This is a genomic window from Kribbella lupini, assembly GCF_039529595.1.
GTDB classification, from domain to species: domain Bacteria; phylum Actinomycetota; class Actinomycetes; order Propionibacteriales; family Kribbellaceae; genus Kribbella; species Kribbella lupini.
The window spans coordinates 1,993,322-2,047,736 of record NZ_BAAANC010000002.1; the positions used below are offsets into that span (position 1 = coordinate 1,993,322).

Sequence of the window (54,415 nt, forward strand, 5' to 3'; positions counted from 1 at the left end):
GGTCTGCGCGCGGTGCGAAGTTTGCGGGCGGTGCTAGCTGGAGGTCGGCAATGGTCTCGGCGGTCAGGCGGTGCCATCGGTTCAGGTTTCGGGCGGGCGACTCACAGAGCAGGATCGTGCCGTGATGGGTTGCGAGGTCGGTCAAGCGCGCCCAGAACGCCGCATCGGCGGGAGGGCCTGGTTCTTCGGCGGAGTTGTCCCACGGTGACTGCTTGATGCGGACCGGGAACAGGCCGAGGCTGGTGGCAGAGGCTACGGCGCGTTCGCAGGCGAGGTGGGTGCCGACGTACATGTACTGGTCGTAGCCGATGTGGACCTCGAAGCGGCCCTCGGCTTCGAGTCGGCACCAGGCGCCGTTGTCTCGCAGCATTGCGCGGACGAGTTCGACTGCGGTGCTGATCGGTACGACCGCGCCGTCGTGGTAGTCGCTGAGGTCGGGTGCGAACAGGCCGGCCAAGCCGTGTCCTTCGATGGGAACCTCGAGGCCGAAGTTCACGAACCCGGCGACTTCGGGTTCGCGGATGCTGAGTTCGGTGATCCCGCTGTCCTCGGCGAAGGCTGCGACTGCCGCGAGATAGGCGGCCTCCTTCGGGCCGTGGTCACTCCGCTCGTCCTCGGGACCGACGTACCGGCCTTGCTCGTTCCAGTCGATGGGGTCGTACTTCGTCACTTTGTAGACGTAGGGCAGCGGCACGAGCTGATGATGTCAGGGTGCGGCGCCGATGGAGAGTTGGTTTTACGAGCCGGCCGCTTGGCTGTTGATGGGCGCGGCGAGGGTGAAATGGCGGACCTGGCCTGGCGGTTTGGCGGCGCAGGTCATCTGGCCGTCGACGGTGACCATCTCGGCTCGGACCTCGACGGTGATGGTTCGGCTGTGGATCGGGGCGTGAGGTGGGGCGGAGTCACCTCGGGCGGGATCACCTGAGGCTGAATCACCTGCTGGGGTGGTGGAGTCGTTCGGGGCTGAGTCACGGGTCGAGAGCGTTACTGACCAGTGGTTTGGCGTTGGTTGGGTGATTACTAGGGGGTGCAGGGCGTTGATGGCCAGGGAATGGCCGGTCGTTCGGGCGAAGTGTTGGGCGGCTTGGACCGGGGGTGGGTGAGCGCCGGAGCCTCGGTAGTACGTGGGGGTGATGGTGCCTTGGTTGTAGGACTCGGCGAGGGGGACGGCTTGGTCGGCGGGGACGTGGCCGTAGAAGAGGCTGTGGGGTAGAAAGACCAGGTTGGCGGCGAAGCGGTCGCCACCGATGTGGCTGCATTCCCAGGTTCGATCGGGGTAGGCGGCGGTGAGAGCTGCGGCGGCCGGGCGGCCGCGGACGGCGCAGCAGGCGTCGTGGCGGCCGTGGGTGCAGACGAGGTAGATCGGGTCGGTCGTCAGGGTGCCGGGGTCTTTGCCGGAGAGGACGGCTAGGAGGTGTTCGTCGGTGGGGAGTTCGCCGGTGCGGATGGACTCGTGGCCTGGACGTGAGTCGACTAGGAACCAACGGCGGGGTGTGTCGGCGGGTGACCGCCCGTGGCGGCGGATGAGTACCGGTCGACAGCGGAGTTGGGCGCAGAGTTGGGCGATCTCTGTGGGGAGAGTGTCGGCGGCGGTGGAGGGTGCGGCTTGCGCGGCGGGGCGGGAGGGGTCGGCTTGCGGGGTGTGGGTGGCTGAGGTGGAGGAGCCGAGGTCGGCTGGCGGCGTGGGGGCCGCGGGGGTGGGGTGGTTGAGGGCGGCTTGCGGCGTACTGGGGTTGGGAGTGGAGCGGTGAAGGGCGGTTAGGGCGATGCGGGGCCAGGGGGTGTTGGCTTCTATGAGGAGCCAGCGTTCGGCGGGTGGGGCTGAGGCGAAGAGGGGGTCGCCGCGGTTGTCGGCGGAGGCGGCGCAGCCGGTTTCGGGGCGGTAGCGGGGTGGGGGGACGAAGTTCGAGTCCGACCGCGGAGGGGCGGTCGGACTCGGAGGTGGTGCGGAGGCGACTGGGTCGCCTGGGGGTTGGGTCATGCAGGGCTCGCGACGAGCACGGCTTCTGTCATGAGGCGGCGGGTGAGGACCAGTTGGTCCTCCGGGGGAAGGTCGGGGAGGTCGCCGACCGCGAACGGCGTACCGGTGAGGGCTGCTGCCAGGGCGGTGGCTGTCTCGGGTGGGAAGGTGATGGTGCGGTCGGGGAGGTGCAGGCGGACCGGGGTGCCAGTGGAGGCTGGGGTGGGTTCGGCGGGGGCGGCGCCTGGGACCAGGTGGTAGTTCAGGCCTGGGCGGCGGCGGAGCGTCGTACCGATGGCCAGGTCGGCTATTGCCTGAGCGTGGGCCAGGGGCGGGAGGGGGGCCGGGCGGTTGCCGGACCAGGTGCGGCGGCGGAGGCGGTCGGCCAGGTCGTCGGGGGTGACGGTGTGGAGGTGGTCGGCGAAGAGGGCTACGACCTTCTCCAGTTCGGGGGCTAGCTGGGCGGGATCGCCTGGGTTGAAGCCCAGCGGCAAGGCTGTGCGGAGGTCTACCTCGTTGGCGGCCAGTGCGGCTAACTCCTGGATGAGGAGGTAGCGGGTCATGGTGTGGAGGCCAATGGTGAGGTGAGCGCTCACGCCGCCCAGGGCCTTGGCTGAGTGGAGGAAACCTCGGGGGACGTAGAGGGCGTCGCCTGGGTGCAGTACGGCGTCTACTACCGGCTGCTGCTCGCGGGCTGCTTCGGCTACGGCCTTGGAGTGGTCGGTCCAGGGCTGGTTGCGGAGCGGGTCGAGGTGGACCGGCTCGTGGACGGTCCAGTGCTTCTCGCCGGCTACGTGTAGGACGAAGACGTCGTGCACGTCGTAGTGGGCCGAGAAGCCTTGGGACTCGGCCGGAGTGATGTACGCGTTGATCTGCACCGGATGGCCTGCTTCGGAGGCCAGCTGCGTGGAGAAGTCGACCAGCGCGGGCCAGGTGCGGTGCAGGGCTTGCAGTACGACGGTGTGGCCGCTGGCGAACAGCGCGGCGACCTTGTCATCGCGGATCTGGTCGCCGATCTCGGCACCTACCCCGCCGGAGCCGGTGAACTGGCTGTCGCCGACCACCGAGCCGTTCTTGGCGATGCGCAGGAACGGCGTACGGAGTCCTCGGCGGGACAGCAGTTCGTCGACGGCAGCGAGGCTGAACAGGTCAGCGAAACCTGCCGGGGCTGGCTGCTCGCCTGCCGAGCCGGCCTGGTCGGGCGCTACGCCTGACGCCCGCTCCCCAGCTACGAGGTCCGCGTCGGGCTCGCCAGCCGCGAGGTCCGCGTCGGGCTCACCCGCGGGTCGGCCCGATGCCGCGCCCGGCCTAGCCGACTGCGCGCTCGATGCGAGGTCCGCTGCTGGGGAGAGCAGGGCTCGGCGGCCCCAGTAGTTGGTGGCGAACTCCTCAGGATCTCCGGCGACGCAGCGCCGGAGAGCCGGGCGGCCGTCCGGCAGCGGCCCGGTCTCCGGCACCACGCTCACCTACTTCCGGAGTCGCCGGCACCGCCGTCCGCGCCGCCGTCGGTCGCGTTCGGATCGGCTCCGCCGTCCATCGGACCCTCGCCGCTGCCGGCACCACTGTCGGCTCCTCCGTCGGCGCCGCCGTCGCTGACACCTGGCGAGGCACCACCGTCCGCAGGCCCTTCCGTACCGGCACCGCCGTCGGCGCCGCCGTCACTCGTTCCCGGTGACGCGCCGCCGTCCGCGGGGCCCTCCGCGCCGCCGTCGGCACCACCATCGGTCGCACCTGGCGTTGCCCCGCCGTCAGCCGGTCCTTCGGCGTCGCCGTAACCTCCGCCGCCACCTGCACCACCGTCGGCGCCGCCGTCGGTCGCGCCGGGCGTTGCTCCGCCGTCGGCCGGGCCTTCAGCCCCGCCGTAGCCGCCACCGCCGCCTGCGCCGCTGTCGGCACCGCCGTCCGCACCGCCGTCGTGCGCACCAGGGGTCGCGCCCCCGTCAGCCAGACCTTCACCGTCGCCGGACGAGGTGGTCATGTCGTCGTCGTTCAGACCCATGATGCTGCTCCTTTCGAGGGACTTGCGGTGCCCACCCTGTGCGCAAAGTAGATCGGGACTAAACCCCAGGGCGGATCACAAGCTCCCGTCAGTTGTACGGCGATCGGCCGGACCGGCGGAAGGGCTCAGCCGAGCAGGTCCCACCAGACCTTGAGGAACGCGTCGGTGATCGGCTCCGGGCGTACGGCGATGCGGAGCCAGTCGGGGCCGAGGCCGGGGAAGGTGTCGCCGCGGCGGACGGCGAAACCGCGCTCGCGGAGGTCCTGGCGGAGCTGGTCAGCGCCGTCGACGTGGACGAGGACGAAGGGGGCGCGGGGGACGCCGTACGCGCGGACTTGGGGGTGGGTGGGGAGCAGGTGGGTCGGCTCGGTGGGTGGGTTGGCACCGGCGGGCGAGATGGGAGCTGGGGTGTCGACGTGCGGAGCGGGGCCGCCGGGGTTCAGTGGGACGGTGGTTGAGGTGGCATCCGACGGGGTGGTTGCCCGGCCGGCGGAGTCCGGCAGTGTGGTGGCGGGGCCGGCGGCGGGGGCCGGCGAGGCGAGAGCGGGACCGTCGGCGTTCGGCGGGGTGGTGGACGGGCTTGCGGCGTACGGCGAGGTGAGCGCGGGGCCGGCGTACGGCCTGGTGGTGAGGCCGGTGAGCAGGTGGGTGCGTTGGGCGTCGAACGCCCGGGCCGCTTCGAGGGCCTCGGCGGTGGCTTGGGGGGTGCTGCAGGCGATGGCGGCGGCTAGGGCCGGAGTGGAGAGGGGCCAATGCGGCTGGACCGCGGCGAGTTGCTCGATGAGCTGGGGGGCCGCGACGACATAGCCGACGCGGAGGCCCGCGAGGCCCCAGGTCTTGGTGAGGCTGCGGATGACGATCAGGCCGGGGAGCTGGGCGCCGGCCAGGGAGTCCGGTTCGCCGGGGACGGCGTCCATGAAGGCTTCGTCGACGACGAGGATGCGTTCGGGGCGGGCGAGTTCGCGGAGGGTTTCGGCGGGGTGGAGGACCGACGTCGGGTTGGTCGGGTTGCCGATGACGACGAGGTCCGCGTCCGCGGGGACGGCCTGCGGGTCGAGCGTGAAGCCGTCCTCGGGGCGGAGGACAACGCGGTCGACGAGGTGGCCGGCGGAGCGGAGGGCCGACTCGGGCTCGGTGAACTGGGGGTGTACGACGACCGGGTGGCGCGGGCGGAAGGCGCGGGCGATCAGTACGAACGCCTCGGCGGCGCCCGCGGTGAGGAGGATCTGGCCGGGATCGCAGTGGTGGCGCGCGGCAACGGCGGCGGTCGCGGCGTCGGCTCGGGGGTAGGCGGCGAGGTCGGTCAGGCTGGCTGTGATCTCGTCGAGCAGCCAGGGCGGTGGCGTGCCGGCGCGGACGTTGACGGCGAGATCGACGAGCCCGTCGCCGACTTCGAGGTCTCCGTGATGGTCCAGGTCGAATCCGTCCACAGCCACGTGGAGGAGGCTAACCCGGCGCTTCGTCGTCCTTCCCGTCTGCCCACGGAGCGGTTTCGGTACGACGTTCGGTCGCCCGCGGGGTGGGGGGCTGATGCGGCACCATGGAGGTATGAGGATCGCCGTGGTGCAGGGGGCCAGTTCTGACGACAAGGCTGCCAATCGGGAGGCTGTGGTTCGGTGGGTGGCGGAGGCTGCGGCCGCGGGGCCGGAGTTGGTGGTGCTGCCGGAGGCGATGATGGCCGACTTCGCGGTCGAGGGCGGGTCGGTCGGGCCGTTGGCCGAGGCGTTGGACGGGGAGTTCGTCAGCACGCTGCGCAAGTGCGCGCTCGAGCACGGGACGGCGATCGTGGCCGGGATGTTCGAGCGGAGCTGCGACGAGCGGCGGCCGTACAACACGTTGCTCGCCGTCGGCGCGGACGGGGAACTGCTCGGGGCTTACCGGAAGATCCACCTGTACGACGCCTTCGGGTACAAGGAGTCGGACCAGTTGACGCCGGGCGACGTGGCGCCGGTGGTGGTGAAGGTCGGGGACCGGAAGTTCGGGTTGATGACGTGTTACGACCTGCGGTTCCCGGAGTTGTCGCGGGCGTTGGTGGATGCGGGAGCTGACGTGCTCGTCGTACCGGCTGCGTGGGTGCGCGGGCCGTTGAAGGAGCACCACTGGACGACGCTGCTGACTGCGCGGGCGATCGAGAACACGGTGTACGTGGCGTCGGCGGCGCAGAACGGGCGGAAGTACTCGGGGTTGAGCCAGGTGATCGACCCGCAGGGAGTGGCGATTGCGGCGGTTGGTGAGGCGGACGGGTTTGCCGTGGCGGAGATCGCGGGTGAGCGGTTGGCGGAGGTGCGGAAGCGGAATCCTTCGCTGGCGAATCGGCGGTTCACGGTGTCGCCGCGCTGATGGGTGCGTCTGGTACGGCGTACGACGTGGTGGTGCTGGCGGGTGGGGCGTCGCGGCGGTTCGGTGGCGTGGACAAGGCGACGCTTGTGCTGGAAGGGGTTTCGCTGCTCGATCGGGTGCTGGCGGCAACTGAATCGGCGGAGTCGACGGTGGTGGTCGGGCCGGAGCGGGCGACTGCTCGGGTGGTGAGGTGGACGCAGGAGGAGCCGCCGGCGGGTGGGCCGGTGGCGGGGGTTGCGGCGGGGTTGGGGTTTGGTACGGCGCCGGTGGTGGTGCTTTTGTCGTGTGATCTGCCGTGGTTGACGGCTGGTGATGTCGCGGGGCTGGTCGATGGGTTGGGTGGGTACGACGGGCACGGGTTGCGGGATCTTGGGGGCCGAGAGCAACCACTTGCGGCGGCGTACCGGCGGGATGCGCTGACGGCGGCGGTGGAGGCTGTTGGTGATCCGCGGGATCAGTCGGTGCGGAGGACGTTTGCTCCGCTGAAGATGCTGTGGAGTAAGCCGAGTCGGGCAGGTCGGGATGTTGACACGTGGGCCGATCTGGATGATCCGGAGACTGCTGCGCCGACGGAGTAGATGTGCTTGAGGAGGGCGGGGATGTGGCCGGGAAGGTCGCACGGGGTTGAGGTCGCGGCGGCCAGAGAAAAGCTATAGCCCTCGAAGCCGGAGAGGGCGGACGCGGCCTGGGGTAGCGGGGCCGGTTAATCGGTCGCTGAGTTGCTTGGCCGCGTCCTACGGTGGCGCGATGGATCATGACGTCGCGGGGATGATCGGCACGGCCTTGCCTGGGTGGGAGATCGCGACGGTCCTGCCGCGGTCGGGTGGGCAGTTGTCGAGTGTGTTCGAGGTTCGGAGCACCGGTGGCGCGGCGGTGGTCGTCAAGGTTTACGAGCCGGAGTGGGCTTGGAAGCAGGCGAAAGAGGTTTACGTGTACGGGCTGCTGGCGCCCCGGGTCGGGGAGTTGGTGCCTTCCGTCGTTCATGTGGAGCCGGCGGGTGAGCGGTTCGCGTTCACGGTGTTGTCGAAGGTGGATGGGGTGCCGTTGTCGGAGCTCAGCGGCGCGGACTACGGGACCGTCTACGAGCAGGCAGGCGAGTTGCTCGAGCGGATTCACCGGATCGCTCAGCCGGCGTACGGGTATCTGACTGATCGGGTGCTGGAGCCGTTGCCGACCAATGAGCAGTACATGGCGCGGCAGTTCGCGAAGAAGCTGCAGGAGTTCGGGGAGCTTGGGGGTGATGTCGAGCTGCACCAGCGGATGACGGCGTACGTCGAAGAGCACCCGGTGGCGGCTACAGAGCCAGTTCTGTGTCACAACGACTTTCACGAGGGGAACCTGCTCGTCGACCCCGAGACCTGGCGGTTGAACGGGATCGTCGACGTGGAGAACGCGATCGCCGCGGATCCGCTGCTCGATCTCGCGAAGGCGCAGTACTACTCGATCAAGGACGACCAGGCGAAGCTCGACGGACTGCTCAAGGGGTACGGCGAACTGCCGGCCGACTGGGAGGAGCGGACCACGACGTACCGGCTCTTCCATGCACTCGAGCTATGGGACTGGTTCACGGTGATAGGCCTGACCCATCCGCTCGACTCGATCGCGCACGACATCGCCGAGATCCTCGGCACACGCGGCGTCGCGGGCTGAGTGGACGCAGTACGGTGGCGAGTATGCGAGCTGTCGTGTGTGAAGGAGCCGGTGGTGTCGAGGTCCTGACGATCGGTCAGATCGAGGACCCCACGCCGAACGTCGACGAGGTCGTGATCGAGGTCGTCGCGGCCGGGGTGAACCGGGCCGACCTGCTGCAGCGGCAAGGGCACTACCCGCCACCGCCCGGTGCGCCCGGGACGATCGGGCTCGAGGTGTCCGGCCGGATCAGTGCCGTCGGTGAGCAGGTCGAGGGCTGGTCGGTCGGTGACGAGTGCTGCGCGCTGCTGGCCGGGGGTGGGTACGCCGAGAAGGTCGTCGTCCCGGCGCCGCAGGTGATGCCGGTGCCGGACGGCCTCGACCTGGTCAGCGCCGCCGCGTTGCCCGAGGTCGTCGCAACCGTTTGGTCGAACGTCTTCATGACGGCGCACCTCAAGGACGGCGAGACGCTGCTCGTGCACGGTGGCGCGTCCGGGATCGGCACGATGGCGATCCAGCTCGGCGTCGCGCACGGCGCGCGGGTGCTGTGCACGGTCGGCAGCGCGGACAAGATGGAGTTCTGCACCCGGCTCGGCGCGGACGTCGCGATCAACTACAAGGAAGCCGAGTGGGCCTCGGTGGTCCGGGAGGCGACCGGCAAAGCCGGCGCCGACGTGATCCTCGACATCATCGGCGCGAAGTACCTGACCGACAACGTGAAGTCGCTCGCCTTCGACGGCCGGATCGTCGTGATCGGCATGCAGGGCGGCGTGAAGGGCGAGCTGGACCTGGGCCGGCTGATGGCCAAGCGCGGTTCGATCACCGCCACGGGGCTGCGCAGCCGGTCGGTCGAGGACAAGGGCCGGATCCTGGCCGAGGTGGTCGGGCACGTCTGGCCGCTGGTCGAGGCGAAGAAGGTCCGTCCGATCGTGCACGCGACGTACCCGCTGGAGCAGGTCGCCGCGGCGCACGAGGAGCTCGAGCAGTCGACGCAGAGCGGCAAGATCCTTCTCACGCTCTGACCTTCGTCGGTACGCCGGGGCTCACGTCGGCGTGTTGGCGGCGAGCCACTCCGGGTCGGGGGCGACCAGCTGGATGACGTCCAGCCAGGTGCCCTCGGGGTCGCGGACGTAGAAGTGCCGCTGGCCCCACGGTTCGGTGACGAGCTCGGTGGCCAGTTCGACGCCGCCCTCGACCAGGCGGGCGGCGAACTTGTCGACGTCGTCGACGACGAAGCCGAACACGTTCGAGCTCTCGGTGGTGGCCGAGACGGCGGCCGGGACCGATGCGTGGCCGCGCTCGGAGATGGCCAGCTCCCACGACGCGTCGCCGCGGCGCAGGCAGATGAACCAGCCCAGATCGATGGTGACCTCCAGATCGAAGTACTCCGCGTAGAAGGCGGCGACCTTCGCGGGGTGGGCGGTGACGACGGTGGCGCCGAAGGCGGCGGGTTGCATACGCGCTCCTAGTACTACAGCTGTTGTGGTTGAGTACGACAGTTGTAGTGGACACCTGCTAATCTTGTCAACGTGCCCCGCAATCCGGAACGCCGTGCCCAGCTCGCCGACGCGGGCCTCGCCGTCCTGGCCGACGCCGGCGCCCGCGGCCTCACCCACCGCGCGGTCGACGCCGCAGCAGGCCTGCCGGCCGGTACGGCGTCCAACTACTTCCGTACGCGGGACGCCCTGCTCGGAGCGCTCGGCGAGCGGATCTTCGAGCGCCTCGCGCCCACCGACGACCGGCTGCGACCGTTGGCTGCGCGCGAGCCGTCGGTCGACCTGGTCGTCGACTACGTGCGGTACATCGTCGAGCGACTCCTCGAGCGACCCGAACTGCCGCTCGCGCTGTTCGAGCTCCGGCTCGAAGCCGCGCGACGGCCGGAGCTGCACGAGATCCTGACCCGGACGCTGCGGCAGGGATTCGACGCGGACGTCTCGTTCCACGTGAACGCCGGACTGCCGGGCGGGGCGGAGGAGGTTCGCCTGCTGCACTTCGCGATCGACGGGCTGGTGCTCGACCGGCTGACGCCGGGAGTCGGCCATCCGTACGACGTCGACGCGACCGTGGAGCAACTGGTGCGCAGATTGACCCGTGAGACCTAGCCAGATCCATTCGTAACACGGATCGAGCCCCGATTGTCGTTGCCAAGGGCTACCGTCGGAGATGTGACTGGGGAACAGCGGCGCGGAGCGCACGTGCTGGACGCGGTGCTCGACGTGATCGCCGAGCGTGGCCTCGAGGCCGCGACGATGCGGACCGTCGCGGCGGCGGCCGGGATCTCGCTCGCACAGGTGCAGTACTACTTCCGCAGCAAGGACGAGCTGGTCGCGTCGGCTTTCCGGCACGTCAGCGAGCGGCTCGACGAGAAGCTGGCGACGATCGATCTGGCCGGTCCACCCCGCAAGGTGTTGCGCCAGGCGCTCGAGCTCCGGCTGCCGCTGGACGAAGAGCGCGCGCGGGACGCGCGGGTCTGGCTGGCCTTCAGCGCGGCGTCGGTGACCTCACCGATGCTCGCGGGGATCGCCGCGACCACCGACGCCGAGCTGCGGGTCGCGTTCGCGCGCCTGCTCGACACGGCCATCGCGGACGGCGACCTGCCCGAGATGACGGACACCGAGACCGAGGCGGGCCTGCTGCTCGCCGTACTGGACGGTCTGGTGATCCAGGGCCTCACGCTGCCGGCCGAGGAGCGCTACACCTACCTGAACCAGTCGCTGAATGCCCACCTGGGCAGGCTTTTCGGCTAGTCAGTTGCCGTTGACATCGATCGTCTTGACGTCCCACCGGCCGCACAGGCAGCGGCGGTAGACGACGAATCCTTCGCTGACGCGATGCGACGATCGCACCTGCCAGCGGTGCTGATGTGTGGTGGTCATGGATCCATCGTGCTGTAATGGCATTGTGCATCTCAACCCTTACGGCGCCGACGCCGTCCTGCTGGCCGTCAACCTGGTCACCAACCCGGCCTCGACACCGGCCGAACTGGCGGCGCGTTGCGAGGAGAGCGGGGTCGACCGCAGCCATCTGCGCGACGGGCAGGTCACCGAGGACGACGTCGTCGCCGTCCGGATCGTGCTGGACGAGTGGCTCGCGGTCGTCGACGCGTCCGACGAGCAGAAGCGCGTCGACCTGGTCAACGAGATGCTCGCGAAGTACACCGAGCACCCGCGGCTGACCAACCACGCGGGCACCGGGTGGCACATGCACTACCGGCCGTTCGAGGTACCGGTCGGGCGGCTGGTCGCGACGCTGATCAGCACCGGTACGGCGCTGCACCTGGCCGGCCGCGGGATCTCCCGGCTGGGCCGGTGCGCGATGGACGGCTGCGAGAACGTGTACGCCGATCTGTCGCGCGGCGGGAAGCAGCGGTACTGCAGTCCGGCCTGCTCCAACCGCGACGCCGTACGCCGGCACCGCGCGCGCACCGCCTGAGGCGGGAAGAAACGGCGCTCGCGCGCAGGGGCGCACGCGGAGGAGCGGAGGACGCCGCGCGGCCCACGGGCACACCGTGGGTGCTCACCCACAGACCCCACGCCGGGGTGCTCTTAGGATGGGGAGATGAGCGAGGAGAGCAACGAGGGCCAGGAAGTCCCGATGGCGGGGGCGCGGACCGAGGACGGCAAGGTCCTGATCGTCGGGCCGGACGGGATGGCCGTCGAGGGACCGCCGCGTGACGAGGACGACGACGCGACCGACGGACCACGCTCGGTGACCGAGCTGGTCGAGCAGCCGGCCAAGGTGATGCGGGTCGGGAACATGATCCGCCAGCTGCTCGAAGAGGTGAAGGCGGCTCCGCTCGACGAGGCGTCGCGGCAGCGGCTGAAGGCGATCCACGAGGCCTCGATCAAGGAGCTGGAAAGCGGTCTGGCGCCGGAGCTGGTCGAGGAGCTCGAGCGGTTGAGCCTCGACTTCACCGACGACAGCACCCCGACCGAGGCCGAGCTGCGGATCGCGCAGGCCCAGCTGGTCGGCTGGCTGGAGGGCCTGTTCCACGGCATCCAGACGGCGCTGTTCGCCCAGCAGATGGCGGCCCGCCAGCAGCTCGAGCAGATGCGCCGCGCCCTCCCGGGCGGCCAGCAGCTCCCCGAGGGCGGCCCGTTCCCCGGCGGCCCCCAGGCCAACGGCAACACCGACGGCCCCGGCAGCGGCGGGATGTACCTGTAGTTCCTAGAGGTTGAACAACTCGGCGAGGACGGTGGCGACACCGTCCTCGTCGTTCGTCGGGCAGACGTGGTCGACGACGGCGAGCACCTCGGGGTGCGCGTTGCCCACGCCGTACGACGTACCGGCCCAGCTGAGCATCGGCAGATCGTTCACAGAGTCCCCGAAGGCGATCGTCTCGGCGGCCGAGATCCCTTGCTCCCCGGCGAAATCGGCCAGCATCGCGGCCTTCGAGACGCCGCTCGCGGCGATCTCCACCAGGCCGGTGCCGCCACTGTGACTGGCCGCCACTCGTTCGCCGACGATCGGCGCGACGCGGGCCAGCAGTTCGTCCGAGTGCAGGCTGCGATGCCGGACCAGCAGCTTGGCGGCCGGTTCGGCGAGCAGCTCGTCGAGCGCGGCGATCAACGTGTCGTCCGGCTTCGGCCAGCGGTTCAGGTAGTGCGGTTCCTGTCCGTAGCGGTCCGGTCGCTCGATGGCGAACTCGACCTCCGGTACGGCGGTCCGGATCGCCTGCGCGATCTCCAGCGCGACCGCCGGGTCGATCAGCCGGGTGCGAATCGCCTTCCGCTGTGCGACGTCGTACAGAATGGCGCCGTTGGCAACAATCGCTACACCGTGCGCGCCGACCAGGTCGGACAGGTCGTGCAGCCAGCGCGGCGGCCGGGCGGTGACCATCACGAAGACGGCACCGGCCTCCTGGATCGCGAGCACGGTCGCTCGGGTGAACGGGGAGATGGTGGAGTCACTGTGGACCAGCGTGCCGTCCAGATCGGTGGCCACCAGGCGGGGTGTTCTGCGCATCGACACCTCCCTACCGTAACGGTCTGTGGGCAGACCTTTCGGCCCTTTCGGGAAAGTCCCCTTACTCCCTCGAACAGTCATCGCGCAACCATCTGGAGACCGTTTTCCGTGCAATCTGATTGATGGTTGAACAACGTCACCAGACCGTTACGGCAGGATGCTGCAAAGGCAGCAAGTTCCCCTGCGCTGCACGGTTTGCGCATGATTTCATGCGGTGGCTGGCGGGGAACCAGGGGCGGTTCGCACGCGTCGTACGCCTTGTTCCGGATCATCACATCCGGTCCGACCCACGCCGGAAGAACGTCGAGGAACTGGTGCGGAATTGGGTGCAACCAAATCCGGATCGGTGGCGTCAACAGTTATGGATCGGTGCGCCTAGCGCCGGACCAACAGGGGTGGGTCGGCAACGAGCGTCGGTCCATCAGCTAGTGGGCTCGGGTGTTCGAACAGACTTCATCGTTCGTTCACCGGGTCCTGGAACTTGGGGAGCCACGATGACTGTCAACACCGCCAACCCACCGGGGGCCAGGTCCGCCCGCGCGGCTGTCGACACATCTTCCATCATGGAAGGGGCCATGACCGGCTGTATCGCACGATCTGACATTTTCCAGCACCGCCTGATGGAGGAGCCGCCGCCCGCGTCGGCGACCCGTCGGACCAGGGAGCGGTACGAGCAACTGGTCCGGGAGGCCAAGAAGGTCTGCGCTTCCTGCCCGCTGTTCACCGACTGCCTGTTCAGCGCGGTGGCCGAGCACGACGTCAGCGGCTTCGTCGCCGGAACCACTGCAGTACAACGTCGTTCAATGCGCAACCTGTTGGACGTCGAGGTCCAGGCCGACGACTTCGACCAGCTCGCCGGGGCCCGCGGGACCCGCCGGCCGGTCAGCCACGAAGAGGTCCTCCGGCTGCGCACCCAGTACCCCAACGACAGCCTCGAGTCGCTCGCGATGCGGCTCGGATGCTCGCTGTCGACCGTGAAACGCCACCTGCGCAGGGCTCGCCGTGGTCAGAGCCCCGCCGCCAAGGCACCGCGGGCCCGTCCGGAGGTGAGCGCCGTCCTGGACGCGTTCGACGCCGTGGTGGACCAGCCCTGCCCCGCACCGCGCACCGGCACCACCCGCGTCGCCTGATCCGATACTCGGCCCGCCAGCGGTCTATCGGTCACAGCAAAGGCCCGGAACCCTGCACCAGCAGGGATTCCGGGCCTTTTGTTGCCTTGATGAACTATTGAGTCCAACCGCAAAGGCTCGACTCAGAACCAGCGGTTGAGTACGGCGGCCACCCCGTCGTCCTGGACCGACTTGGTCACCTCGTCGGCCGCGGCCTTCACCTCGTCCGGCGCCGCCCCCATCGCGATGCCGAGTCCGGCGAAGGTCAGCATCTCGATGTCGTTGCGCCCGTCACCGATCGCGACCAGCCCGGACGGGTCGAGACCGAGCTGCGCCAGCGCGACCTTCAGCCCGGTGCTCTTGTCGACGCCCTCGGGCGCGATGTCCAGCCACGCGGTCCAGCCGACGAAGTAGCTGACCCCGTGCAGGCCGAGCCGTTCGGCCAGCTCGACGAAGTCCGCCTCGGAGGCCTCCGGGTCGCGGATGATCAACCGGGTGACCGGCTCCGGCGCCAGCTCGGCGTCGGAGACCACCCGGATCGCGTCACCGCCGAGATCGCCGTCCGGAAACGGCGCGGTCACCCGGTACCCGCCGTCGTGCTCCTCGACCGCCATCCGCGCGTTCGGCGCGTGCTCGCGGACCGACGCGATCACCGTCGCCGGGTCGAACGTGCGCTCGTCGACGAGCTCGCCGGCCGGGTAGCTGAGCGTGCGGGCACCGTTGCTCACGACAACGAATCCGGACTGCAGGCCGAGCAGCTCGGCGACCGGGACGGTCGACTGCCAGGACCGGCCGGTGGCCAGGATGATCGGCACCTGCGCGGCGGCCCGGCGGACCGCGTCGACCACGGCGGTGGAGATCCGCTCGTCGTGGTCGACCAGGGTGCCGTCGATGTCGAGAGCGACGGCCTGGGGCCGCCGGCCGTCCGCCGTCGTCATCCGCGGACCGGTTCGAGGACCTCGCGGCCGCCGACGTACGGGCGTAGCGCCACCGGGACCCGGACCGAGCCGTCGGGCAGCTGGTGCGTCTCCAGGATCGCGACGATCCACCGGGTGGTGGCCAGCGTGCCGTTCAGCGTCGCGACGTGACGCGTCTTGCCGTCGGCGTCGCGGTGCCGGATGTTCAGCCGGCGGGCCTGGTAGTCGGTCGTGTTCGAGGTGGAGGTGAGCTCGCGGTAGGCCCCCTGGGTCGGCACCCACGCCTCGCAGTCGAACTTCCGGTACGCCGAAGCGCCCAGGTCGCCCGTCGCGGTGTCGATCACCCGGTAGGCCAGCTCCATCTTGTCGAGCATCTCCTTCTCCCAGCCCAGCAGCCGCTGGTGCTCCGCCTCGGCCTCCTCGAGGCTGCAGTAGGAGAACATCTCGACCTTGTCGAACTGGTGGACGCGGATGATCCCGCGGGTGTCCTTCCCGTACGAGCCGGCTTCGCGGCGGTAGCAGGACGACCACCCGGCGTACCGCACCGGGCCGTTGGACAGGTCCACGATCTCGTCCATGTGGTACCCGGCCAGCGCCACCTCCGACGTCCCGACCAGATAGAGCTCGGGCTCCTCCAGGCGGTACACGTCGTCGTGGGCGTTCAGGTACCCGGTGCCGTCCATCACCTCGGGCTTGACCAGCGTCGGGGTGATCATCGGGGTGAAGCCGTACTCCACCGCCTGGTTGATGGCGAGCTGGAGCATGCCGAGCTGGAGCTGGGCGGCGACGCCCTTGAGGAAGTAGAACCGGGCGCCGGACACCTTCGCGCCGCGCTCCATGTCGATCGCGCCGAGCAGCTCGCCGAGCTCCAGGTGGTCGCGCGGCTCGAAGCCCTCGGCGGCGAAGTCGCGCGGCTTGCCGATCTCCTCGAGCACCACGAAGTCGTCCTCACCACCGACCGGGGCCTGGTCGGAGACCAGGTTCGGCAGGGCGCGGGACAGCAGGTCGAAGCGCTTCTCGGCCTCGTTCGCGGTCGCCTCGTGGGCCTTCACCTCGGCGGCCAGCGCCTTGGTGCGCTCCAGCAGCGCGGTCCGCTCGTCGCCCTTGGCCTGCGCGACCTGCTTGCCGAGGCCCTTCTGCTCCGCCCGCAGCGACTCGAAGGCCGCGATCGACGATCGGCGCTCGGAGTCGGCCACCAGGATCTCGTCGACCTTGGCCGGATTCTCACCGCGCTTGGTCAGCGCCGCACGGACGACATCGGGGTTCTCACGGAGCACTTTGGCATCGATCACACGCTCAGGTTATCGGGGCGTGTCAGATGCGCGGAATTTTATTCGGGATGATGAGCTTGCATCAGCCGGACGGTCAGGTTTCTCGAGGGGGTGGCGGGCGGGCGATGAACCACCATCCACCCAGTCATCTCGGCCGTGCCGTCACGGTCGTGCTGGGTGCGCTGCCGTTCACCGTGGTGACGCTGCTGGTCTTCGGCGACTGGCCGCCGCTGCGCCGGTGGGACGAGTCCGTGGCCGCGCGCGTCGCGTCGTACGGCGCCTCCCGGCCGGGCTGGGTGGACCTGTGGCAGGTGATGGGCGCGGTGGTCCTGCCCTGGACCATGCGCGGCGTCCTGCTCGGAGTCGCGATCTACCTGTGGCACCGCCGGGCCCGCCTGCTGACGGTCTGGCTGATCGTCAGCGCCGGCGCCGAACTGGGCCTGGTCCAGGCCGTGAAGCACATCTTCGACCGTGAGCGGCCGGCCGCGATGCTGGTCGAGAACGACGGCTGGTCGTACGTCTCGACGCACGCGACGGCCGCCTTCGTGATGGCCGGCGCGCTCGGCGTCGTCCTGCCCTCGGTCCGCGGCTGGCGGCGCCGGTTCCGGACGCTGGTGCTGCTGCCGACCATCGGCGTCGTGCTACTCACGTCGGCGGACCGGATCTTCCTGAACGTGCACTACCTGTCCGACGTGCTGGGCGGCTGGGCGCTCGGCCTGGCCGTGCTGACCGCGACGTCGATCGGGTTCGGCCTGCGGCCGGGGCTGCGCCGCCGGCGCCGTCGTACGCCGGCCGACTTGGCCAGAGCGACGCCGCCGCGGGCCGCCGTGATCGTGAACCCGATCAAGGTCGGGGACGGCGTGGCGTTCCGCCGGAAGGTGTCCCGGGCGCTGGCCGTCCGCGGGTTCGACGACCCGCTGTGGCTGGAGACCCGCGAGGACGACGCCGGCAACGCGATGGCCAAGCGCGCGATCGAGAACGAGTCCGACCTGGTCCTGGTGGCCGGCGGCGACGGGACGGTCCGTGTGGTCACCGCCGCGCTGGCCGGTACGGCGATCCCAGTGGGCGTGATCCCGGCCGGTACTGGGAACCTGCTGGCCCGCAACCTGCACATCCCGCTCGACCTGGACGACGCTCTGGAGCGGATCCTGGACGGCCGGGAGCGGCGGATCGACCTGGTCAAGGTGCGCGGCGACGGGCTGGACACCGATCACTTCGCGGTGATGGCCGGCCTCGGGCTGGACGCCGCGATCATCACCGGGGCACCCCCGATCCTCAAGGCGCAGATCGGCTGGACGGCGTACCTGGTGTCGGCGGCCAAGAACATCAACCACCCGTCGGTGAAGGTCCGGATCGCGCTCGACGACGACGAGCCGGTCGAGCGCCGGGTCCGGACCGTGGTGATCGGCAACGTCGGGATGCTGCAGGCCAACATCCCGCTGCTGCCGGACGCGCGGCCCGACGACGGGCTGATCGACGTCGTGGTGATCGCGCCGCGGCGGGTGACGCAGTGGCCGCTGGTGTTCTGGCGGGTGATGACCCGGACCAAGCGGACCGAGATGTACCTCGAGCGGTTCACCGCGCGGAAGGTGGAGATCACGGCCGCGGTGGAGGTTCAGCGGCAGCTCGACGGGGACGGGATCGGCGCGGGGCGGTTCCTGTGCGCCGAGGTGGAACCGGGGGCGCTCGTGGTGCGGGTGCCGAAGCGGCGCTGAGGCGTACGGGCGGCGCGGTGGTCGGTACGGCGTACGGGCTAGTCGTGCTCCGGCGCGGCCGGTGCGGCGGCCTGCTTGCGGAGGGTCTCGAGGGCTTCCTCTTCCTCCGGGGACAGCTTGGCCTCGCTCTGGAACGCCTTGATCTCCTTGGCGTACGAACGGGCGTCGTTGCGGCTGTTGATCGAGGTCAGAACCACGCCGTCGCCGTTGTCGTCGAGCAGGGCCACCGACCAGGACATCCGGCCGCCCATGTCGCCGAAGGCGTCGTACCGGACGATCGCCAGGTGCTGCAGCGAGAGCTTCAGACCGGCCTGGGTCTGGTCGAGCTGCCGGCCGAGGGCGTGCAGCTGGGCGCCGACCGTGCCCGGCTTGGGCTCCGGCCGCGGGGGCAGCTCGGTCTTCGGCGGCGCCACGGGCGGCACTTCCTTGGCCGCGGCGGTTTGACCCCGCAACGCCTGGACGGCGAACACCAGGGCGAGCACCGCCACGAAGAGTGCGGCGATCCCGAAACCACCGGCTAACGTCGAAGACACGGTCCGCAGCCTAACGGTTGTGTGGTTTGTCAGGTGCTCTGCGTGGCGGACCTGGACTCGAATCGGCGGATCAGGCGGCGGCGACGTAGATTCGCGGGGTGACCCATCTGCCTGACTCTGGACCTTTGCCCGGCGTGCACGACCTCGGGTACGCCCGCCTCGACACCGACCGCCTGGAGCGCACCGGCGACGCCGAGGTGGTCTACGGCGCCGGAAAGACGCCTGTTCAGATCGTCGAGCTGCTCCGCACGCTGCACTCGACCCACGGCGGCCGTGCCGCCCTCGCGACCCGGCTGTCGCCGGAGGCGCAGGAGCTGGTCGCCGTCGAACTGCCGGAGGCGGTCGTCGACCCGGTCGGCCGTACGGCGGTGCTCGGGACGGTGCCCGCGCCGAGCGGGACCGTCGCCGTGGTGTCGGCCGGTACGTCGGACGCGCCGGTCGCCGCTGAGGCCGCGACGACGGCCGGCGTCTTCGGCGCGGGCGTCGAGTTGATCACCGACGTGGGTGTCGCCGGGCTGCACCGGGTGCTCGGGGTGCGTGAGCGGCTGGCCGCGGCGGACTGTCTGATCGTGGTCGCCGGGATGGAGGGCGCGCTGCCGAGTGTCGTCGGCGGACTGACGGGGGTGCCGCTGGTCGCCGTACCGACTTCTGTCGGGTACGGCGCTTCGTTCGGTGGGGTCGCGGCACTGCTCGGGATGCTGAACTCGTGTGCGCCGGGGGTGACCGTGGTGAACATCGACAACGGCTTCGGGGCCGGGGTGTTCGCGGCGCGGGTCGCCCGGCGCGCGGCGCCGATCGAGGTGAAGGAGCAGTGAGAGTCGCCTGGATCGACTGCTCCGCCGGCGCCTCCGGCGACATGCTCCTCGGCGCGTTTCTGGACGCCGGCGCCGACGTCGCGCTGGTGAACGCGGCGGTCGCCGCGGTCGACCGCTCGCTGTCGGTGCGCGTGGAGAAGACGCTGCGCCACCAGATCGCCGCCACCAAGGCGTCGGTCTACGTGAACGAGGAACCCCACCCGGAGAACGACCCGAACGCGGCCTACGCGGAGATCGCGCCGACCACTGATGCGGCGGAGCGCGGTGAGGCAGGAGCCGAGGGTGTGGGCGAAGCCGGCGCGGCGCCTGGCGGAGCCGGCGAGCCCGGGGTTGCCCACGGCGAAGCCGTAGGGCTCGGGGCGGCCGCGGCTTCCTCCTCCCTCCCCACCGATGCGGGGCACGGGCATGGGCATGACGACGCCGGGCACGGGCATGGGCACGGGCATGAAGGTGGTGCTACTCGGAGTTGGGCTGAGGTTCGGGGGGTGATCGAGGGGGCTGGGCTCGACGCCGCTGTGCGGGACCGGGCGCTCGACACCTTTGCTCGGTTGGCCCGGGCTGAGGGGTCGGCTCATGGGGTGGATCCGGACGACGTGCACTTTCACGAGGTCGGGGCGCTGGACGCGATTGCCGACATCGTGGGGGTGGCAGCCGCCTCGGTTTCGCTCGAGCTGGATCGGATCGTGGTGTCGACGGTCGCGCTCGGAGGCGGGCGGCAGGTGCGCGGGCAGCACGGTGGGATTCCGATTCCGGGGCCGGCGGTGCTGCACCTCCTGCGCGAGGCGGAGGCGCCGGTGGTCGGCGGCACCGCGCCGTACGAGATGACGACGCCCACCGGTGCCGCGCTGCTCGCGACGCTGGCCGACGAGTTCGGGCTGATGCCACCGCTGCGGATTCTGCAGACCGGTGTCGGCGCGGGCGGACGGGACCCGGTCGAGGTGCCGAACATCGTCCGCGTGGTGATCGGCGAGGCGACCGTGCAGCCGTCGACCGAGCTCGTCTACGAGACGAACGTCGACGACCTCGACCCGCGGATCTGGCCGCAGGTGCTCGCTCGCCTGCTGCAGGCGGGCGCGGCCGACGCGTGGCTGACCCCGATCCTGATGAAGAAAGGCCGTCCGGCGCACACCCTCTCGGTGCTCACCAGCAGCGCGAACGCCGAGGTGGTCCGCTCGGTGATCCTGACCGAGACGTCCGCGATCGGGCTGCGCGAGTTCCCGATCCGCAAGCACGCGGCGGACCGGGAGTTCGCGAGCGTCGAGGTGAGCGGCCAGCGGATCCACGTCAAGATCGCCCGGTACGGCGGGCAGGTGGTCAACGTGCAGCCGGAGTACGAGGACGTGGTCACCGCGGCCGCGGCGCTCGACAAGCCGGTCAAGTCGGTCCTCGCCCAGGCGATCGCCGCCGGCCACGACCTCTGGGGCTGAGCCCTAGCGCCCCGAGTACGGCGGGGCGAAGAAGACCAGCAAAGCCAGGTCCTCGGTGACGTCGGCGAAGTGGTGGGGCTCCTCGGCCGCCACGAACAGCACGTCACCGGGACCGACCGGCTCCTTGCCGCCGGGCGTCACGATGAACGCCCGGCCCGCGGTCACCACGTAGATCTCGTCCTCGCGGTGCGGCGCCTGGTCGTCGACGCCGCCGGCCGGGATCGAGTACGTGCCGACCGACAGCGCGTCGGTCCGCAGATGTTCGGCGAAATGGTTCGGCTCCGCGGTCTGGTACTGCCCCGCCCCCACAAGCTTCTGCATCCGGCAGAGACTACCTACTGGGAGGCCGCTTTCTCAGTGGTCTTCGCCTTGCGCTTCGGCCAGTCGTACGGCCACCACTGCGCCCCACCACGCCGGGCCCACAGGATCAGCATCACCAGTACGGCGAGCTCGACCGCCGGTGTGACCGTGTCCCGCAGCCGGGCGCTGAACCACTCCAGCGAGTCCGACAGCGACGCCGCGACCTGGCGCGCGTTCGGGTCGCGGCCCGGCACGTACGCGATCGCGAGCATCGTCGTCCGGATCACCATCAGCTTGTCGACCTTCGACGCCGCGACCGCGGCCAGCGCGGTCCAGGCGATCAGGTCGTACCAGGGCAGCGTGTACATCGCGGTCAGCAGCCACGCGACGGCGTAGATCGCGGTGTACCGGATCGCGGCCGGGGTCGGGTCGTCCGGGTGCGTCTGCGGGACCAGCGACTTCGGGAACACCTGCGACAGCAGGATCGCGACGAAGATCAGGCCGACCCAGGCGACGATCCCGATGATGGTCCGCACCAGCGCGCCGGGCAGGAACAGGTCGAACAGACTGAAGATCACCTTGTGCGGCGTACCGGTGGAGATGAACGACGTCTGCGACCGCGCCTGCTGGAAGGCCTGCAGGCCGACCACGGCGTACAGGCCGGCCATCGAGACACCGCCACCGAGGCAGAACATCAGCGCGCGCCGCCGGTCCGCCCGCAGCGCCCAGAGCATCGCGACGCCGACCAGGCCGATCGACAGCTTGGTGCAGCCCGCGACGCCGAGCATCAACCCCGCGGCGAACACGTGCCGGCGGAACAGCACCAGCGCGATCACCGCGAACATCACCGCGATCGCGTCGTTGTGCGCGCCGGCCAGGACGGTCCACAGCAGCAGCGGGTTGGCCAGCGCGAGCATCGCGATCCGGCGGCGGTTCACCAGGTCGGGGCCGACCAGCTTGAGCAGCAGCAGGCCGGAGACGACCAGGCTGACCGCCACGGTCAGCTGCAGCATCCAGACCGTGAGCTGCATCGAGTCGCCGCCGACCCAGGACGAGAACCACTGGATCCAGGTCGCGATCGGGCCGTACACGCTGCGCGCGCCCTGCCAGGGCCGCTCGGTCGCGGCGATCACCGGGTCGTAGCCGAGCCGGATCGTGTCGGCCGGTGCGGTCGTGTACGGGTTGCCGCCGAGCGACATGATCCGTCCGTACGCCGCGTAGATCAGCACGTCGCCGGAGGCCATCGGCGGGACCAGCGTGATCGCCGCCGTCGTACCGATGCCCAGGGCAACCAATCGCTGGACGCGCGGAGCCCAGCCGTGCTTGAGCGCGCGGGTCGCCAGGTAGACGCCGTACCCGCCGAGCAGGATCGCGACGTAGATCATCACCGTGACGAGCCAGTCGTTCGGCTTGGTGTCGAACCAGTACGACGGGAGCCAGGCGTGGCGGTTGGTCAGCGTGAGGACGACGACCGAAGGGCCGAGCAGGCCGGCGGCGACGATCAGCGCGGTGGAGATCAGGTACAGGCCGACGGCGCGACGGCCGTCACGGTTCGCGCGGTCAGTGGCAACGACGTCAGCGGCGCTGGTCTCTTCGGTGCTCATCGGGACGTCTTCCGCGAGGGCAGCGCGCTGCGGGCCGCGAGCGCCCGGCGTACGTGGAGGAACTGGCGGCCGCGGTGCAACTGGCCGCGCAGGTCCGTGCCGGTGGCCCGGTGGCGCACCTCGATCGGCACCTCGAGGATCCGGAAACCCTTGCGGCCCAGGTCGATGCTCAACGCGGCCTCGACCCCGAACCCACTCGCCAGCGGAAGCGCCGCGTCGAAGGCAGCACGCGTGAGGCAACGCTGACCCGACAGCGGCTGCTCCGGCGCCCAGCCGGTCGCCTGCTCGATCCCGTCCCGGGCCAGCCGTACGACGAACCCGCGACCGCCGGCCTTGCTCCCGTCCGCGCGGATCTGCGCCGGCAGCGTTCCGATCGTCATGTCGGCGCGCCCGTCCTGCACCGGCGCGATCAACGGCTCGGCGCCGGTCGCGGTGTCGGTCAGGTCGGCGTCGAGGAACAGCAGGTGCCGCGCGCGAGCCCCGTCGCGCCGCGCGACCTCCGCGGCACCGGTCTCCATCGCCGCGGCCTTGCCCTGGTTCCGCTCGTGCCGGACGACGACCGCACCGGCCCGCTCGGCCTCCGCGGTGGTCCCGTCGGTGGATCCGTCGTCGACCACGACGACCAGGTCGACACCGACCAGCTTGCGGACGGCGTCCACGGTGGCCGCGATCCGCGCGGACTCGTCCTTCGCCGGAATCACGCAGGCAACACCACGCTGCGGCTCGACCGACGGCTGATCATTCCCGGACACAGCACCGCAGCCTAATTGCTCCCGAGCCGATCACCAGCCTCCGCACCCGCGGCCTGTGGACATCTCGTTCTTTCGAAGGATCGGCTCCGGTTGGCTTTCCCGTACGGATTGTCGGACAATCAGACAGATTTGCTCTTCCGTACGGCGAGCGCCCGCCTGCCGTAGCGTGGACAGCACCCCCAGGAACTCCGACGAGAGGGACAGGCATGACTGAGGCGTACGGCGTCGACAGCGAGGTCGGCCCGCTCCGGACCGTGATGCTGCACCGGCCGGGCAACGAGCTGCGCCGGCTGACCCCGCGCAACAACGACAAGCTGCTTTTCGACGGCATCCCCTGGGTCGGCCGGGCGCAGGACGAGCACGACGCGTTCGCCCAGGCGCTGCGCGACCGGGACGTCGAGGTGCTCTACCTGGGCAACCTCCTGACCGAGGCGCTCGCCGATCCCGAGGGCCGCGCGACCGCCGTCGCGGGCGCGATCGAGGACCTCCGGCTGGGCGACACCCTGCGCGACTACCTGCGGACCGCGCTGACCGCGCTCGACCCCGCGGAACTCGCCGAGGCGCTGATGGCCGGCGTACGCAACGACGAGGTGCGGGCCGGTGGGCTGGTCACGTCGCTGCTGGCGCACGAGGACTTCCTGATCGACCCGCTGCCGAACCTGCTCTTCACGCGTGACTCCAGCGTCTGGATCCGGGACTCGGTCGCGGTCACGTCGCTCGCGATGCCCGCGCGGGTCCGCGAGAGCCAGCTGACCGAGCTGATCTACCGCTTCCACCCGCGGTTCGCCGGCGCCGACAAGGTGTACGACCACCAGCTCGAGCACGTCGAGGGTGGCGACGTACTGGCCCTCGGTCCCGGCGTACTGGCGGTCGGGGTGGGAGAGCGGACGACGCCCGCCGGTGTGGAGCGGCTCGCGCAGCGGGTGTTCGCCAAGGACCTCGCGCACACCGTGCTCGCCGTACCGATCGCCCAGCAGCGCGCGACGATGCACCTGGACACCGTTTGCACGATGGTCGACGTCGACGCGGTGCTGATGTACCCGAACATGGCCGAGGAGATGCGGGCGCTCGCGGTCACCGCGGACGGTGACCAGCTGCACGTCGCCGAGCCCGAGCCGTTCCTGGTCGCCGCGGCCAAGGCGCTCGGGATCGACACCCTGCGGCGGATCGACACCGGCCTCGACCCGGTCACCGCCGAACGCGAACAGTGGGACGACGGCAACAACACCCTCGCGCTGGCCCCGCGGGTCTGCATCGCCTACGAGCGGACGGTCGAGACGAACGCGCGGCTGGAGGAGTCCGGGATCGAGGTGATCCGGATCTCCGGCTCGGAGCTCGGGTCCGGCCGCGGCGGGCCGCGCTGCATGTCGTGTCCGGTGCTGAGGGCCCCCATTGCTGGTTGAGAGCGCAAGTAAGCCTGACGACACGCGGAGTGAAATCGGGGGTTGTCGAGCAGGCAACTTGTGAGTACTCTTCATGCCTAGGCCCAGGCCCTGTTGCTCCCCCGTCAGCAGGACTTGGGCCGTCCACGTTGCAAGAGCCCCGCACCTCAGGTGCGGGGCTCTTGTGCGTCCGCCTGCCGGGACCTTGGACACCATCCGGGGACCTCGGACAGGAAATAGCGTGTCCGAGGTCCCGTTGAGGTGTTCAAGGTCCCGAGTGGATGCCCGTACGACGTCAGCGGATGGTGAGCTGACGGCTGGCCAGGCCGGCCTTCGCCGCGCGCTCCTCGGTGCTCAGCGGCGTACTGGTCTTCAGCGCCTTGTCCAGCGCGGTCTGGAAGTCCGCGGTCGGCTTCTCCAGGTCGGCGGCCTCGGTGTCGGCCGGCAGCTCCCAGACCGGGGCGAGCACGCCCAGCGCCCGGAAGGACCCGATCAGGCGGCTGCCGTCGACCAGCGCCGACGAACCGGCGGCGTGCAGCCGGGCCAGCGCGTCCAGCAGGTCGTCCTCGCTGTGCGGCATCACCCAGCGCAGGTACCGGCGGTCGCCGATCTGCGTCCAGTACGCCGCCTCGACCGACTCCAGCCGGACCGTCGGCGCCGCGGCCGCGTTGGCCCGCTCCAGGCCCGCGGCGACCTCGCCGGTCGGGTCCTCGACGTTCTCGCCGACCCAGAAGTCGAAGCCCTCGTGCACCTTGGCGACGATCGGCTCCTTGGTGTCGATCAGGTCCTGCAGCCGCGGGCCGTCCTTGAGCAGGTCGCCGAGCTGGATCGGGTTGCCCGGCTCGGTCGCCAGCGCCGCGGTGATCGCGTGCGCGACGTCGCGGCTCGGGTCACCGGTCGACGCGTGCGTCTGCAGGCCGATCCAGATCGTCTCGTCGTCGCGGACCAGACCCGGCATCGCCATCGGCAGCAGGGTGACCAGGTTGACCTTCTTGCCCTGGTGCTCGCCGGTCAGCGTCACCTCCGCGACGCCGGCCGGGACGATCTCCCGGAAGGCGATCAGGTCGCACTCGGCCGGCAGGCCCTCGAACGGCCGGACCACGAACGCGTCGGCGGCCTGGGCCCGGTCCTTGCCGTGGCACTGCTTGAACCGCTTGCCCGAACCGCACGGGCAGGGTTCCCGCGGGCCGACGTCGGCCAGGTCGGCCGGGTCGAGCTCTACGGTCGTGGTGTTCTTGGCGCGGTTGCGCGACTTCTTTCCCATGGGCGCAGTCTTGCAGGATCCGGTGGGAGGGGGTTAGTCAGCGAGGTTCAGAGCGGTACGACGGCGTGCACCGTGCGGTACTTGTCGCCGGACCGGACACCCCAGTCCGAGCTGAGCATGTCGACGATCGCCAGCCCGCGGCCGCCGATCGACTCGGGGTGGGCCTCCACGATCCGCAGCGGCTCGGTGTCGCCGCGACCGTCGGTGACCTCGATGTGCACGCCGGCCTTGTCGAGCCACCAGGCCGCGCGGACGTCGCCGGTCGGCAGCGCGGGCGCGTACCGGATGGCGTTGGAGAGCAGTTCCGACAGGACCAGCTGGGCGTCGTCACAGGTGGTTTCGGCGACCCGGGCCCGCGTCAGGTAGTCGTGAAGGCGACGCCGGGCAGCCGCTACCGCAGAGACTTCGTGCGGTAGGACGACGTCCACGACGCTCACGTCGGCGGGCAAAGTCGCAGAGGACAAGCAGGGTCTCCTCGGTGTCGGTACAGCACTTCCACATCTGCCCACGAACCCGGGCTTGAAAACACCTGAAGGAGTTCCGTTACACAGCAACGGCGAAGATCACAGCGATTGCAGGGAAACCGTGACAAAAGCGACAGAATTGAACGTCCAAATCACTCCGTGCATTCACATGATTACGTAGCCGGAGCGCTCTGAGAAGCAACTCACAACGCTCGAATGAGCGCGCAAACCCCCTGGTCAGTTGACCTGGTCAGCGCCGACGGACCAGGCGGCGACGAGTTCGCGACGGCGGGGCCGGCGGCTGGTCCGGGTGCTCGGCCAGGGTGGCGATCGCGAGCTCCGGCCGGTCGCTGATGATCGCGTCGACGCCGAGCGCGTGGCAGTGCTGGACGTCCTCGGGGGTGTTCACCGTCCACACGTGCACCTGGTGGCCGTGCTTGTGCGCGCGGTCGACGTACTCAGGGTGCGCGGTGACCAGCTCCAGGCTCGGCCCGGCGTACGAGACGCCGGTCGGCAAGGAGCCGTCGCGGAAGCGCAGCGGGATCCGGTCCATCAGCAGGACCGTCCGTACGCCGGGCGCCATCGTCCGCATCCGCCGCAGCGACAGCCAGGAGAACGACATCACCCGCGCGGGTGACTCCGTGCCGATCTTCGGGTGCGCCCAGCCGAACCGGTCGAGCGCCTCGATCAACCGCCGCTCCACCAGCCCGGCGTACCGGGTCGGGTGCTTGGTCTCGATCGCCAGCTCGATCGGGCGGCCCGCGTCGCGGACGGTCGCCAGCAGCGTGTCCAGCGTGAGCACCTTGGTCAGGTCCGGACTCGGCAGCTCGGCCTCGTCGTCGAGGTCGGCCCACGGGTTCTTCCACGACCCCCAGTCGAACCCGTCCAGCTCCTCCAGGCTCATCGTGGACAGCACGCCACGGCCGTTCGAGGTGCGGTCGATCCGCCGGTCGTGCACGCAGACCAGGTGACCGTCGGAGGTGAGCCGGATGTCGCACTCGAGCCCGTCCGCCCCCGCCGTGACCGCACGCTGGTACGCCGCCAGCGTGTGTTCGGGACTGACCTCACTCGCGCCGCGATGAGCAACAACGCTCGGGCGTTTCGCCATGGCACAACTCTGGCACGCGCCTTTGGGTCGGTGTTACTCAGCCACGCCGCCCGGTCGGAAATCGGTTGCCCATTCGGTGGGTGGCGCAGACTGGGCCGGTGAGCGAAATGATGCGCGCCGTCGTACTGCCCGGGCCGGTCGCGGCCGAAGACCTTCGGGTCTCGCTGGTTCCGGTTCCGGAGCCGCCGCCCGGGTGGATCCGGATCAAGGTCGAGGCGTTCGGGCTGAACCGCTCGGAGTACCACCTGCGCGCGGGGCTGGCGACCGGTGCCGTCTTCCCGATCGTTCCTGGGATCGAGGCGACCGGCACGGTGGATCTCGCCCCGGGCGGTGAGTTCGCCGTCGGGCAGCAGGTGGTCGCGATGATGGGCGGAATGGGCCGCGCCTTCGACGGGGGCTACGCGGAGTACACGGTCGTGCCCGCCGGTTCGGTGCTTCCGGTCAAGACCTCGCTGGACTGGGCGACGCTCGGCGCGCTGCCCGAGATGCTCCAGACCGCGCATGGCTCGCTTCACACGGGGTTGAACATCCAGTCCGGGCAGTCCCTGCTGATCCGCGGCGGTACGTCGTCCGTAGGCGCTGCCGCCGCCGTACTGGCGAAGGAGCGTGGTCTGACCGTCTTCTCCACCACGCGCAATCCTGGTCGACTGGAAACCCTGCGTGCGTTGGGGGTTGATCATCCATTGGTTGACGACGGCAACGTTGCTGAGCAGGTCCGGTCCGTGCTTCCGGCCGGTGTGGATGCGGCGCTCGAGCTCGTCGGCACCAACACGCTGCCGGACAGCCTGAAGGCCACCCGCGTGCACGGCACCGTCTGCTTCACCGGCATGCTCAGCGACACGTGGACGATCCCGGACTTCTACCCGATCGACTATCTCCCCAACGGCGTTCGCCTGACCGCGTACGGCGGCGAGTCGTCCGACCTACCCCCCGAGGCCTTCCAGCACTACGTGGACCTGGTCGCCGAGGGCCGCCTCCCGATCCGCATCGACCGGGTCTTCGCCCTGGACGAGATCGCCGAGGCGCACGCACTGATGGAGGCCGGCGGAGCCGTCGGCAAGCTGGTCGTTCGGATCGAGTGAGGCGTGAGTGATCCCAACGAGCTGCTGGCGGAGCAGTTCCTGGCCGCGGCGCCCGAGACGGGCGCGGAGGCGATAGCGGAAAGGCTCGCCGCGGCCGGGATGCTCCTGGAGCGTGTGCACGGAATCGGCGAGCCGCCGTCCACGGAACTTCGGCTCAGTGCGCCGGCCGGGTACGTCTTCGAGCGGGTGCACGAGACCCACGGCCTGACGCTGGTCGAGCTCTCACAGATCCTTGACGAGCTGGGGCTGGACGGGCCGCGGCTGGTGGTGGATCGGTATCGCAGTGACTACCGCGGGCTCGGGGTGACGTGGCCGGACGAGGATGTTGCACCCTTCGTACTGCAGACGTTGCCGTTGTGGCTGGCCCTGGTCGGCGCGGGAGCAGGTCCCGAGTTCGACCCGCAGGCGCCGTACCGGGCGCTGGCGACGCTGCCGGAGTTGCCTGAGCCGGTGGTGGACGCGTTGTTCGAGGCGGCCTTCGGGCGGCGTAAGTCCGTACGGCGGTTCGCGCAGGATGCGTTGGGCGGTGGACACGAGGACCGGATCATGGTTGCCCTGAGCAACCGACGGACCGAGGTGCGAGCCGAGGCGGAGCGCTGGCTGGAACGGCTGGGGCACGAGGTGTCGGCGTCGGCCGTCGACCGCGTCGGGCCAGCGGAGACTCCAACACCTCGAGGGCTCGAGTGGTTGCGTTTCGAGGACCTCCCGCCGATGCATTGGGCCGATACCGACGAGGTCATTCCGGCGTCACTGCTGAAATGGGTGGTCTGCCAAGCGGTGAACAACAAAACCCCGGAGCCGAACGCGTTGGTCCGTTCGTACGGCGGACTGATCGCCGAGCAGGAAGACTTCGGCTACTTCCTGCTCCAGCGCTGGATCGCCCGCGGCGCGGCGATCGGCCTGAAGGGCCTGCTGGCCGTCGTCGCGGTCTGCGGCGGCGAGCGGTCGATCGCGCTGGCCGAGGAGCACCTGAACGACTGGTACGGCGTACGGGTCGCTCAGAGCAAGGCGCTGATCGGCATGCTCGCCTCGACCGACCACCCAGCGGCAACCCAACTGCTGCTGTCGATCAGCACCCACTTCCGCACCAAGAGCCTGCAGGAGGAAGCCACCCGCCAGGCCACAGCACTCGCCGCATGCAAGGGCTGGACCTTGGCCGAACTGGTTGATAGTCAAGCGGGATGACTTTTGGGATCGGTCGGTTCGAGGGTGAGTGGGGCGAGATCGTTCGGTTGTTGGAGATGGCGTTCTCGTCGCCGTGGACCGAGGCTCAGGTGGAGGGGGTTCGGCCGCTCTGGGAGCCGGCTCGCAGTTTCGTTGCGACCGACGGGCGGGAGGTTGTTGCGCACACGTCTGCCTTTTCTCTCGAGCTGACGGCGCCGGGGGCGCGCGTGCCGGTGGCGGGCGTCAGCATGGTGGCTACCAGCCCCACTCATCGGCGGCGTGGCCTGGTGCGGCAACTGATGCGCCGGCAGTTGACCGAGTTGTGCGAGGGCGACGGCGAGGCGGTTGCCGCGTTGACGGCGAGCGAGCCGGTGATCTACGGGCGGTTCGGGTACGGCCTGGCTTCGGACCATCAGCACGTTGTCGTCCCGAGGGCTTCCCGCGAGCTGCGCCGGATCGCGGGGGTTGAAGACGTGCGGATCCGGTTCGCCGACCCGGTGGAGTCGCTCGCGGTGTGCACCGACCTTCACAACGCCGAGGTTCCGACCCGGCCGGGGATGTTCCCCCTGGACGAGCGCTGGCAGCGGGTTCTGGTCGTCGATGCCCACCAGGCGTCGCCGCTGCGGTGCGTGCTCGCCGAGCGGGACGGCGAGGTCATCGGGTACGCGTACTACCGGGCCCAGCGCGCGGACGGCGGGTACGTCGAGGTGACCCGCGTGCACGCTCGGGACCTTGCCGCCCACGTCGCGCTGTGGCAGTTCCTGCTCGATCAGGATCTCCTCAGCGAGACGAGGTACGAGCGGCTGCCCTCGGACGACCCGCTGCTGTCGCTGCTGCTCGACGTACGGGCAGCCGGCGTGAAGACCCAGGACGGGCTCTGGGTGCGGTTGGCGGACGTCGGCCGGGCGTTGGCCGCGCGCACCTACTCGACCGAGGTCGACGTCGTCCTGGGGATCGAGGACGACCTCCTGCCGTGGAACGCCGGCTCCTGGCACCTTGCGGGTGGGCCCGAGGGGGCAACCTGCGAAAAGACAGGTGCCACCCCGGACCTCCTGCTCGATGTCCGGGACCTGGGAGCGGTCTACCTGGGCCGCCCGTCCCTCGCCCTGCTCGGCGCGTCCGGCCTGGTCGCGGAGCAGACCTCAGGAGCTCTCGGCACGACCTCACGGGCCTTCCTGGCAGATCGTCTCCCCTGGCTCGACACCGGATTCTGACCTGGCCGTACGCCGTGATCTCAGGCCGTCGCCTCCTGCAGTGACGCCGTACGACCGGCGGGCCTCGGGAGGCCGTAGTGGTCGCGGAGGGTCGTGCCGGTGTACTCGGTGCGGAAGAGACCGCGGGCTTGGAGGATCGGGACGACCTGGTCGGTGAACGTGACCAGGCCCGACGGGAGGACCGGCGGCATGATGTTGAAGCCGTCGGCGGCGTCGGCCTCGAACCAGGACTGGATGGCGTCGGCGACCTGGTCGGGGGTGCCGGTGAAGGTGCGGTGGCCCCGGCCTCCGCCGAGGCGGCCGATCAGCTGGCGGACGGTGAGGTTCTCGCGGCGGGCGAGAGTGACGATGAGCGTGTAGCGGGACTTGGCGCCCTCGATCTCGTCCTCGTCGGGGAGGTCGGCGGGCAGCGGCTGGTCGAAGGGGAGGTCCTCGGGCTGCACCCGCAGTGTGCGCGCCAGTTGCTGGCGGGCGTACTCGGGCTTGATCAGCTCGTCGAGCTCGCGCTCCAGGGCCTGGGCCTCGGACTCGGTGGAGCCGATGACCGGGACGATGCCGGGGAGGATCTTGAGCCCGTCGGGGTCGCGGCCCAGGGCGGCGGCGCGGGACTTGAGGTCGGCGTAGAAGGCCTGGGCGTCCTCCAGCGTCTGCTGGGCGGTGAAGACGGCTTCGGCGTACCGGGCGGCCAGGCCCTTGCCGTCCTCGGACGAGCCGGCCTGGACGATCAGCGGGTAGCCCTGCGGGGAGCGCGGGAGGTTGAGCGGGCCGCGGACCTGGAAGTGGCGGCCGACGTGCTCGATCGGCTGCACCTTGTCGTTGTCGCCCCAGACGCCGGACTCCTTGTCGGCCAGCGTCGCGTCGTCCTGCCACGAGTCCCAGAGCTTGAACGCGACCTCCAGGAACTCCGCGGCCCGGTCGTAGCGTTCCGCGTGCGCGGGCTGGTCGGCCAGGTTGAAGTTCTTCGCGGCGTCCGGACCGGCCGTCGTGACGACGTTCCAGCCCGCGCGGCCCGCGCTGACGTGGTCGACGCTCGCGAAGCGCCGAGCCAGGTTGTAGGGATCGTTGTACGTCGTACTGGCGGTCGCGATCAGCCCGATCCGCTCGGTCGCCGCGGCGATCGCGGTCAGCAGCACGGTCGGCTCCAGCGACCCGGCCGGGCGCCGTCCGACGTCGCTGAACAGCACCGGCGAGTCGGCGAAGAAGATCGAGTCGAACTTGCCGCGCTCGGCAGTCCGGGCCAACTCCCGGTAGTGCTCGACGTCGGTGTTCGCGACCGGGTTGCTCTCCGGGAGCCGCCACGACGCCTCGTGGTGCCCGGTACTCATCAAGAACGCGTTCAGGTGCAACTGCCTGCTCACAGCGAAACCCCCAGGGCATCGAGAAGTCGGGTACGGACGGCGGCGAACGACGGGTCGGCGGAGTTCCGCGGCGGATCGAGCTCGATCCGCTCCTCGGCGACCAGCCGGCCCTCGTCCAGCACGATCACGCGGTCGGCGAGCACGATCGCCTCGTCGACGTCGTGCGTGACCAGCAGTACGGCGGGTTGGTGCGCCGCGCACAGTTTGCGCAGCAGAACGTGCATCTTGATCCGGGTCAGCGCGTCCAACGCGCCGAACGGCTCGTCCGCGAGCAGCAGCGCGGGCTCCCGGACCAGCGAGCGGGCCAGTGCGACCCGCTGCTGCTCGCCGCCGGACAACTCGTTCGGCCACGCGTTCTCCCGGCCGGCCAGGCCGACCTCGTCCAGGCTCTTCCGGCCACGCTCACCGGCATCGTCGGAACGCAGTCCCAGTACGACGTTGTCGAGAACCCGGGCCCACGGCAACAACCGCGAGTCCTGGAAGACCACCGACACGTTCTCCGGCACGACCAGCTCACCGGTCCCGGTCACGTCGTGGTCCAGCCCGGCCAGCGCCCGCAGCAGCGTGCTCTTGCCCGACCCGGACTTCCCCAGCAGGGCAACGAACTCGCCGGGGGCGATGTTCAGGTCGAGGTCGGACAGGACCGCGCGGTCGCCGTACGAGCGAACCAGCCCGCGGACCTCCACGGCTTTGCTCAAAACTAGTCCGCCAGCGTGCGTCGCCATGACAGGGCCCTCCTCTGGATCAGGCGGACGGCTCCGTCGGAGAGCAGCCCGAGTACGCCGTACAGGACCAGGCCGACGATGATGATGTCGGTCTGCCCGTAGGTGCGGGCCAGCTCCATCATGTAGCCGATCCCGCTGGTGGAGTTGATCTGCTCGACCACCACGAGCGACAGCCAGGCGCCGGTGACCGCGAACCGCAGGCCGAGCAGGAAGCCCGGCAGCGCGCCCGGCAGCACCACCTTGCGGATGAAGGTCCAGCGGGACAGGCCGACCGTCTGCGCGAGTTCGACGTACCGGCTGTCGATCGTGCGCAGGCCGTTGTGGGTGTGGATGTAGATGGGGACGAAGACGCCGAGCGTGATCGTGGTGACCTTCATCGTCTCGCCGATGCCGAGCCAGAGGATCAGCAGCGGCAGCAGGGCGAGCGACGGGATCGCGCGCTTGATCTGGATCGGACCGTCGAGCACGGCCTCGCCGATCCGGCTCAGGCCGGACAGCAGCGCGAGGACGGTGCCGAGCACGATGCCCAGGCCGAGACCGAGGAACGCCCGCTGGGTCGACGTGAGCAGGTTCGACTGCAGCCGGCCGTCGGCGATCAGGTCGCCGGTCGTGGTGACGACGGTCCACGGCGCGGACAGGATCCGCGGATCGAGCCAGCCGGCGGCCGAGCCGATGCTCCAGATCGCGAGCAGCAGCACGGGTCCGATCAGCGCGCCGAAGCGGATCGGCTTGCCGGGGCCGAGCCGGCGGCGACGTCGTACCGGTTGCGTGGTGACAGCCTTCGAAGCCCGTACGCCGCTGAGCGTCGCGGCTGAGCCGCTCACTTGGCTGCCGCCTTGATCGCGTCGGCCGCGACCGGCTGGAAGCGCAGGTCGTACAGGTCGGCGGCCTTGATGTCCTTGTTGCCGGTCTCCTTGGACAGCAGGTCGATGGTCTCCTGCTGCCGGGTGATCGCCGCGCTCCAGTCGCTGGTGATCTCCGGGTGGCCGGCGTTGTCGACCAGCCACTGGCCGTCGGCGGTGGTCAGGCCCTGGTCCTTCACGTAGTAGCCCTCGATCCATTCCTTCGGGTGCTTGTCGATCCACTCCTGCGCGACGCCCCACGCGGCGACGTACGCGCGGATCGCCGCGGCCTTGCCGCTGTCCTCGAGCGAGGAGGTCAGCGTGTAGAGGTGGCCGGCGTCGTCGCGGATACCGTGCGGGATCGTGGTTGCGCCGTCCTTGCCGTACTTCGTCAGGTACCGCTTGATCGAGACGCCGCCGATCGGGGCAACCTCGACCTGCTTGGCGGCCAGGGCGTTCGGGTAGATGTCACCCGTGCTCGGCAGCTCGACCAGCTTGACGTCTTCCTTGGTCAGCCCGGCCTTCTTCAGCACCTTGAGCACGAGCGCGCCCTGCGCCTGGCCCGGGCTGTACGCGATCTTCTTGCCGCGCAGGTCTTCCAGCGTCTTCACCTGGACGCCGGGTGCGACGCCGAGCTGGTAGATCGGGTGGTTCAGCGCGTCCTGGCGGAACTTGGAGGCGACGATCTTCACCGGCAGCCCGGTCCAGGTGGCGTGGATCGGCGGGATCTCGGCGACCGCGCCGACGTCGAGCGCCTTGGCCCGGAACGCCTCGGTGGTCTGCGGACCGCCGCTCAGGTTGGCGAACTGGACGAACTTGGAGACCTTGTCGATCTGGCCCGACAGCTCGAGCGCCTTCTGGGTGGTGGGGTCACCGACGACGATCTTGGCGCCGTCGGGCACGGACGTCGGCAGCGCCGCGTCGAGCGCGAGCTTCGGGCCGCCCCCGGCCTCGGCGGCACCGCCGCAGCCGGCCAGCAGCGTGACGGCCGCGGCGGCTAGGGCAAGTTGCTTCTTGAACATGAGCGAATCCTCTTCAGGGGCAGGGGTTTCAGGCGGTGGTGACGTACTGGCCGTCGTGGTAGAGCAGCGGGTCGTGCTCACGCCGTTCGGCGTGCACGGCCAGGCGGGCCACGACGATGTGGTTGCCGCCGACGGCGAAGCGGTGCTCGACGAGCGCGCGCAGGTAGCTCGGGGCGTCGTCCAGGACCGGTTCGCCGGTCCGCAGCCGCGACCAGCGGGTCGGCTCGGCGAAGCGGTCGATGCCGCTGGTCGCGAACCGTCCGGCGAGGTCGTGCTGGCCGGCGTCCAGGAAGTTGATCACCACGCTCTGGGTGGCCTGGATCGTCGGCCAGCTGGACGCCGTGGTGGCGATCGAGAACGAGACAAGCGGCGGCAGCGAGCTGACCGAGACCAGTGAGGTGGCGGTGAAGCCGGCCGGGCCGTGGCCCGCGTCGGCGGTGATCACGACGACGCCCGCGGCGTGGCGGCGGAAGACGGAGCGGAACAGGTCGGCGTCGACGGTCCGCTCGTCCAGGTGGTCGGGCACGACGGTGAGCCCGGGACGGTGGTTCTGGGCAGGGTTGATCGCGTGGACGGACATGACACTCCCTCGGGGCAGGGGTGAACCCGGCGGCGGACCTTGCTCGTTACCGCGACCGGTGCGGGTGATGGTTCTTCAGTGGGCCTCGACGGGCCTCTTGGCTGCGGCCTTGTTGGTGGCCGGTGGGGCGGCTGTCAGCGACAGGTCGCGCTGGCCGTGCGCATCTGGTCGATGACGCGGCGGCGGGTCAGCAGACGGGTGGTCAGCACCGGCAGCGCGAAGTCGTCCCCGCTGCTCGGGTGGTGCTGTCCGGTCGTCGTCATGTCAATTACTGTCTCATCAAAGTCGACTGAAAAACTAGACAATCTCGCCATCCGGGACAGGCGTCCAGAACTGGGCCGACTCACACGCTGCGGGGCTGGTGCGTTCTACTGGCGTGATGGCTTCGACTAAGACCGGGTTGCCGCCGTTCCAGGTGCTGGTGGACGAGCACTGGCGCGATGTGGCTCGGTTGGCTCGTGCTCTGGCTGGGCCGGTGGATGGGGACGACGTGGCGCAGCGGGCTTGGGAGAAGGCGTTTGCGGCGTACCCGAAGCTCACGTCGGCCCGGAACTTGCGGAGTTGGTTGCTGACGATCACCGCTCGATGTGCGACCGACGTGCACCGGGCGCGCCGACCGCAGCGGACGCTCGACGAGGCGCCGCCGATCGTGGTGGACGGGCCGGACGCGGCGGACTGGCCTGATCCCGAGCTCTGGAAGGCGGTGAGTGCGTTGCCCGAGCGGCAGCGGTACGCCGTCACGTTGAAGTACGTCGGCGACCTCGACCACCACGGTGTGGCCGCCGCGCTCGACACCACCCCGGCCGCGTCGCGTCGCCTGGTCAGCGACGCGCTGGCCACCTTGCGCACCACCCTCGGAGTTGATGATGACTGACCTCGAACGACGCCTGAGCCGGCTCGACGGGCCGGACCTCGACCGATCGGCTGGACGCCCGCCGGTCCTCCCGACCGCGGACGTCTCCTACACGCTGCACGACACCCCGATCGGTCGCCTGCTGCTCGCGACCGCCGGGGGCAAGGTCGTCGCCAGTTCGTTCGGGGACGAGGAGACGATGACGCAGCGGCTCGCCACCGCGATCTCGCCGCGCGTCCTGCGGCAGCCCGCGCCATTGGACGACGTACGCCGGCAGTTGGACGAATTCCTCGCCGGGCAGCGGCGGACTTTCGACCTCGAGGTCGACCTGACGCTGGCGACGGATTTCCAGCGGCTCGTGCTGAGCGACCTGCCGCGCTTCACGGCGTACGGCAGCACCACGACGTACGGCGAACTGGCGGGCGACATCGACCGCCCCAAGGCGGCCAGGGCGGTCGGGACCGCGCTCGGCGCGAACCCGTTGTGCGTCGTGCTGCCCTGCCACCGGGTGATCGGGGCGAGCGGCGCCCTCACCGGGTACGCCGGCGGATTGGACGCAAAACGTTTCCTTTTGAATCTTGAATCGAAAAGTTGAGTTTTCCATCCACCGCGGCAAAACATTTAGACTCGACGCAGTAAAGGAGCAGGTCCCCATTGTGGAGTGGGGATCTGCTCCTTTCTTTTCCTGACGGGTCAGCTTTGTGGCTGGTGAATCTCGAGGATCAGCCGGCGCCGGCCGCCCCACTCGCGCTTGTAGACCTTGTAGTCCTTGATCCCCGCCGCCGCGCAGAGCCGGCCGTAGCTGGCCTCGTCGTGGATGAAGTGGATGCTGCTGGTGCCGTAGTGCTCGGTGGTGACGATCCGGTGCTCGGGACCCTGCCGCAGGCCGTTCGCGATCTCCGACGCCGTCGCCGGTCCCCAGACCGGGCCTTCGATGACGGCCAGGCCGCCCGGCTTGAGCACCCGGGAGATCTCCCAGATCGTCGACAGCTGCTCGTCCTCGCCGAACAGCTCGTGGAACGCCGTCCACAGGCAGATCACCGCGTCGAACGAGTCCGCCTTGTACGGCAGGTCGGTCATCGAACCGATCGCCCAGTCGACCTTCAGCTCCTGCTCGGCGGCCTGGGCCTGACCGGCGGCGAGCAGGTTCGGCGAGATGTCGAGAGCGCGGACGACCTTGCCGGCCTTGCTCAGCGGCAGTGCGATCCGGCCGTAGCCGCAGCACAGGTCGAGCACCGACTCACGGCCGTCGAGCAGTTCCTCGACGGCCTTCACGACGGCTGCGTCCCGCTCGGGCGTAGTACGTGCGGCCAGACCCTCGGCGCCGATTTCGGCGTACTCGGCCCGGCTGCGCAGTGCGGAGTTCAGCATTGCGCAAGTATCCCGAAGACTTGTGTCACTGTCTCCTCGTGCGGCCGATCGCACCGAAAACGATCGCGGCGACCATCGAGACGATGATCGACGTGTACGTCGCGCCCAGCCATCCCGGCACCGCGGCGCCGCCGAACACCTTGCTCTGCAGGTCGAGCCAGAACGGCGACCAGCCGCTGACCGTGCCCGGGTTCACCAGCTGGTACGCGACGAAGCCGAAGACCCACGCGACCGCGGGCTGCCAGCGGAACGGCGCGGTGTCGGTGACGTTCCAGTTCATCCGGCTGACCACGAAGAAGTCCGCGATCGCCACCGCGAACAGCGGGATGAACACCGAACCGATCAGGTAGAGGAACTGCGTGTAGTTGCCCAGATCAACGAACAGGGCGAGACCGGTGGCCAGGACGCCGATGCCGACCGACAGCCAGCGCCGGTCCAGGTGGCCGACCAGGTTGTGCGCGGCCATCGTGGTCGAGTAGACGTTCGCGTAGGCCTCGTCCACCTCGTCGACCAGCAGCACGAACAGCGCGATCGCACCGGCCGGCAGGGTGACCAGCGCGGTGATCACGTCGGTGCTGTTGGTCTGCAGGGTCGCGACGGCCAGCACGCCCAGCGCGTAGTACAGGATCGCGGCCAGGCCGTAGCCGAGCGACGAACCGGCGAACGCGGCCTTGTTCGTCCGCGAGTGCCGGGTGTAGTCCGCCGCGAGCGGCGCGAAGGAGACGACGCCCGCCGCGGCCAGGTCGACGCCCGGCCAGAAGCCGAACACGCTGTCCTGCGGGAGGTCGTGCACCGGCTTGCTGAGCACCTGGACGAACAGGTAGATCGATGCCAGCAGCACCAACCAGACCATGAACTTGCGCAGCAGCTTCACGCTGCCCAGCGGCCGGACCGCCATCGCGGTGGCGATCACGCCGGCCAGGATCACGAACAGCCAGCGCCAGCGCTCGCCGGTCACCGCGACCGCGGCCTGCGAGATCACGATGATCTCCATCGTGGCCCAGCCGATGTTCTGGGCGATGTTCAGCACGGTCGGCGCCATCGACCCGCGCCGGCCGAACAGCCCCCGCAGGCCGGCCATCGCGGGCGCACCGGTGTGCGATCCGAAGACGGCGGCGCCGCCGAGCACGAGCGCGCCGATGCCGCAGCCGACGACTACCGCGAGCAGGCCCTGCCACAGCGAACCGGTGTACGCCGCGACGAGCGCGCCGGTGACCGGGCCGAACAGCGAGATGCCGAAATTTCCCCAGAGCGTGAACTGGTCGAAGAAGCCCAGTGTTTTGGGCGCGTCGGTGGTGAGGACGAGCGGCGCCTCGGTCGTCGTCCTGGGCTTGCGGACAGCAGTCGTGGTCATGGTGACCTGCTCCCTACGCCGGCATTACCCGGTCAGGTTCAGGCGGTCGGCGACCCGGCTGATGCTCGTCGCCCTCTCAGCCCGCAATTCGGTGCGAGCTCCCGCGGAGGTATGTCGTTATCGCGTCAACGATAACGCGTCACCCGGCTTTGTATACACCGGCCGCCCGGTGGATGAACGCGGCCAGTTCCCGCCCGTTGGTCAGGACCGGCATGTGCGAGCCGGTCGACAGCGTCCAGGCCTCGCCACCGGCCAGGTCGGCGACGCGCTGGGCCCACTGCGGCGGGCACAGGTGGTCGTGCGGACAGCGCAGTACGACGGTCGGTACGCCGACCTTCGGCATCGCGGCGGCCAGGTCGTAGTGGCGGGCGACCTGCTCGGCGCGGGCCATCGCGGAGAAGGTGGTCCGGAAGTACTGCTTGGCCAGGGTCGGTACGAGGTACGGGCGCTCCCAGACCGCCGAACGGACCCAGCGGCCGGCCAGTGTGGGCCAGCTGGAGGCGCTGACGTCGCCGGTCGGGCCCAGCAGGATGAGGGCAGACACCAGGTCGGGGTAAGCAAGGGCTGCAGCGACCACCACGTGGCAGCTGGCCGAGTGGCCGACCAGGACAGAGCCGGGCTGCACCTGCTTGGCCAGGCGATCGGCAAGGGCGTCCACTTCGAGGTCGTCGTGGTCGAACGGTTCGCCGTACCCGGGGAGCGTGACGACGGTGGACGGGATCTCCAGGTGCCGCTGCGTCGGGGCGTAGGACTCCGGCCCGAGACCCAGCCCGGGCACGAGGACGACCGGCGCGGTCACTCCCACGGCGGCCGGTCCGGGGCCGCCTGGACGACCGGGTTGGGCACCTCCGGCTTCAGCTCCCGGTAGCCGAGCGCGAAGCCCAGGGCAAGCAGGAGCAGACCGAAGCCACCCCACCCGTACGCCGTCGGCAGGCGGTGCAGCGAGTCGTCGATCGCGCCCAGGCCGGTGCTGACCACCAGGCCGAGCCAGATCAGGATCGGGATCAGCGACAGCGCCACCAAGCCGAGTCCGCCGAGCTCGAACGGGTCCACCTCGCGGCGGGCCTTCCGGCGTACCTGGAGATCGCGCAGCCACATCACGAGGGCGGCCACACCGACGATCAGGACCAGCAGCTGGCCGATGGTGTCCAGGACGTCGGTGCGCAGCGGGTGATTGAGCGGGGAGCCCGGCGCCTGGGAGATCTCGCGCAGGGAGACCCGCTGGACCGACACGACGAGCAGGCCGTAGACGCCGGCGATCACCGCGGCCAGCAGGACCACGCGGGCGGCTCTGGGATCGCGGCGAGGCTCCGGCCCGTACGACGGGAGCTGGTGGGACTGCGGCGCGGAAGGTGCGCCGTACGGGTGGCCGGGCCGGTAGGCCGGCGGCTGGACGTAGTGCTGCTCCTGGCCCTCACCCGGCTGGCCGTAGCCGTACGACGGCGGCTGCTGCTCGGCGGGAGGCTGCGGGTAGTCCTGGTGGCCGTACGGGACCGGCTTGGCGTAGTACTGGCTGCGATCCGGCTCCTCCGGCTCGTCGCCGCGGCCGTACGTGGGGAACTGGGGTGACGACATCAGGGCTCCCTCGGCTCGGTCTCTTCGTCAGACTCTCATGCCGAGGGGTGTTGTTCTAGGTTGCTTTGACCGTCGGCCAGGCGTTCGGGAGGCAGCCTTCCAGGCTCTTGCTCTGCTGCAGCATCACCGGCGCCGGGGTGTTCGGCTGCTCGCACTTGGAGTGCCCGTGCCCGAGCGCGTGGCCCACCTCGTGGTTGACCAGGTAGTTGCGGTAGAGATCGACGTCGCCGTTGTAGCCGGGGACGGCGTACACCCAGCGCTTGGCGTTCAGCACGACCCGGTCCTCGACCCTGCAGGACAGCTCGCCGCCGGTGTCCAGCGGGAGGCAGAGCTTGTCGGTCAGGGTCGGCGTCGCCATGATGATCCGCAGGTCGGAGTCCAGGCTGTCGGTGCGCTCGAAGCTGACCGGCTGCAGCGCCTGCCAGCCGCGCGGGTCGGTCAGCGTCTTGTGCACCGCGGCGGCGACCGCCGCGGCGTTCAGCGACAGCCCCTGCTCGATCTCGATCCGGTAGGTCAGCTTGCCGACGTTCCGGGTCGCCTTGGCGGAGCCCGGGACGACGCTGAGCCGCCCGGTGGAGATCGTGAAGTTCGGCTTGGAGCCCTTCGGCGCCCGGGTCAACGTCGGCGCCGGGCGCTGCGGCATGGTCAGCGTCGGCACGGTCGACGGCAGGTGCGTCGGTACGACGACCGGCTGCACCGGCGGCTGCGCGACCGCGTCCTGCTGCTCGGCGAACGACGCCGCGATGCTCTGCCGCCCGGCGTCGGGGTGCACGACCATCACCGTCCCGAGCACCGCCAGCGCGGTGACCGAGAACCACTGCGCCTTGTACGACTTCTTGCGGCAGTGCCGCGCGCTGCGGCGGCGCTTGGCGGCTGTGGACGCACGCGTGCCCGCGCGCTGGCCAGTCCGCCCGGTGGTCATGTCGATTCACCCTAGCGACTCCCCGGTAATTCCCGAAAGCCCGGTTCATGTCAGCTTCAGGTCAAGAACGGGTACCGACCGCGGGTGACCGTCTTGGACCCCGTCGTCGTCGCCCGTGCCGAAGTGCTGAAGACCGAGTTCCTGGAGACGGTGCGGGCCGAGCCGTACCCCGCGGTGGAGGAGTACTGGGCGAAGTACCAGGAGGTCTTCCGCGGCGGCGGCACGGCGCAGGACCTGAAGGACTTCGCGAACTCACCCGTCGGCGGGAGCCCCGGCAACATGTCGGTCTTCAACCGTGCCTGGAACGAGATCGGCCCGGCCACCGCCGAGACCGTCGTACGGGAGAGCATCGACCACCTGCTGTCCGGCCCCGGCGAGCTCGAGGACCGCCTGACCGAACTCATCCGCGAGCGCGGGTTCCCCGGCTTCCGCGAGACGCTGCTCACGAAGGTCCTCTGCGTGATGTACCCGGACCGCTTCCTCACCCTGCTCAAGTACGCCGGCGCGCTCGGCAAGCAGGGCGTCGCCCGTCAGGTCTGGCGCCTGGAGCTGCCCAACGCCACCCGGTCGACGATCGGCGAGTTGATCGTCGAGAGCAACGACCTGCTGCTCGCCCTCGTCGGCGAAGGCTTCGGCTCCGCCCAGCACGCGTCGTCGTTCCTGTGGTGGGCCCGTGACCGGGTCTAGGCGTCCTGCTCCTTCGCGGCGCAAAGGTCGTTCATCACGACCCCGTCGTCGGCGGCGACGAAGCCGAGCGGCTCAGCCCTGTACGTCGCTGAAGTGCTCGACGTGGGGCGGGTTGGCGAAGTGGGGGCCGATCAGGCCGCGCCAGATGCCGAAGGCGTCGCTGGCCCGGAAGGCCTCGTGGGCTTCGACGGAGTCCCACTCGACGAGCAGCACGAAGCGGGTCGGAGTCTCGATGCCGCGCGTCATCCGAATGCTGCGCGCCCCGGCCCCCTGCAACTGCTGACGCGCTTCCCGGTACGCCGCCTCGAACGCCTCTTCCTGCCCCGCCACCACATCGATCAACGCAATCTCGAGAGCCATGTCCTCACCTTTTCACGGGCCGAAACGGGCGCCTGCCAGTGGTCGGCGGATGGACAGCGGATAGCGTTCGGGGGTGACGGATGTGCGGAAGGCGCGGCGGTTGAAGGCCGGAGACCGGGTGGCTGTGGTGGCGCCGGCCGGGCCGTTGAACGCGGAGCGGCTGGAGGTGGGGACGGCTCGGCTGCGGGAGTGGGGGCTGGAGGTCGAGGTGATGCCGTCGGCGCTGGGGCGCGACGAGCGGCTGCCTTACCTGGCGGGGAGTGACAAAGAGCGGGCCGAGGACTTCACCAACGCCTGGCTGGACGACAGCTTCCAAGCGGTGTTCTGCGGGCGCGGCGGGTACGGCGTACAGCGGATGCTGCCGTTGCTCGATGTCGATGCGCTGGCCGCGGTGGAGAAGGTGTTCGTCGGGTTCAGCGACATCACGGCGCTGCACGAGGTGTTGAACGCGCGCGGACTGGTGACCGTGCACGGGCCGATGGCTGCGGGAGTTGAGCAGTTGGCGACCGGTGGCGACCGGCTCAAAGACCTGCTGTTCGAGCCGGAGAAGGTCACCGACCTGCTGGCTCCGCGCGGCGCCGAGACCGTGGTGGCCGGTACGGCGGAAGGCCGGCTGCTCGGCGGGAACCTCGCGTTGCTCGCCGCGAGCCTCGGGTCGCCGACCGCGGTGAAGCCGGAAGGCATCGTCGTGATGGAGGACGTCAGCGAGGACGGCTACCGCGTCGACCGGCTGCTCACGCAGCTGCTGCGCGCGGGCTGGTTCGAGCAGGTGACCGGGCTGGTGATCGGCGACTTCAGCGAGGCCGACGACAACGGCCTGGTCGCGGATGTCGTCCGCGAACGCCTCGAGCCGCTGCAGGTCCCGATGGTCACCGGCGCCGCGATCGGGCACGAGGACCTCAACCTCGCCGTACCGCTCGGCCTTCCGGTCCGGCTCGACGCCACCGCCGCGACCCTGCAGCCGCTGGAGCCCGCCTTTCAGTAGCGCTCGGCCAACCACTGACCGAAGACCCGGAGCCGCGAGGCCAACGAAGCGGGCTCGATGACGTCCAGGTCGAGGTTCAGGTACGCCAGCCACCGCGCGGCCCAGTCGAGGTCGTCGGTGCCGAACTGCAGCTCGCACTCGTCGCCACCATCCACCACCGCCGCCACACTCGGGTCGACCAGCTCACGCACCAGGTCACCCGACGTGTGGACAGCCACCCGCACCTGATGCCGCCACCGCCCGTGCGCCAACGACTGCGCGACCAGCTGAGCGGCATCGTCGGGCGGAGCCGGAGCCGGCAACTGAATGCCCAAAGGCTGAGCCTGCGAGATCCGGTCGACGGCGTACACCCTCCACTCGTCCGCACCCCGCGCACAGGCCACCAGGTACCAAAGCCGCCGCAACGCCACCAGCCGGTACGGCTGCACCTCGACCGCATGGTCGTCCGCGGCCCCCAGCCGCCGGTGCCGGAAGCGCACCGCCTCACCAGCCCGGCAGGCCAGCGCCAGCTGAACCAGTACGTCGCCAGACGCGCGACGCGGCGACCGCCCCGGATCAGCCTGTACGTCGGTCAGCGCCGTCAGCCGCGTCTGCCACTGCGACGGCACCACCTGCGTCAGCTTGGCCAGCGCCGTGACCGCTGCCGTCTCCAGCCCCTCGACACCCACCCCGGTCCGCAGACTGAGCGCCACGGCGGCGACCTCGTCCGCGTCGAGCAGCAGTGGCGGCATGGCCCGCCCCTGCGCCAGCCGGTAGCCCCCGTCGCGCCCGGCCGAGCCGTCGATCCGGTAGCCAAGCTCACGCAGTTGAGCGATGTCCCGCCGGGCAGTCCGCTCGGTCACCCCGAGCCGGGTGGCCAGCGTGGGCGCGGAGATGCCCGGGTGCGTCTGCAACAGCGCGAGCGTCTCGAGCCGGCGGCTGGTGGTGCTCATAGCCAAAACTACCCCGGAAACCCGGACAGTAACTGACCGGGTAGTGCGTGATGCTGGAGTCATGACCGAGAAAACGCTGCTTCGACCCGTTGGACTCGTGAACTCCCCGGCGTTCACCCACGTCGCCGTCGTCCCGCCCGGCATGACCACGCTCTACGTCGGCGGCCAGAACGCCGTCGACGGCGAGGGCCGGCTGATCGGCGGTGCCGACGCCGAGGCGCAGACCGAGCAGGTGATGAAGAACCTGAAGACCGCCCTGGCCGCCGCCGGCGCCACCGTGCACGACCTGGTGTCGATGACGATCTACCTGGCCGAGGAGGTCGACCTCGCCGAGGCCTACCCGGTCGCCGCCGCAGGACTCGAAGGCGCGGCGCCGACCGTGCAGGGCCTCCGTGTCACCAGCCTGACCGTGCCCGGAGCCCTGCTGGAGGTCAGCGCGATCGCGGCGGTCGCGCCGTGAGCGATGCGCCGGACCAGCAGAAGGACGCCCCGAGTACGTCGCAGGTCGGCCGTACCAAGGACGCCGGCTGGCAGATCGGCGTCTCGAAGACGATTGACCGCCCGGTCGACGAGGTGTGGGACTTCGTGACCTCGCCGGCCGGCGTCGCGATCTGGCTCGGCGAGGGCGTCACCCTGCTCAACGAGAAGGGCACGGCGTACGAGACGAAGGACGGGACGCGCGGTGAGTTGCGCAGCTTTCGCGAGCTCACCCGGGTTCGAGTGACCTGGCAGCCCGAGGACTGGTCGCACGAGACGACACTTCAGCTCGCCGTCACCGCGACGAGCGCCGGCAAAGCACGCCTCGTCGTCCACCAGGAACGGCTCGCCGACGCGGCCGAACGAGAGCGGCAACGCGCCCACTGGCAGAACGTGGTCAACCAATTGGTCGTCGCACTTACTGCTGGTTGAGGTGCTCCCGCAGGAACGCGAACGCCTTCGGATACGCGTCCAGCTTGTTCGCCCGCTTCGCGAGCCCGTGCCCCTCGTCGCCGTACACGAGCAGCTCGCAGGGCACCTTCCGCTTCTCCAGCGCCGCGACGATCTGCTCCGCCTCCGACAACGGCACCCGCGGATCGTTCGCGCCGTGGATCACGAACAGCGGCGCCTCGATCGCGTCGACCCGGCTCAGCGGACTGGCCGACTCGAGGAACGCACGGTCGGTCTCCAGGTACCCGTACTCACGCTCCCGCGCCCGGCGCCGGTACGACGAAGTGTTCTCCAGGAAGGTGACCAGCGACGCGATCCCGACGATGTCCACACCGGCCGCCCACAGCTCCGGCTGGAAGGCCAGCCCGGCCAGCACCATGTACCCGCCGTACGAGCCACCCCACAGCGCCACCCGCGACTGGTCGACGCCGATGGTCGGCAGCCAGGCGTGCAGCGCGGCCAGGTCGCGGACGGAGTCCAGCCGGAGCTCCCGGTCGTCCAGCGAGTACCAGCGCTTGCCGTAGCCCGATGAGCCGCGCACGTTCGGCACCAGCACGGTGTGGCCGTCGGCAACGAGTCCGGCGACCAGCGGGTGCCAGATCTTGCCGTGCTGCCACTCCGGACCGCCGTGCACGACCAGCACCGCCGAGCCGTCTCCGCCGCCCTCCGGTTGGTACACGTACACCGGCACCTGCTCACCGTCGAACGACTCCACCCGGTACGACGTCGGGCGCTGCAACGCCGGCAGCTCCAGCGGCTCCGGCGCCTGTACGGCGACCAGCTCACCGGACGACACCGAGTAGCGGAACACGTACGGCGGCTCGACCGGGCTGCTGTAGGTCAGGACGAGGTGGCTCCCGTCGGCCGACCAGTGCGGCGGCGCTTCGGTCAGGATCGCGCCGCATCCGCCAGGCGGCAGCGCGATCGGCGCGATCAACTCGCCGTCGACCGCGTGCAGAGCGAGCGTCACCTCGCCATCGTTGCTAGAAGCAACCAACAGACGACGCCCGTCCGGGCTCGCGGTACCGATCAGGTCCTGCGTCTCGTCCGACACCACCAGGCTGAGGGCTCGTGTGTCCAGGTCGTACGCGAAGATCGCGACCCGCTCCCGGTCCACGTCGCCGGAGAGCAGGAAGCCGCTCGAGTCCGCCAGCCACGACACGGCGTAGACGCTGTTCGGGGCGTCGTACGCCGTGACGTCGCGGACCTCACCGGTCGCGGTCTCGACGAGCAGGACCTGGTGCGAGTTGGCTGGTCCGCCCGCACGGGTCACCGCGACCCAGCGGTCGTCAGGCGACGGGTCGACGGCGCTCACGTAGCCGCCGCCGTCGTACAGCGTGGTCTCCTCACCAGTGGCGAGGTCCCGCGCGATCAGGTCGAAGTCGATCTCGTTGCGGCGGTTGGTGGTGAACAGGACCCGCCCGGCCCGCGCGGTGATCAGGTGATGGAAGTACGCCGGGTCGTGAACCAGCGGCTCCTGCGACGGGCTCTCCAAGGTCAGGTCGAGCAGGAACAGCTGTCCCCGCTCGTCACCACCGGTGTCCTGCTCGACGACCACCTGCCGGCTCTCGGGCACGTAGTGGGCCGCGACGACCCGCTCGCCCGAAGCAGTCAGCGTGCGCCAGTTGCCGTCCGGTCCGACCTCGTGCAACTGGCGGACGCCGCTGCCGTCGTACCCGATCAGCAGCCGTCCCTCCTGGTCGATGTCGAAGGCAACCAGGTACGGAAGGGAGAGCAGAGCGGGCAGCATGCTCCCGACCCTACCCACCCTCCCGAGTCACCTGTCGCCGTGCCAGGAGTGCCAGAGCGCCGCGTACGGACCGCCCGCGTCGACCAGGTCGTCGTGGCCACCCAGCTCGACGATCCGCCCGTCCTCGACCACCGCGATCACGTCCGCGTCGTGCGCGGTGTGCAGCCGGTGGGCGATCGCCACCACAGTCCGGCCTTCCAGTACGCCGGCCAGCGAGCGCTCCAGGTGCCGGGCCGCCCGCGGGTCCATCAGCGACGTCGCCTCGTCCAGCACCAGCGTGTGCGGGTCAGCCAGCACCAGGCGAGCCAGCGCGACCTGCTGCGCCTGAGCGGGCGTCAGCGTCGTACCGCCCGAGCCCACCTCGGTGTCGAGGCCGTGCTCGAACCCGGCGACCCAGGCGTGCGCGTCCACCGAGCGCAGCGCGTCCCAGAGCTCCGCGTCGGTAGCGCCCGGCCGGGCCAGCAGCAGGTTGTCCCGCATGCTGCCGACGAAGACGTGGTGCTCCTGGTTGACCAGTGCGACGTGGCTGCGCACCTGCTCGGCCGACATCTCGCCGAGCGCGGCACCACCCAGGGTGACGTCGCCCAGACGTGGCGAGTAGATGCCGGCCAGCAGCCGGCCCAGCGTCGACTTGCCGGCGCCGGACGGCCCGACCAGCGCCACCCGGGCACCCGGCTCGACGGTGAGCGTGACGCCGTGCAGAACGTCGCGGCCCTCCAGGTATCCGAAGCGGACCTCGTCGGCCAGCACGGTCCGCCCGTCCGGCTCCTCCTGCTCGGTGGCCGCGGCCTCCTCGATCTCGCGGACGCCGACCAGCCGGGCCAGCGAGACCTGGGCGACCTGCAGCTCGTCGTACCAGCGGATCATCATGTTGACCGGCTCGACGAGCATCTGGATGTAGAGCGCGCCGGTGGTCAGGGCACCGACCGTGAGCCAGCCCTGGATGGACAGCGCGCCGCCGACCATCAGCACCGCGGCCAACGCGATCGCGTGGGTCATGTTGATCACCGGGAACAGGATCATCCGCAGGAACAGCGTGTAGCGCTCCCAGGCGACCCACTGCCCGATCCGGGTGTCACCGAGCTGGATCCGGCGACGACCGAGCCGGTGCGACTCCACCGTGCGGCCGGCGTCCACGGTCTCGGCCAGGGCCGACGCGACCGCGGCGTACCCGGCGGCCTCCGACCGGTACGCCGAGGGCGCGCGGCGGAAGTACCAGCGGCCGCCGATGATCAGCACCGGCGCGGCGATCACCAGGGCGACCGCCAGCTCCGGCGCGGTCACCACCAGCGCACCGATCAGCAGACCGGCCCACACGACGGCGATCGTCAGCTGCGGTACGGCGTCGCGCATGGCGTGCGACAGCCGGTCGACGTCCGTGGTGATCCGGGACAGCAGGTCACCGGTCCCGGCGCGCTCCAGGACGCCCGGCGGCAGCGCCACCGAGCGGACCAGGAAGTCCTCGCGCAGGTCGGCGAGCATCTCCTCGCCCAGCACCGCGCCGCGCAGCCGGGTGATCCGGACGAACACCGTCTGCACCAGCAGCGCGAGCACGAAGCCGAGGACGACGTACGGAAGGTCGACGTCGGTGTCGCCGATCGAAAGCTTCTCGACCACGTTGCCGAGCAGCCAGGGTCCGACCATGCCGCTCAGTGCCGCGACCGCGTTGACCGCGGTCAGCCAGCCGAACGACGCACGGTGCCGGCGGAACAGGATCTTCAGGTAGGCCTTGACCGTCGCAGGACCGGCCACCGGGAGGCGGGCCGCCTCCTGCGGGGCGGCCGGGTCGTACTCGGGGCGCTTCACGCCATCTCCTCGAGGGGCTCGTCTTCGCGGGTGACAACGGCGCGGTAGCGCCGGTCGGTGTGCACCAGCTCGTGGTGGACGCCGACGGCGGCGACGCGGCCGTCCGGCACGAACACGACCCGGTCGGCGCGGTCCAGCATCAGCGGGCTGGAGGTGAACACCACGGTGGTCCGGCCGGCGCGCAGCGCCCGCAGGCCGTCAGCGATCCGGGCTTCCGTGTGCGCGTCGACCGCGCTGGTCGGCTCGTCCAGCACGAGCACGGCCGGATCGACGTACAGCGAACGGGCCAGTGCGACCCGCTGCCGCTGACCGCCGGACAGCGACCGCCCGCGCTCGGTCAGGACCGCCTCCATCGGGTCCGTGGGACCGCCGGCCGGCAGCGACTGCCGCAGGACGTCCAGGATGTCGGCGCACTGCGCCGCCTCCAGCGCCTGCTCGGCCGTGACCGCTCCGCTCGACGGTACGTCGAACAGGTCGCGCACCGTCCCCGACAGCAGCACCGGGTCCTTGTCCTGCACCAGCACCGCCGTACGGGCCGACTCCAGCGGCAGGTCGTCGAGCGCGACGCCGTCCAGCAACGCCGACAGGTCGCCCGGCTCGGCCTCGGGGCTGTGACCGCCCAGGTGGTCGGCCAACCGGCCGCCGGCGTCCGGGTTCCCGCAGACGACCGCGGTGAAGCTGCCGGCCGGCACCTCCAGCCCGGAGACCGGGTCGAACAGGTCGCCCTCGGGCACCTGGGCCTCGCCGGTGCCGCGGGTGTCGTCCATCCGCTGCAGCGAGAGCACGCGGGCCGCGCGGCGCGCGGACACCTTGGAGAAGATGAACGCGCTGGCGGTCTCCTCGAAGGTGTGCAGCGGCACCAGCATGAACGTGATGAACCCGTACGTCGTGACCAGCTCGCCGACCGAGATCCGGCCGGCCACCACCAGGCGGATGCCGAACCACACGACGACGACCAGGAACGCCCCGAACAGCAGGACCTGCAGGGCCGCGATCAGCGACCACATCCGGGCGCTGTGCACCGCGCTCTGCCGGTACTCCTGCGAGGCCGAGCGGTAGCGGTCCAGGAACAGCTGCTCGCCACCGATGCCGCGCAGCACGCGCAGCCCGGCGACGGTGTCGGCGGCCAGCTCGGTCGCCCGGCCGCCCTTGGCCCGCTGCGCGTCGGCACGCCGCTCGGCCGGACCCATCAGGGGCACGATCGAGAAGGCCAGGACCGGTACGGCGACCGCGACCACCAGGCCGAGCTGCGGCTCGTAGAAGAGCAGCCCGACGACGACCGCGAAGCAGGTCAGCAGCGCGGCGGCGAACCGGCCGAGCACCTCGACGAACCAGCCGATCTTCTCGACGTCGCCGCTGCTCACCGCGACCACCTCGCCGGCCGCGATCCGCCGGGTCAGCAGCGACCCGAGCTCCGCGGCCTTGCGCATCAGCAGCTGCTGCAGGCGGGACGCCGTACTGATCCAGTTGGTCACCACCGCCTTGTGGAAGAACGAGTCCGCGGCGGCCTTGGCCGCGCCGAAGACCAGCAGCAGGACCACGGACAGGACCAGCTTGGACCAGGACTTGTCGATCACGGCCTGGACGGCCAGGCCGACCGCGACCGGGGAGGCGGCGATCCCACCGAAGAAGAGCAGCCCCCAGCCGAGCGCGGCCAGCTGCCCGCGCAACTGCTGGTGCTCGAGCCAGAGGATGAGTCGGAGACCGGACCGGGTGTCGGGCACACCCGGATCGGCGAACGGGACAAGGCGCAACGACATGACGTCTCACAAGAGGCGTAGGAGGGGGTTTTGGGGACACCAGACCGGCGAACAGACCAAGCCTAGGCGCCTGCTCGACCGGGCCTCAAACCCTTTTCGCCAGGTGGTCTGTAGGCTTCCCGAGGGGCTGTCGAACGGAGGCTGGAACGGGTGCGCGAGCTGACTCGGCGGCAGCGTCTGCTGGTGCTGGGCATCTGTTGCCTGAGCCTGTTCATCGTCGGTCTGGACTCCACGATCGTGAACCTGGCCCTGCCCGCGATCCGGTCCGACCTGGACGCCTCGGTGTCGAAGCTGCAGTGGACGATCGACGCCTACACGCTGGTCCTGGCCAGCCTGCTGATGATCTCCGGCTCGACCGCGGACCGGGTCGGGCGGCGGCGGACGTTCCAGGTCGGGCTGGTGCTGTTCGGGATCGGCTCGCTGCTGTGCGGGCTGGCGCCGACGGTCGACCTGCTGATCGTGTTCCGGATGCTGCAGGCGATCGGTGGTTCGATGCTGAACCCGGTCGCGATGTCGATCATCACCAACACCTTCACCGACCCGCGCGAGCGGGCCCAGGCGATCGGCGTCTGGGGCGGTGTCGTCGGGCTGAGCCTGTCGGTCGGACCGGTGGTCGGCGGCGCGCTGGTCGACTCGGCCGGCTGGCGGTACATCTTCTGGATCAACGTGCCCGTCGTCCTGATCGCGCTGCTGCTGACCATGCGGTTCGTGCCCGAGTCGCGGGCGATGGTAGCGCGCCGGATCGACCCGGTCGGGCAGGTGCTCGTCGTCCTGCTGCTGGCCGGGACGACGTACGGGATCATCGAGGGCCGCGAGGCCGGCTGGACGTCGCCGCTGATCATCGGCTGCTTCGTGATCGCGGTCGCCGCGCTGGTCGGCCTGGTGCTCTACGAACGGCGCCGGGACCAGCCGCTGCTCGAGCCCAGGTTCTTCCGCAGCGCGCCCTTCTCCGGCGCGACGCTGATCGCGGTCGCCGGTTTCGCTGCGCTGTCAGGCTTCCTGTTCCTCAATTCCCTGTACCTGCAGGAAGTCCGCGGTTTCTCCGCGCTGCACGCCGGGCTGCTGACCTTGCCGATGGCGGCGATGACCGTGGTGTTCGCGCCGGTCTCCGGCTGGCTCGTCGGCAACCGCGGGCCGCGGCTGCCGCTGATCGTTGCCGGGAGCATGCTGGCGGTGAGCGGGCTGATCCTGTCCCAGCTCAGCACCAGTACGCCGACCCTGCAGCTGCTCGGCGGTTACCTGATCTTCGGGCTCGGCTTCGGCATGCTCAACGCGCCGATCACCAACGCGGCCGTCTCCGGCATGCCCCGCGCGCAGGCCGGCGTCGCCGCAGCGATCGCGTCGACCAGCCGCCAGGTCGGCGCATCCCTCGGCGTCGCGATCGTCGGCACCGTGCTCACCGCCCAGCTGGTCGGCCCGCTGGAGACCGGTTTCGTCTCCGCGGCCCAGCTCTGCTGGTACCTCATCGCCGGCTGCGGCGCGCTCGTCCTGGTGCTCGGCCTGATCACCACCGGCCGCTGGGCCCGCCGTACAGCGGAAGCGGTCGCCCAGGACCTCGGCTAGGCGAGCCCCGCGCGGGCCAGCGCCTTCAGCCGGCCGCGGAGGATCTTCTGCCGCCGCTCCTCCTCCGGGAACAGCTCGACGTACGCCGAACCCTTCGCGGCGAGCAGGTCGTCGTCGAGCCGCCGGACCGTACCGGCCGGGAAGCGGTGCGTCATCGCCGCCTGGACCGCCGCGCTGTCGATGCCCTGCAGCAGCTCGGTCAGCTGCTCCTCGGTGGTCACGCCGAGATCGGCCAGGATGCCCAGGATCCACGCGTAGTGGTTGGTCTTGGCGTGCGGGGCGTCCGGGTAGCGCCGGGTCAGGTACGTCGTCAGCGTCGCCGCGGTCAGGTCGCGCGGAGCCTCGTCGTCCGCGGCCGCGGCCAGCTCGCGGTAGAGCCGGTCGATCTCGGTGAACTCGTTGTCGGCCAGCTCCATCAGCGCCGCCGCGAGCAGGAACCGCCGGTCGAACTCCGGCTTGCGGTCCGGCGGGATGTCCAGCTTGTACCGGATGTCGTGCTCGAACTCGGCCCACGCGTGCTGGACCGCGGTCCGGACCTGGATCTCCATCACGAGGTTGCGCAGTACGGCGTACTCGGGCAGCTCGCGGCGGGTCGCGTTGAGGCGGACCAGGTAGTGCTTGCTGGCGTAGCCGAAGACGCCCTGCGCGCGGGTGTGCGCGCCCATGTCGGTGTGCTCGACGATCTCGAACTCGGCCTCGATCACCTCGCAGACCCGGTCCACGGCCTCGACCAGGAAGGTGATGATCCGGGCCGCGACCAGGTCGGTGATCTGGTTCAGCGGGTCGTCGTACTTGGGCCGGTCGGGATCGTCGGCGCGCGGCTTGGACGCCTTCGCCAGGAACGACTCCGGGTCCTTGGCGCGAGCGGTCGCGCTGAGGTAGTTGATGCCTTCCTCGTCACCGATCAGCTCGTCGATCAGCGACTCCAGCTTGCGGGCACCGCCGACGTACTGCTGGTGCATGCGTTCGTACTGCGCCGCCGCCTGAACGGCCCAGTCCCTGGCCTCGACCCCACCCATGCGCCGACCTTAGTGCGCCCCGGGCCACTAAGGATCGATGTGGACGTCTAGTGGAATCTAGTGATTTCGCTAGACAGGGCAAGTCTTTGACAGAGCAGCGACACGCGCTCGGGTTCGCTAGCGAAATCTAAGGAAAACGCTAGACGCGCTCATACAGTGAAATGCATGGATCCGATCCGGAATCCCTATGCGCCCGGCGCCGGCCAGCGCCCGCCCGAGCTGGCCGGACGCGACACCGAGGTGCGGCAGTTCGAGGTGGTGCTCGAACGTGTCGCGGCGGGCCGGCCGGAGCGGAGTCTGGTGCTCAGCGGACTCCGTGGCGTCGGCAAGACCGTGCTGCTGAACACCCTGCGCAGCCAGGCGATCAAGCGCGCCTGGGGCACCGGCAAGATCGAGGCCCGACCGGACCAGAGCATCCGGCTGCCGATCGCGCAGGCGATGCACACCGCGATGCGCGAGCTGGGCCACCGGCACCGCGACAACGAGCGCGTCGACCAGTTCAGCGCCGTCCTGAAGGCCTTCGCGCTGCGGACCGCCCAGAACGACCGCAAGGGGATCCGCTGGCATCCGCCGGTCGACGTGGTCGCGGCCAAGGGCCGGGCCGACTCGGGCGACCTCGAGATGGACCTGATCGAGCTGTTCGCCGACGCGGCCGACCTGGCCGGCGACCTGTCGGTCGGGGTCGGGCTGTTCATCGACGAGATGCAGGACATCTCCGCCGACGACCTGTCCGCGCTGTGCGCCGCCTGCCACGAGATCTCCCAGCAGAGCGCGCCGCTGGTCGTCGTCGGCGCCGGGCTGCCGCACCTGCCCGCCGTACTGTCGGCGAGCAAGTCGTACTCGGAGCGGCTGTTCCGCTACGTCCGGGTCGACCGCCTGGCCCGCGAGGCCTGCGACCGGGCGCTGATGATCCCGGCCGAGACGGAGGACGTGTACTTCGAGGAAGACGCCCTCGACGAGCTGTACGCGCAGACCGACGGCTACCCGTACTTCGTCCAGGCCTTCGCGCA

58 protein-coding genes, 1 pseudogene and 1 riboswitch (1 of these 60 only partly in view) are annotated in these 54,415 nt (G+C 70.2%); of the genes and pseudogenes, 25 read left to right on the forward strand and 34 right to left on the reverse strand.

Translation table 11 applies throughout. The annotated features are described in order from the left end of the window. Window positions 1–694, reverse strand: a 694-nt coding sequence (locus ABD235_RS22785; RefSeq protein WP_344177255.1) for a hypothetical protein, incomplete at its 3' end; no start/stop codon positions are given. Between the two features lie 28 nt (window positions 695–722). On the opposite strand from ABD235_RS22785, the gene ABD235_RS22790 reads away from it, so the two are divergent. Next, on the forward strand, window positions 723–890 hold the full coding sequence (locus tag ABD235_RS22790; RefSeq protein ID WP_344177258.1) for a hypothetical protein: 168 nt from the start codon (window positions 723–725) through the stop codon (window positions 888–890). Between the two features lie 233 nt (window positions 891–1,123). On the opposite strand, the pseudogene ABD235_RS39925 reads toward ABD235_RS22790, so the two are convergent. From ABD235_RS39925 to cobC, 4 genes and pseudogenes are all read right to left on the reverse strand, one after another. Beyond that, window positions 1,124–1,981 (reverse strand): annotated as a pseudogene (locus tag ABD235_RS39925) (sucrase ferredoxin); the annotation flags it as partial. After that, window positions 1,978–3,426: a cupin domain-containing protein gene (locus tag ABD235_RS22795; RefSeq protein ID WP_344177261.1), complete on the reverse strand. Its 1,449-nt coding sequence runs from the start codon at window positions 3,424–3,426 to the stop codon at window positions 1,978–1,980. The pseudogene ABD235_RS39925 and the gene ABD235_RS22795, both read right to left, overlap by 4 nt. Continuing rightward, on the reverse strand, window positions 3,423–3,959 hold the full coding sequence (locus ABD235_RS22800; RefSeq protein WP_344177263.1) for a BatC protein: 537 nt from the start codon (window positions 3,957–3,959) through the stop codon (window positions 3,423–3,425). The genes ABD235_RS22795 and ABD235_RS22800 overlap by 4 nt, the downstream gene beginning before the upstream one ends. Window positions 3,960–4,084: 125 nt before the next feature. Further along, the gene (cobC, locus tag ABD235_RS39930) at window positions 4,085–5,395 is read right to left on the reverse strand and encodes an Rv2231c family histidinol phosphate aminotransferase CobC (protein WP_425553159.1); all 1,311 of its coding nucleotides are present in this window, start codon (window positions 5,393–5,395) and stop codon (window positions 4,085–4,087) included. A 112-nt stretch (window positions 5,396–5,507) separates the two neighbouring features. On the opposite strand from cobC, the gene ABD235_RS22815 reads away from it, so the two are divergent. From ABD235_RS22815 to ABD235_RS22830, 4 genes are all read left to right on the forward strand, one after another. Continuing rightward, on the forward strand, window positions 5,508–6,299 hold the full coding sequence (locus tag ABD235_RS22815) for a carbon-nitrogen hydrolase family protein (RefSeq protein WP_344177266.1): 792 nt from the start codon (window positions 5,508–5,510) through the stop codon (window positions 6,297–6,299). Continuing rightward, on the forward strand, window positions 6,299–6,877 hold the full coding sequence (gene mobA, locus ABD235_RS22820) for a molybdenum cofactor guanylyltransferase (protein WP_344177268.1): 579 nt from the start codon (window positions 6,299–6,301) through the stop codon (window positions 6,875–6,877). The genes ABD235_RS22815 and mobA overlap by 1 nt, the downstream gene beginning before the upstream one ends. 169 nt (window positions 6,878–7,046) lie before the next feature. Beyond that, window positions 7,047–7,949: a phosphotransferase family protein gene (locus ABD235_RS22825; protein WP_344177271.1), complete on the forward strand. Its 903-nt coding sequence runs from the start codon at window positions 7,047–7,049 to the stop codon at window positions 7,947–7,949. Window positions 7,950–7,972: 23 nt separating this feature from the next. Then, the gene (locus ABD235_RS22830) at window positions 7,973–8,950 is read left to right on the forward strand and encodes an NAD(P)H-quinone oxidoreductase (protein ID WP_344177273.1); all 978 of its coding nucleotides are present in this window, start codon (window positions 7,973–7,975) and stop codon (window positions 8,948–8,950) included. Between the two features lie 21 nt (window positions 8,951–8,971). Here ABD235_RS22830 and ABD235_RS22835 read toward each other — a convergent pair whose 3' ends face one another. Continuing rightward, window positions 8,972–9,385 carry a VOC family protein gene (locus ABD235_RS22835; protein WP_344177275.1) on the reverse strand — a complete coding sequence of 138 codons (414 nt, stop codon included), beginning with the start codon at window positions 9,383–9,385 and terminating at the stop codon, window positions 8,972–8,974. Window positions 9,386–9,457: 72 nt separating this feature from the next. Between ABD235_RS22835 and ABD235_RS22840 the strand changes: the two genes are divergently transcribed. Both ABD235_RS22840 and ABD235_RS22845 read left to right on the forward strand, forming a co-directional pair. Beyond that, window positions 9,458–10,030, forward strand: a complete 573-nt coding sequence (locus ABD235_RS22840; RefSeq protein ID WP_344177277.1) for a TetR/AcrR family transcriptional regulator — start codon at window positions 9,458–9,460, stop codon at window positions 10,028–10,030. Window positions 10,031–10,093: 63 nt separating this feature from the next. After that, the gene (locus ABD235_RS22845) at window positions 10,094–10,675 is read left to right on the forward strand and encodes a TetR/AcrR family transcriptional regulator (protein ID WP_344177279.1); all 582 of its coding nucleotides are present in this window, start codon (window positions 10,094–10,096) and stop codon (window positions 10,673–10,675) included. Here ABD235_RS22845 and ABD235_RS22850 read toward each other — a convergent pair whose 3' ends face one another. Then, window positions 10,676–10,804: a hypothetical protein gene (locus ABD235_RS22850; RefSeq protein WP_344177281.1), complete on the reverse strand. Its 129-nt coding sequence runs from the start codon at window positions 10,802–10,804 to the stop codon at window positions 10,676–10,678. It abuts the gene before it with no gap. A 25-nt stretch (window positions 10,805–10,829) separates the two neighbouring features. Here ABD235_RS22850 and ABD235_RS22855 point away from each other — a divergent pair, with 25 nt between their 5' ends. Together ABD235_RS22855 and ABD235_RS22860 are read left to right on the forward strand one after the other, a co-directional pair. Continuing rightward, window positions 10,830–11,360 carry a CGNR zinc finger domain-containing protein gene (locus tag ABD235_RS22855; RefSeq protein ID WP_344177283.1) on the forward strand — a complete coding sequence of 177 codons (531 nt, stop codon included), beginning with the start codon at window positions 10,830–10,832 and terminating at the stop codon, window positions 11,358–11,360. 126 nt (window positions 11,361–11,486) lie between these two features. Next, complete coding sequence (locus ABD235_RS22860) at window positions 11,487–12,092, forward strand: bacterial proteasome activator family protein (protein ID WP_344177285.1); 606 nt, start codon at window positions 11,487–11,489, stop codon at window positions 12,090–12,092. 3 nt (window positions 12,093–12,095) lie between these two features. Here the strand turns inward: ABD235_RS22860 and ABD235_RS22865 are convergent, their stop codons facing one another. Then, entirely contained in the window at window positions 12,096–12,893 is a 798-nt protein-coding gene (locus tag ABD235_RS22865; protein WP_344177287.1) for an HAD family hydrolase, read from the reverse strand. A gap of 620 nt (window positions 12,894–13,513) precedes the next feature. On the opposite strand from ABD235_RS22865, the gene ABD235_RS22870 reads away from it, so the two are divergent. Beyond that, on the forward strand, window positions 13,514–14,023 hold the full coding sequence (locus ABD235_RS22870; protein WP_344177289.1) for a WhiB family transcriptional regulator: 510 nt from the start codon (window positions 13,514–13,516) through the stop codon (window positions 14,021–14,023). 122 nt (window positions 14,024–14,145) lie between these two features. Here ABD235_RS22870 and ABD235_RS22875 read toward each other — a convergent pair whose 3' ends face one another. Beyond that, window positions 14,146–14,940: an HAD family hydrolase gene (locus tag ABD235_RS22875; protein WP_344177292.1), complete on the reverse strand. Its 795-nt coding sequence runs from the start codon at window positions 14,938–14,940 to the stop codon at window positions 14,146–14,148. Further along, the gene (serS, locus tag ABD235_RS22880) at window positions 14,937–16,211 is read right to left on the reverse strand and encodes a serine--tRNA ligase (protein ID WP_344177294.1); all 1,275 of its coding nucleotides are present in this window, start codon (window positions 16,209–16,211) and stop codon (window positions 14,937–14,939) included. Before serS ends, ABD235_RS22875 begins: the two co-directional genes overlap by 4 nt. A 104-nt stretch (window positions 16,212–16,315) precedes the next feature. On the opposite strand from serS, the gene ABD235_RS22885 reads away from it, so the two are divergent. Continuing rightward, on the forward strand, window positions 16,316–17,905 hold the full coding sequence (locus tag ABD235_RS22885) for a bifunctional phosphatase PAP2/diacylglycerol kinase family protein (protein ID WP_344177296.1): 1,590 nt from the start codon (window positions 16,316–16,318) through the stop codon (window positions 17,903–17,905). Between the two features lie 38 nt (window positions 17,906–17,943). On the opposite strand, the gene ABD235_RS22890 is transcribed toward ABD235_RS22885, so the two are convergent. Next, window positions 17,944–18,438 carry a DUF4446 family protein gene (locus ABD235_RS22890; protein WP_344177298.1) on the reverse strand — a complete coding sequence of 165 codons (495 nt, stop codon included), beginning with the start codon at window positions 18,436–18,438 and terminating at the stop codon, window positions 17,944–17,946. A gap of 98 nt (window positions 18,439–18,536) precedes the next feature. On the opposite strand from ABD235_RS22890, the gene larB reads away from it, so the two are divergent. After that, window positions 18,537–19,253: a nickel pincer cofactor biosynthesis protein LarB gene (gene larB, locus ABD235_RS22895; protein ID WP_344177300.1), complete on the forward strand. Its 717-nt coding sequence runs from the start codon at window positions 18,537–18,539 to the stop codon at window positions 19,251–19,253. After that, a complete protein-coding gene (gene larC, locus ABD235_RS22900; RefSeq protein WP_344177302.1) occupies window positions 19,250–20,680 on the forward strand; it encodes a nickel pincer cofactor biosynthesis protein LarC in 1,431 nt (476 codons plus the stop codon). The genes larB and larC overlap by 4 nt, the downstream gene beginning before the upstream one ends. Before the next feature lie 3 nt (window positions 20,681–20,683). Here the strand turns inward: larC and ABD235_RS22905 are convergent, their stop codons facing one another. Genes ABD235_RS22905 through ABD235_RS22915 form a run of 3 tightly spaced genes read right to left on the reverse strand, consistent with a single transcriptional unit; the run spans window position 20,684 to window position 23,336 of the window. Then, window positions 20,684–21,001 carry a cupin domain-containing protein gene (locus ABD235_RS22905; RefSeq protein WP_344177304.1) on the reverse strand — a complete coding sequence of 106 codons (318 nt, stop codon included), beginning with the start codon at window positions 20,999–21,001 and terminating at the stop codon, window positions 20,684–20,686. A 14-nt stretch (window positions 21,002–21,015) separates the two neighbouring features. Next, the gene (locus tag ABD235_RS22910) at window positions 21,016–22,584 is read right to left on the reverse strand and encodes an MptA/MptB family glycosyltransferase (RefSeq protein WP_344177306.1); all 1,569 of its coding nucleotides are present in this window, start codon (window positions 22,582–22,584) and stop codon (window positions 21,016–21,018) included. Next, a complete protein-coding gene (locus tag ABD235_RS22915) occupies window positions 22,581–23,336 on the reverse strand; it encodes a glycosyltransferase family 2 protein (RefSeq protein ID WP_344177308.1) in 756 nt (251 codons plus the stop codon). The genes ABD235_RS22910 and ABD235_RS22915 overlap by 4 nt, the downstream gene beginning before the upstream one ends. Before the next feature lie 206 nt (window positions 23,337–23,542). On the opposite strand from ABD235_RS22915, the gene ABD235_RS22920 reads away from it, so the two are divergent. After that, window positions 23,543–24,739, forward strand: a complete 1,197-nt coding sequence (locus ABD235_RS22920; protein WP_344177310.1) for an arginine deiminase — start codon at window positions 23,543–23,545, stop codon at window positions 24,737–24,739. A 274-nt stretch (window positions 24,740–25,013) separates the two neighbouring features. Here ABD235_RS22920 and ABD235_RS22925 read toward each other — a convergent pair whose 3' ends face one another. The 3 genes from ABD235_RS22925 to ABD235_RS22935 form a co-directional block, all read right to left on the reverse strand. Continuing rightward, window positions 25,014–25,982, reverse strand: a complete 969-nt coding sequence (locus tag ABD235_RS22925) for a DUF5926 family protein (RefSeq protein ID WP_344177312.1) — start codon at window positions 25,980–25,982, stop codon at window positions 25,014–25,016. Between the two features lie 47 nt (window positions 25,983–26,029). Continuing rightward, window positions 26,030–26,446 (reverse strand): ATP-binding protein, encoded by a 417-nt coding sequence (locus ABD235_RS22930; protein WP_344177314.1) that lies wholly within the window; start codon window positions 26,444–26,446, stop codon window positions 26,030–26,032. 250 nt (window positions 26,447–26,696) lie between these two features. After that, window positions 26,697–27,554: a glycerophosphodiester phosphodiesterase gene (locus tag ABD235_RS22935; RefSeq protein WP_344177316.1), complete on the reverse strand. Its 858-nt coding sequence runs from the start codon at window positions 27,552–27,554 to the stop codon at window positions 26,697–26,699. A 107-nt stretch (window positions 27,555–27,661) separates the two neighbouring features. Here ABD235_RS22935 and ABD235_RS22940 point away from each other — a divergent pair, with 107 nt between their 5' ends. The 3 genes from ABD235_RS22940 to ABD235_RS22950 are packed head-to-tail and all read left to right on the forward strand — an operon-like array spanning window position 27,662 to window position 31,014. Continuing rightward, the gene (locus tag ABD235_RS22940; RefSeq protein ID WP_344178716.1) at window positions 27,662–28,636 is read left to right on the forward strand and encodes a zinc-binding alcohol dehydrogenase family protein; all 975 of its coding nucleotides are present in this window, start codon (window positions 27,662–27,664) and stop codon (window positions 28,634–28,636) included. Window positions 28,637–28,639: 3 nt separating this feature from the next. Beyond that, window positions 28,640–29,821, forward strand: coding sequence for a hypothetical protein (locus ABD235_RS22945; protein ID WP_344177318.1), 1,182 nt, complete (start codon window positions 28,640–28,642; stop codon window positions 29,819–29,821). Beyond that, window positions 29,818–31,014 carry a GNAT family N-acetyltransferase gene (locus tag ABD235_RS22950; protein ID WP_344177319.1) on the forward strand — a complete coding sequence of 399 codons (1,197 nt, stop codon included), beginning with the start codon at window positions 29,818–29,820 and terminating at the stop codon, window positions 31,012–31,014. Before ABD235_RS22945 ends, ABD235_RS22950 begins: the two co-directional genes overlap by 4 nt. A 20-nt stretch (window positions 31,015–31,034) precedes the next feature. On the opposite strand, the gene ABD235_RS22955 is transcribed toward ABD235_RS22950, so the two are convergent. The 6 genes from ABD235_RS22955 to ABD235_RS22980 all read right to left on the reverse strand — a co-directional run bounded on the left by ABD235_RS22955 (window position 31,035) and on the right by ABD235_RS22980 (window position 35,804). Beyond that, window positions 31,035–32,372 carry an LLM class flavin-dependent oxidoreductase gene (locus ABD235_RS22955; RefSeq protein WP_344177321.1) on the reverse strand — a complete coding sequence of 446 codons (1,338 nt, stop codon included), beginning with the start codon at window positions 32,370–32,372 and terminating at the stop codon, window positions 31,035–31,037. Then, window positions 32,369–33,097 carry an ABC transporter ATP-binding protein gene (locus tag ABD235_RS22960; protein ID WP_344177323.1) on the reverse strand — a complete coding sequence of 243 codons (729 nt, stop codon included), beginning with the start codon at window positions 33,095–33,097 and terminating at the stop codon, window positions 32,369–32,371. Before ABD235_RS22960 ends, ABD235_RS22955 begins: the two co-directional genes overlap by 4 nt. Continuing rightward, on the reverse strand, window positions 33,073–33,921 hold the full coding sequence (locus tag ABD235_RS22965; RefSeq protein ID WP_344177325.1) for an ABC transporter permease: 849 nt from the start codon (window positions 33,919–33,921) through the stop codon (window positions 33,073–33,075). Before ABD235_RS22965 ends, ABD235_RS22960 begins: the two co-directional genes overlap by 25 nt. Beyond that, on the reverse strand, window positions 33,918–34,961 hold the full coding sequence (locus tag ABD235_RS22970) for an ABC transporter substrate-binding protein (RefSeq protein WP_344177328.1): 1,044 nt from the start codon (window positions 34,959–34,961) through the stop codon (window positions 33,918–33,920). Before ABD235_RS22970 ends, ABD235_RS22965 begins: the two co-directional genes overlap by 4 nt. A gap of 28 nt (window positions 34,962–34,989) precedes the next feature. Next, on the reverse strand, window positions 34,990–35,541 hold the full coding sequence (locus ABD235_RS22975) for a flavin reductase family protein (RefSeq protein WP_344177330.1): 552 nt from the start codon (window positions 35,539–35,541) through the stop codon (window positions 34,990–34,992). A gap of 134 nt (window positions 35,542–35,675) precedes the next feature. After that, window positions 35,676–35,804, reverse strand: coding sequence for a hypothetical protein (locus ABD235_RS22980; protein ID WP_344177332.1), 129 nt, complete (start codon window positions 35,802–35,804; stop codon window positions 35,676–35,678). A 116-nt stretch (window positions 35,805–35,920) separates the two neighbouring features. On the opposite strand from ABD235_RS22980, the gene ABD235_RS22985 reads away from it, so the two are divergent. Both ABD235_RS22985 and ABD235_RS22990 read left to right on the forward strand, forming a co-directional pair. Next, entirely contained in the window at window positions 35,921–36,415 is a 495-nt protein-coding gene (locus tag ABD235_RS22985; protein ID WP_344177334.1) for an RNA polymerase sigma factor, read from the forward strand. Continuing rightward, entirely contained in the window at window positions 36,408–36,989 is a 582-nt protein-coding gene (locus tag ABD235_RS22990; RefSeq protein WP_344177336.1) for a methylated-DNA--[protein]-cysteine S-methyltransferase, read from the forward strand. The genes ABD235_RS22985 and ABD235_RS22990 overlap by 8 nt, the downstream gene beginning before the upstream one ends. A 98-nt stretch (window positions 36,990–37,087) precedes the next feature. Here the strand turns inward: ABD235_RS22990 and ABD235_RS22995 are convergent, their stop codons facing one another. The 5 genes from ABD235_RS22995 to ABD235_RS23015 all read right to left on the reverse strand — a co-directional run bounded on the left by ABD235_RS22995 (window position 37,088) and on the right by ABD235_RS23015 (window position 41,616). Continuing rightward, complete coding sequence (locus ABD235_RS22995) at window positions 37,088–37,765, reverse strand: class I SAM-dependent methyltransferase (RefSeq protein ID WP_344177338.1); 678 nt, start codon at window positions 37,763–37,765, stop codon at window positions 37,088–37,090. A 25-nt stretch (window positions 37,766–37,790) separates the two neighbouring features. Beyond that, window positions 37,791–39,119, reverse strand: coding sequence for a purine-cytosine permease family protein (locus ABD235_RS23000; RefSeq protein WP_344177341.1), 1,329 nt, complete (start codon window positions 39,117–39,119; stop codon window positions 37,791–37,793). Further along, a riboswitch (TPP riboswitch) is annotated at window positions 39,113–39,234 on the reverse strand. Its footprint overlaps the gene before it by 7 nt. A gap of 24 nt (window positions 39,235–39,258) precedes the next feature. Beyond that, window positions 39,259–39,924: an alpha/beta fold hydrolase gene (locus ABD235_RS23005; RefSeq protein WP_344177343.1), complete on the reverse strand. Its 666-nt coding sequence runs from the start codon at window positions 39,922–39,924 to the stop codon at window positions 39,259–39,261. Further along, the gene (locus ABD235_RS23010) at window positions 39,915–40,694 is read right to left on the reverse strand and encodes a hypothetical protein (RefSeq protein WP_344177346.1); all 780 of its coding nucleotides are present in this window, start codon (window positions 40,692–40,694) and stop codon (window positions 39,915–39,917) included. The genes ABD235_RS23005 and ABD235_RS23010 overlap by 10 nt, the downstream gene beginning before the upstream one ends. A 55-nt stretch (window positions 40,695–40,749) precedes the next feature. After that, entirely contained in the window at window positions 40,750–41,616 is an 867-nt protein-coding gene (locus ABD235_RS23015) for a DUF3152 domain-containing protein (protein WP_344177349.1), read from the reverse strand. An 84-nt stretch (window positions 41,617–41,700) separates the two neighbouring features. On the opposite strand from ABD235_RS23015, the gene ABD235_RS23020 reads away from it, so the two are divergent. Then, window positions 41,701–42,303 carry a hypothetical protein gene (locus ABD235_RS23020; protein ID WP_344177351.1) on the forward strand — a complete coding sequence of 201 codons (603 nt, stop codon included), beginning with the start codon at window positions 41,701–41,703 and terminating at the stop codon, window positions 42,301–42,303. A gap of 72 nt (window positions 42,304–42,375) precedes the next feature. On the opposite strand, the gene ABD235_RS23025 is transcribed toward ABD235_RS23020, so the two are convergent. Beyond that, window positions 42,376–42,663, reverse strand: coding sequence for an antibiotic biosynthesis monooxygenase family protein (locus tag ABD235_RS23025; RefSeq protein WP_344177353.1), 288 nt, complete (start codon window positions 42,661–42,663; stop codon window positions 42,376–42,378). A gap of 73 nt (window positions 42,664–42,736) precedes the next feature. On the opposite strand from ABD235_RS23025, the gene ABD235_RS23030 reads away from it, so the two are divergent. After that, the gene (locus ABD235_RS23030) at window positions 42,737–43,648 is read left to right on the forward strand and encodes a S66 peptidase family protein (protein WP_344177355.1); all 912 of its coding nucleotides are present in this window, start codon (window positions 42,737–42,739) and stop codon (window positions 43,646–43,648) included. Here the strand turns inward: ABD235_RS23030 and ABD235_RS23035 are convergent. After that, a complete protein-coding gene (locus tag ABD235_RS23035; protein WP_344177357.1) occupies window positions 43,642–44,580 on the reverse strand; it encodes a helix-turn-helix transcriptional regulator in 939 nt (312 codons plus the stop codon). The genes ABD235_RS23030 and ABD235_RS23035 overlap by 7 nt on opposite strands. Before the next feature lie 61 nt (window positions 44,581–44,641). On the opposite strand from ABD235_RS23035, the gene ABD235_RS23040 reads away from it, so the two are divergent. Continuing rightward, window positions 44,642–45,040 (forward strand): RidA family protein, encoded by a 399-nt coding sequence (locus tag ABD235_RS23040; protein WP_344177359.1) that lies wholly within the window; start codon window positions 44,642–44,644, stop codon window positions 45,038–45,040. Continuing rightward, window positions 45,037–45,489: an SRPBCC domain-containing protein gene (locus ABD235_RS23045; protein WP_344177362.1), complete on the forward strand. Its 453-nt coding sequence runs from the start codon at window positions 45,037–45,039 to the stop codon at window positions 45,487–45,489. Before ABD235_RS23040 ends, ABD235_RS23045 begins: the two co-directional genes overlap by 4 nt. On the opposite strand, the gene ABD235_RS23050 is transcribed toward ABD235_RS23045, so the two are convergent. From ABD235_RS23050 to ABD235_RS23060, 3 genes are read right to left on the reverse strand one after another with little or no spacing between them, the layout of a single operon-like run. Continuing rightward, window positions 45,476–47,257, reverse strand: coding sequence for a S9 family peptidase (locus ABD235_RS23050; RefSeq protein WP_344177364.1), 1,782 nt, complete (start codon window positions 47,255–47,257; stop codon window positions 45,476–45,478). The genes ABD235_RS23045 and ABD235_RS23050 overlap by 14 nt on opposite strands. Window positions 47,258–47,284: 27 nt before the next feature. Next, window positions 47,285–49,063 (reverse strand): ABC transporter ATP-binding protein, encoded by a 1,779-nt coding sequence (locus ABD235_RS23055; RefSeq protein WP_344177366.1) that lies wholly within the window; start codon window positions 49,061–49,063, stop codon window positions 47,285–47,287. Beyond that, on the reverse strand, window positions 49,060–50,823 hold the full coding sequence (locus ABD235_RS23060) for an ABC transporter transmembrane domain-containing protein (protein WP_344177368.1): 1,764 nt from the start codon (window positions 50,821–50,823) through the stop codon (window positions 49,060–49,062). The genes ABD235_RS23055 and ABD235_RS23060 overlap by 4 nt, the downstream gene beginning before the upstream one ends. Before the next feature lie 150 nt (window positions 50,824–50,973). On the opposite strand from ABD235_RS23060, the gene ABD235_RS23065 reads away from it, so the two are divergent. Beyond that, complete coding sequence (locus tag ABD235_RS23065) at window positions 50,974–52,386, forward strand: MFS transporter (protein ID WP_344177371.1); 1,413 nt, start codon at window positions 50,974–50,976, stop codon at window positions 52,384–52,386. On the opposite strand, the gene ABD235_RS23070 is transcribed toward ABD235_RS23065, so the two are convergent. Then, window positions 52,383–53,405 carry a GTP pyrophosphokinase gene (locus ABD235_RS23070; RefSeq protein ID WP_344177373.1) on the reverse strand — a complete coding sequence of 341 codons (1,023 nt, stop codon included), beginning with the start codon at window positions 53,403–53,405 and terminating at the stop codon, window positions 52,383–52,385. The genes ABD235_RS23065 and ABD235_RS23070 overlap by 4 nt on opposite strands. A gap of 165 nt (window positions 53,406–53,570) precedes the next feature. Between ABD235_RS23070 and ABD235_RS23075 the strand changes: the two genes are divergently transcribed. Then, window positions 53,571–54,415 carry the 5' portion of an ATP-binding protein gene (locus ABD235_RS23075; protein WP_344177375.1) on the forward strand. It continues 349 nt past the right edge of the window, so 845 of the gene's 1,194 nt are visible here — the first part of the coding sequence; its start codon is at window positions 53,571–53,573; its stop codon lies beyond the right edge, outside the window.

Bases quoted from the DNA above. Each gene is read 5' to 3' on its own strand.
- ABD235_RS23015 (WP_344177349.1), bottom strand. From the start codon at position 41,616: ATGACCACCGGGCGGACTGGCCAGCGCGCGGGCACGCGTGCGTCCACA.
- ABD235_RS22815 (WP_344177266.1), top strand. From the start codon at position 5,508: ATGAGGATCGCCGTGGTGCAGGGGGCCAGTTCTGACGACAAGGCTGCC.
- ABD235_RS23035 (WP_344177357.1), bottom strand. From the start codon at position 44,580: ATGAGCACCACCAGCCGCCGGCTCGAGACGCTCGCGCTGTTGCAGACG.
- ABD235_RS22865 (WP_344177287.1), bottom strand. From the start codon at position 12,893: ATGCGCAGAACACCCCGCCTGGTGGCCACCGATCTGGACGGCACGCTG.
- ABD235_RS22920 (WP_344177310.1), top strand. From the start codon at position 23,543: ATGACTGAGGCGTACGGCGTCGACAGCGAGGTCGGCCCGCTCCGGACC.
- ABD235_RS23060 (WP_344177368.1), bottom strand. From the start codon at position 50,823: ATGTCGTTGCGCCTTGTCCCGTTCGCCGATCCGGGTGTGCCCGACACC.
- ABD235_RS22870 (WP_344177289.1), top strand. From the start codon at position 13,514: ATGGAGGAGCCGCCGCCCGCGTCGGCGACCCGTCGGACCAGGGAGCGG.
- ABD235_RS22990 (WP_344177336.1), top strand. From the start codon at position 36,408: ATGACTGACCTCGAACGACGCCTGAGCCGGCTCGACGGGCCGGACCTC.
- ABD235_RS23040 (WP_344177359.1), top strand. From the start codon at position 44,642: ATGACCGAGAAAACGCTGCTTCGACCCGTTGGACTCGTGAACTCCCCG.
- ABD235_RS22975 (WP_344177330.1), bottom strand. From the start codon at position 35,541: ATGTCCGTCCACGCGATCAACCCTGCCCAGAACCACCGTCCCGGGCTC.
- ABD235_RS22860 (WP_344177285.1), top strand. From the start codon at position 11,487: ATGAGCGAGGAGAGCAACGAGGGCCAGGAAGTCCCGATGGCGGGGGCG.
- ABD235_RS22940 (WP_344178716.1), top strand. From the start codon at position 27,662: ATGATGCGCGCCGTCGTACTGCCCGGGCCGGTCGCGGCCGAAGACCTT.
- ABD235_RS22825 (WP_344177271.1), top strand. From the start codon at position 7,047: ATGGATCATGACGTCGCGGGGATGATCGGCACGGCCTTGCCTGGGTGG.
- ABD235_RS22985 (WP_344177334.1), top strand. From the start codon at position 35,921: ATGGCTTCGACTAAGACCGGGTTGCCGCCGTTCCAGGTGCTGGTGGAC.
- ABD235_RS22935 (WP_344177316.1), bottom strand. From the start codon at position 27,554: ATGGCGAAACGCCCGAGCGTTGTTGCTCATCGCGGCGCGAGTGAGGTC.
- ABD235_RS22835 (WP_344177275.1), bottom strand. From the start codon at position 9,385: ATGCAACCCGCCGCCTTCGGCGCCACCGTCGTCACCGCCCACCCCGCG.
- ABD235_RS22910 (WP_344177306.1), bottom strand. From the start codon at position 22,584: ATGAGCACCGAAGAGACCAGCGCCGCTGACGTCGTTGCCACTGACCGC.
- ABD235_RS22830 (WP_344177273.1), top strand. From the start codon at position 7,973: ATGCGAGCTGTCGTGTGTGAAGGAGCCGGTGGTGTCGAGGTCCTGACG.
- ABD235_RS22875 (WP_344177292.1), bottom strand. From the start codon at position 14,940: ATGACGACGGCGGACGGCCGGCGGCCCCAGGCCGTCGCTCTCGACATC.
- ABD235_RS22960 (WP_344177323.1), bottom strand. From the start codon at position 33,097: ATGGCGACGCACGCTGGCGGACTAGTTTTGAGCAAAGCCGTGGAGGTC.
- ABD235_RS22905 (WP_344177304.1), bottom strand. From the start codon at position 21,001: ATGCAGAAGCTTGTGGGGGCGGGGCAGTACCAGACCGCGGAGCCGAAC.
- ABD235_RS22980 (WP_344177332.1), bottom strand. From the start codon at position 35,804: ATGACGACGACCGGACAGCACCACCCGAGCAGCGGGGACGACTTCGCG.
- ABD235_RS22995 (WP_344177338.1), bottom strand. From the start codon at position 37,765: ATGCTGAACTCCGCACTGCGCAGCCGGGCCGAGTACGCCGAAATCGGC.
- ABD235_RS23010 (WP_344177346.1), bottom strand. From the start codon at position 40,694: ATGTCGTCACCCCAGTTCCCCACGTACGGCCGCGGCGACGAGCCGGAG.
- ABD235_RS22790 (WP_344177258.1), top strand. From the start codon at position 723: ATGGAGAGTTGGTTTTACGAGCCGGCCGCTTGGCTGTTGATGGGCGCG.
- ABD235_RS23025 (WP_344177353.1), bottom strand. From the start codon at position 42,663: ATGGCTCTCGAGATTGCGTTGATCGATGTGGTGGCGGGGCAGGAAGAG.
- ABD235_RS22800 (WP_344177263.1), bottom strand. From the start codon at position 3,959: ATGGGTCTGAACGACGACGACATGACCACCTCGTCCGGCGACGGTGAA.
- ABD235_RS22850 (WP_344177281.1), bottom strand. From the start codon at position 10,804: ATGACCACCACACATCAGCACCGCTGGCAGGTGCGATCGTCGCATCGC.
- ABD235_RS22950 (WP_344177319.1), top strand. From the start codon at position 29,818: ATGACTTTTGGGATCGGTCGGTTCGAGGGTGAGTGGGGCGAGATCGTT.
- ABD235_RS22885 (WP_344177296.1), top strand. From the start codon at position 16,316: ATGAACCACCATCCACCCAGTCATCTCGGCCGTGCCGTCACGGTCGTG.
- ABD235_RS22970 (WP_344177328.1), bottom strand. From the start codon at position 34,961: ATGTTCAAGAAGCAACTTGCCCTAGCCGCCGCGGCCGTCACGCTGCTG.
- ABD235_RS22925 (WP_344177312.1), bottom strand. From the start codon at position 25,982: ATGGGAAAGAAGTCGCGCAACCGCGCCAAGAACACCACGACCGTAGAG.
- ABD235_RS23070 (WP_344177373.1), bottom strand. From the start codon at position 53,405: ATGGGTGGGGTCGAGGCCAGGGACTGGGCCGTTCAGGCGGCGGCGCAG.
- mobA (WP_344177268.1), top strand. From the start codon at position 6,299: ATGGGTGCGTCTGGTACGGCGTACGACGTGGTGGTGCTGGCGGGTGGG.
- ABD235_RS23050 (WP_344177364.1), bottom strand. From the start codon at position 47,257: ATGCTGCCCGCTCTGCTCTCCCTTCCGTACCTGGTTGCCTTCGACATC.
- ABD235_RS23000 (WP_344177341.1), bottom strand. From the start codon at position 39,119: ATGACCACGACTGCTGTCCGCAAGCCCAGGACGACGACCGAGGCGCCG.